The following is a 54,590-nucleotide window of genomic DNA, read 5'->3' as shown; positions in this document are numbered from 1 at the left end:
CTCGCTCGCCGCGGTCCTCGCCCGCACCGACGGCCCCGCCGCCGGCCTGGCCCTGCTCGACACCCTCACCGGCCCCGCCGCCCAGCGCTTCCAGCCCGCCTGGGCCACCCGCGCCCACCTCCTGGCCCGGACCGGCGACCGCGCCGCCGCCCGCGCCGCCTTCACCCAGGCCATCGCCCTGACCACCCATCCGGCCCCTCGCCGCCACCTCCTCGCCCTGCGCGACCGCCTCACCTCCCTCTGACCGGGTGCCGCTCCGGAGGGGGTTCCCGACCCGTGATCGATCGTCGAAGGCCTGCCACCACCCGGCGTTGTTGCGATTAACTTGCAACAGTGGCCCACGGCCACGTACTCGCTGCCGGACTCTTGGCTTGGAGAAGCGCGTGCCCGCTCCGCATCGGCTGGACGCCACCGCCGTCCGCGACCTGACCGACGACATCACCGCCCTCCGCCGGGCCTGCTACAGCGGGCCGCCCTGGTACGAAACACCTGAGCAGATCGCCGGTTACCCCGCCAAACTCCATGCCGCCACCGCCCGCCCCGGGTTCGTCGCCCACGCCGTCCACGGCCCCGCCGGCGACCTGGTCGGCATCTGCTACGGCTGGCCCAGCCCACTCGACCTGTCAGGCGACCGCATCTACGACGCCCTTCAGCGCGCCCTCGGTCCCGATGGGGCCGTCGCCCTCACCCGCGGCGCCTTCGAAGTCGTCCAACTGTTCGTCCACCCCGACGCCCAGCACCGAGGACACGGACGGCGCCTGCTCACCGCCGCCACCTCGGGATGGCCGAGCGCCTGGCTCATCACCCACCCCGAAGCCCCCGCAGCCGCCCTCTACAGACGCCTCGGCTGGCGCGAGCACGCCGCCCTTCCCCACGACCTCCACCCCCGGCTGACCCTGGCCGTCTTCAGCCGCACCATCACCGGAGAGCACGGCCGCGAGCGCAAACGATGTTTCTCCGCTCCGTGACCGGACGTTCCCGTTCCCGCCGAGCGGGGCCGAGCCATCGCGGTGAGCGGCAGCCGGGGCGGCCCGCCGAACCGACCGACCGGGACACCGCCGGAGCCCCCGCCCAACCGGATCGACGACCGCAGGTGCTCGACGAACCGACCGATCTCGTCGTCCGGGACGCCCAAGGCGAGCGCGGCCCGGCGAAACCGCCCTTGGTGATCCGTGGCCCGGCATGATGCCACGAACGCAACGGCGAAAGGGCGAGCCCGGCATTCGGTCCCTGCGCGAGACGGCGGCACAGGTCCTCGTCGACGCATGGACGGGCACGGGGTCATGGCGGGCGGCGGCTCGTCGGCCCGCCGCCCGCCGTGGAGAGCGCGTCAGGTCAGTCCTTGGCCGGCGCGGCCGGACGGGCCTCGGGCCGACCATGGTCGGCGGCCGGCGGCCGCGGGGAGGCCGCCGGTCCTGCCCTTTCACCGGCCGCCAGGAAGATCACGGCGAGCAGCAGCAGGACCGTGCCGATGAGGACGCTCGCGTTGAGCCGCTCGTCGAAGACCAGGACGCCGATGGCCGCTGCGGTGAGCGGCTCGACCAGGGCGACCACGGAAGCCGTGGTCGCCCGTACCGCTCCGAGGCCGGCGAAGAACAGCGTGTACGCCAGCGCGGTCGGCACCGCTCCGAGATAGAGGATCAGGCCCGCGGTCCAGGCCGCCCGCTCCAGGTCGGGCAGCAGGCCCTCCATCAGGGCCATCGGCAGAAGGCACACCGTTCCCACCGCGAAGCCGGTGACCGTGGACTCGAACGCGCCACCGGCCCCGCTTCGACCGGAAGAACGGCCCAACAGCGTCACGCCCGCATAGCCGACGGCGGAGAGCAACGCGTATCCGATGCCCGGAAGAGGGGCCGGGCCGATGCTCCCGTCCGCTCCTCCCACGAGCAGCGCCAGGCCGACGACACCGCTCGCCACCGCGGCGGCTCCGGCCGCCCCGGTCCGCTCGCCCAGCGCGAGTCGCGCTCCGACGGTGACCAGCACCGGACCCGAGCCCAGGGTCACCACCGTGGCCACGGTCAGCCCGGCCTGCTGCACGGAGACGAAGTAGGCCGTCTGGTACACGGCCAGCCCGGCACCTGTGACGAGTACTCGACACGGGTTCGCCGCGCAGGCGGCGCGAAGCGAGACCGCTGTCGCCGTTCGCCGGCGTCGCCGGACCGAATGGGCTGCCAGGAGCAGCCCGAGGCCGGTCAGGAACCGCCAGAAGGAAACGGAGACGGGGCCGATCCCGCCGACGTCGTACAGTTCGGCGGCCACGGCACCGCCGGTGCCCCACGCCGTGGCCGCGATCGCGACGTAGAGAACGCCCTGCCCGACGGGCAAGGCGGAAGAGGACTGCAACTGAGGTCTCCTCGAATGGTCGCCGACACGATGTCTTCCGTGGGCGAACCGCACGGTCATCCCGGCGACTCCGGAATGACCGTGTACGACCGCCCGCCTAGACGGCGGGCGGCGGAGGCGTCAGAAACAGCTGCATGTGCTCAAGCTATCCGAAAGCACTCCGGCTTTCGAGCGAGGCGGGCACGGTTCGCAGAGACCGCCCCTGCGAACCGTGCCGACGGCGGCGCGGCTCAGCCGCACCGCAGGAGGAACTCCCGCCTACCGCCCCGATCCGTGGCCGCGACGCGGTGCGACGAGCCGAAGCCCGTCCGGCTCCGGACGCCTTCCGGTGTGCTCACCGTGAGCGTTCCGGTTCCGGCCCGGAGACCGGCGTGCCGTCCTCCGGGGTGTTCACCGCGGAGGCGGGCAGGCCGAAGATCCGGTCGAAGGCCCAGTTGTAGGCGAAGGTGTAGAACGGCACGTAGACGATGAACACCAGGTCGAGCAGGAACGCCTGGAGCAGGGTGATCTCCAGCCACCAGGCGATGAGCGGGATCAGGATGCAGACCAGGGTCGCCTGGAATCCGACCGCGTGCAGGACGCGCCGGAACACGGTGCGCGTGCGGTCGCGGCGGCGCCGCTCCCATGCCTCGAACAGGGTGGTGAAGACGAAATTCCACACGGTGGCGATGAGCGTGATCGTGAGGGTCAGCGGGCCCGTGGTGGTGGGGGGTGTGCCCGTCAGGAGGGTCATCACCGCGGTTCCCACGACCCATCCGAGCCCTTCGTACCCGCCGACGTAGACCAGTTTGCGTTTGACGCCCTGCACCTCGTTCTCCCCTTCCCTCGGTGACGGGGAGAAGCTATATTCAGCTGCACTGATGGTAAAAGTCGGATTCTTTCAGGAAAATTGATAGATGGCTCTGTCCAGCGACGGCATCGAGCTCTTCCTCGCCGTGGTCGACCACGGCTCCTTCTCCGGAGCGGCCCGCGCGCTGCGCCGGGTCCCGTCGGCGGTGAGCATGGGGATCGCGGGCATCGAGGCCGAACTCGGCTACCGGCTGTTCGACCGGTCACGGCGCGAGGCGGTGCCCACGCCCCGTGCGCTGGCGCTCGTGCCGCACGCCCGCTCGGTCGCCAGCAGGCTGCAGCTGCTCCAGGTCCACGCCCAGGAGCTGGGTGAGGATCTGGAGAGCGCGCTCACGGTCGCCGTCGCCGCCGGGACCGACGACCGCCGCCTGCTGGACGCCGTGGCCGAGACGGGCGGCCGGCACCCTCTGCTGCGGGTGAACCTCGTGCGGGCGCCGCACGACGAGGTGCGGGCCATGCTCCACGACGGGCGCGCCGACCTGGCCCTTCTGACCTGCTCTGAGCGGCTGGACCGCGAGGAGGCGCTGGCCACGGTGGCCCAGGAGGTGTGGGTGGCGGTCGCCTCGGCCACCGCCGACACCTACGGGCTCCCGCCCGGCCTGCGGCGGCTGGAGGATCTGGCCGCGAGCCGCCAGATCGTGGTGGCCGGTCCCGGGGACGAGATCACCGAGCAGCGGCTGCTGGTGTCGGACGCCCGCTGGCACGTGGACACCGTGGAGACGGCGCTCGGGCTGGTCGAGCGCGGCGCGGGCTGGGCGAACCTCCCGCTCGGCGCCGTCCGCACCCGCGTGGCCGCCGGAACCATCCGCATCCTGGAGTTCGACAACCTCGACAACGGCGTCCCCATGTCCGTCCAGCTGGTCTGGCTGCGCAGGAACCCGCTGCGCCGGGCGGCCGCCGAACTCATCGCCTTCATGCGCCCCGCACCTGGTACCCGGACACCGAGATCAGTCCGATCCGGCTGAGGCGTTGACCGATCGCCGGCCGGTCGGCCGCCACAGCGGTACCGGGCCGCCTCCGGTTTCGGTCGCCGCCGCGAGCGGCGGCGACCGTGTCTCCGGCGGGAGGGCTTCGACGCGGCGCCGGTAGGACCCCGGATCGGAACGCCGACGCCTGCCGCGGGCTCCGCCGCTATGAGCGCCATGGCCGTCCTCCACGATCGGAACCTGAGGGGGAAGATACTGTTCTGCGGCGGATTCTCCGCAAGGGTCGGATCTTCCGAGGAGGTGGAGATGGCCTGGTGGCGTGCGCGGGCGCGGTACTGGTTCGACAACACGATGGCGCGGGGCACTCCGGCGCTGATCGGCTGGCTGGGGCTGGCGTCCGCGCTGCTGGTCCTGGCCGTCGCGTCGCTGGCGGTGCTCATCGCCCCCCGTGACGCGGCGGAGCAGGGCAGCTGGAGCGGAGTGGTGTGGCGCAGCCTGCTGCGCACCCTGGACCCGGGCGTCATGGGCGACGACGAGGGGACCGCTTCCTACCTGGCGCTGATGCTGGCCTCGACCGTCGGCGGGATCTTCATCGTCAGCTCGCTGATCAGCGTGCTGACCACCGGCCTGAACAACAGGCTCACGCGGTTGCGCAAAGGCCGCTCCCGGATCGTCGAACACGGCCACACCGTGCTGCTGGGCTGGTCGGACCAGGTCTTCACCGTGCTGGAGGAGCTGATCGAGGCCGACCACAGCGGGCGGCGCTCCTGCATCGCCATCCTGGCCGACCTGGACAAGGGCGACATGGACGAGGCCATCCGCATCAAGATCGGCAGAACCGGCAGGATCCGGATCGTGTGCCGCCGGGGCAACCCGCTGAAGGTGGCCGACCTCGCCCTGGTCAGCCCCGCCACGGCCCGCTCCGTCATCGTGCTGGCACCGCAGACGGACGAGCCCGACATCGACGTCATCAAGGTGCTGCTGTCGCTGAACGCCCAGCCCTGGCGAGAGACGCGGCCGCCGATCGTGGCGCCCGTCCGCACCGCGGCGAACATGCCCGCCGCGCTGCTGGCCGGCGGGGAGCACGCCCGGATCGTCGACGCCGACGACATCGCCGTGCGGCTGATCGTGCAGTCGCACCGCCAGTGCGGCCTCTCCGCGGTCTGCGCCGAGCTCCTGGACTTCCAGGGCCATGAGCTCTATCTGCATCCGGAGCCCTCTCTGGCCGGGAGCACCTTCGCCGACGCCCTGCACGCCTTCGAGCGGGGAGTACCGGTCGGGCTCTGGCACCCCGACGGTTCCCTCACGCTCAACCCCGCCTCCCGCACGGTCGTCGGTCACGACGACGAGCTGATCATGCTGGCCGAGGACGACGAGCTCATCGGCCTGGCCGACCGGCGGCCGCACATCGCCGAAGAGGCGATCAGCGGCCTGCCCGTCACCCTCCCCGAGCCCGGATCCACCCTCATCCTCGGCTGGAACCCGCGCGCACCCAAGATCATCGAGAGGCTGGACGGCTGCGCGCGGCCGGGCTCGCAGCTGCTCGTCGCGGCGCTGCGAGACGACGACCCGCGCGAGCGGCTGCCCCGCCTGGCCAACACGACCGTCTCCTTCACCCGCTGCGACGACACCGCGCGCACCGACCTGGAGGCCCTGGACGTCCGCTCCCACCACAGCGTCATCGTGCTGGCCGACGAGAGCCACGACCCCCAGCGCGCGGACGCGCGCACCCTCGTCACCCTGCTGCACCTGCGCGATCTGGCCCCCTACGGCGACCGGCCGTTCTCCGTCATCGTGGAGCTGCGCGACGACGCCAACCGCGAGATCGCCCAGATCACCCAGGCCGAGGACCTCATCGTCAGCGACAAGCTGATCACCCAGGTCATGACCCAGCTCAGCGAAAGCCCGCGCCTCCATCAGGTCTTCACCGCCCTCCTGCACCCCGAGGGACCCGAGATCTACCTCAAGCCCGCCACCGGCTACCTCCGTCCGGGCGCCCCCGCGACCTTCGCCACGCTCCTGGAAGCCGCCCGCCGCCGCGGCGAGACCGCCCTGGGCTACCGCCGCCGCTCCCGCTTCCACGAACCTCCCGGCTACGGCATCGTCCTCAACCCCGACCGCCGCGCTCCCCTCACCCTGACCGAGGACGACCTGGTCATCGTGCTGGCCGGCCGCTGACCCCGCCGCCGCTCCGGCGGCGCGGTGGCCGGGAGAAGGGACGGACCGCTAGGATGCGCGCTGGTGCGCCGGGAAGTCTGGTCGGCAAGGTCCGATTCAGGCGATCCCGAAAGGTGCCCGATGGCGCTGCTGCTGGCGTTCTCCGCCGTCCTCCTCCTCGCCGTGCTCCTGTCGGGCCTGGCCCATCGCACGGTCCTGTCCACGGCCGTGGTGTTCCTGGCCGCCGGATTCCTGCTCGGGGACGGTGTCCTCGGCTGGGTGCCGGTCGCACCCGGGGACGAGGTCGTCTCGACCCTGGCCGAACTGGCGTTGTTCGCGGTGCTGTTCAGCGACGGGATGCGGGTCGGCTGGAACGACGTGCGCACCGCGTGGCGGCTGCCCGGCCGGGCGCTGGGCTGGGGACTGCCGCTGACGCTGCTCATCACCGCGGCCGCGGCCCACTGGCTGGTGGGTCTGGGATGGGCCGAGTCCCTGCTGATCGGCGCGGTCCTGGCTCCGACCGACCCGGTGTTCGCCGCCGCCCTCGTCGGCAACGACAAGGTCCCGCCCCGGCTGCGGCAGCTGCTGAACGTCGAGTCCGGCGTCAACGACGGGCTCGCGCTGCCGTTCGTCGTGGTGTTCCTGGCGGTCGCGGCCGGCAGCTCCGACCTGCACCTGGGTGAGCTCGGCACGGAACTGCTGCTGGGCATCGTCATCGGCGTCGCCGTCCCATGGGCGGCGATCATGCTGGAGCGCGCCCGCTTCTTCGCCGCCTCCACCGCCTACGAGCCGCTCAACGCCATGGCGATCGGCCTGCTGGTCCTGGCCTTGGGCAAGGCCACCCACGGCAACCTGTTCCTCGCCGCGTTCGCCGCCGGCATCACGGTCGCCACCTTCGGCGAGCGCCAGCGCGAGTCGTTCGAGCACTTCGGCGAACTGGTCGCCGAGCTGTTCAAGCTCGCCGCGCTCCTGCTCTTCGGCGCCCTCATCACCCCGCAGCTGCTCGGCTCGATCGGCTGGACCGGCTGGATGTTCGCGATCGTCGCCCTCGTGGTGGCCAGGCCCGTGGCGATCTGGGTGTCGTTCCTGCGTTCGGGGCTCTCCGGCCGGGAGCAGGCCGCCGTCATGTGGTTCGGCCCCAAGGGCTTCGCCTCCGTCGTCTACGGCCTGCTCGTCCTGGAGTCCGGCATCGTCGAAGCCCAGCCGATCTTCGCGCTCGTCGCCGTCACCATCGCCCTGTCGATCCTGGCGCACTCCTCCACCGACATCGTGGTGGCCCGCTGGTTCGACGACGAACACGAGACCCCCGTCTGGTACGGCAAGGTCCGCGGCCAGCTCACCCGTCCGGACACCACCGGCAAGGACCACCGGTGATGCCGGTGCCCGGCGCCTCCTGAACATCGCCGTGCCCGGTCGGCCGGATCCGCGCGGTGTTCGTCTGCGGCCGGGCTCATCGGCTCCTGTGCGGTGCCGATGAGCCCGGCCGCTCCTCCACGGGCTGCGGTTTCTCAGCCCAGCGCCAGGTCTCGGCGCCGGAAGCCGGCCAGGCCGAGAGCCGCCAGCGCGGCGGCTGTGACCAGCAGGGCGATCAGCGGTGCCGGGGTGAAGTCCGCGGAGCCGATCTGGGGGACGTGGGTGAACGGGGAGAGGTTGCGGACCGGTTGGCTCAGGTCGAGCCCGGCGCCGAACGCCATGACGAGCCCCGCCGCGGCCACCGCCGACCAGGACAAGGTGGTGAGCTGCGGCAGCAGGCCGAACAGTGCCACGCAGATCGCGGCGATGAGCCAGACGGCCGGCAGCTGGGCCATCGCGGCTCCCAGCACCTTCGGCAGGTCCGCGCGGAGCCGGTCGGTGGCGAGTCCGTGTACCAGAGCGGTCGCCAGGCCTCCGGCGGCCAGCAGGGCCGCCGAGCCCGCCGCGGCCACCGTCAGGTGGCTCGCCGCCCAGCGCAGGCGGCCCGCGGGCGTGGCCAGCAGCGGCTCGATGTGCAGGGCGGCCTCTTCCGAGCGCAGCCGCAGGGCGGCTGAGACGGCGTAGGCGGCGGCGATGAGGCCCATGATCCCCATCACCGAGGCGAAGTAGGCGTCCAGGAGCCCGCTCGCGCCGCCCAGGCGGGTGAAGACCTCCCGCAGGCCGGGGTTGTCCCCGATCATGTCCTGCACACCGCCGGCGAGGCCGCCGTAGACGGCGCCCAGCGCGGTGAATCCGGCGAGCCAGCCGTACAGCGTGCGGCGGTGCAGCCGCCAGGCCAGCGAGAACGGCCCGGCCAGCCGGGGTGCGGCGTCGGCGGGGCCGAGCCGCTCGGGCAGCATCCCCGCACCCAGGTCGCGGCGTGCGGCCAGGCGTCCGGCGGCCCAGGTCAGCGCCACGACGGCGGCGACGGCCAGTGCGAGCGGCCACCAGCGCTCCCCCGCGTAGGGACGCAGCCGCTGCGCCCAGGCCAGCGGGGACGCCCAGCCCAGCCACGACAGGCCGTCGACGGCGTCGGCGGCCATCCTGATCAGGAAGGCGGCGCCGAGCACGGTGAGGCTCAGCCCGCGCGCCGCCGCGGAGCCGACGGTGAGCTGGGCGGCCAGGCCCGCGACCGCGGCGAAGGCCCATCCGCCGATGACCAGTTGCAGGCCGAACGCGACCGATCCCGCCGCGGGCATCCCCTGGCCGATCATGCCCGCGGCCACCAGCACGCCGCTGACCAGGCAGGCGGACATCGCCACGAGCAGAGCCGCGGCCAGAGGGGCGGCCCTGCCCGTCCCGGTGGCGCCGAGCAGCTCACGCCGCCCGGCCTCCTCCTCGGTACGGGTGTGCCGGATCACGGTGAGGGCGCTGATCAGCGCGATGACCACGGACAACAATCCGGCGCGCTGCACCACGATGCCTCCCAGCCCCGGGTCGTGCATCGGGCCGTACAGGGCGAGGAAGGTGGGGCTGTTCCCGGTGGTGCGGGCGTACTGCAGCTGCTCGGCGGCGGTCGGGTAGAGCCGTTCGGTGGCCGAGACGAAGCTCGGCGGGATCAGCCCGAGCCACAGCACCCACAGCGGCAGCCGCACGCGGTCGCGGCGCAGGGCCAGCCTGACCAGGCCTCGGGTTCCGGTGAGCGCGCTCATCGCGTCGCCTCCGGCTGGTAGTGGCGCAGGAACAGCTCGTCCAGCGTGGGCGGCCTGCTGGTCAGGGTGCGCACCCCGGCCGCGGACAGGCCTGCCAGCACCTCGCCCAGGCGGGCGGTGTCGACCTCGCAACGCACCCGGTTCCCCTCCACCCGCAGGTCGTGGACGCCCGGCAGCGCGGCCAGCCCGTCCGGCAGGGCGTCCAGCACCGCGTCGACCGAGGTGCGGGTGAGGTGGCGCAGCTCGTCCAGGGTGCCGCTCTCCACCGTGCGGCCGCCGCGGATGATGGTCACCCGGTCGCACAGGGCCTCGACCTCGCTGAGGATGTGGCTGGACAGCAGGACGGTGCGCCCGTCGCGCCGTGCCCGGCGGACGCAGTCCTGGAAGACCTCTTCCATCAGGGGGTCCAGGCCGGAGGTCGGCTCGTCCAGGATGAGCAGCTCGGCGTCGGAGGCCAGCGCGGTGACCAGCCCCACCTTCTGCCGGTTGCCCTTGGAGTAGGTGCGGCTCTTCTTGCGCGGGTCGAGTTCGAAGCGCTCGAGCAGCTCGGCCTTGCGGCGCGGGTCGATGCCGCCCCGCATCCGGCCGATCAGGTCGATGACCTCGCCTCCGGTCAGCTCGGGCCACAGGGTGACGTCGCCGGGGACGTAGGCCAGGCGCCTGTGCAGGTCGGTCGCGTCCCGCCAGGGGTCGCCGCCGAGCAGCTCGGCGGTGCCGCCGTCGGCGCGCAGCATGCCGAGCAGGACGCGGATCGTGGTGGACTTTCCGGCGCCGTTCGGGCCGAGGAAGCCGTGCACCTCGCCCGCTTGGACGGTCAGGTCCAGGCCGTCCAGGGCCCGGGTGCGGCCGAAGGACTTGGTCAGGCCGGACACCGAGATCGGGGTCGTCACCGGTGTGTTCATGTCAGCACCTCTTGAAGGCTGAAGGGGGTGGTGGGCGCACGGCCACCGGCCCCTCCGGTGCCTAGTGCGTGAACCGGCCGGACGGGGTGAGGAACCGTGCGTGAAGAACAGAGGGCGGCGGCGGGTGGCCCGCACGCCCTCGAGGCGGATCGGAGTCGGCCTTGCGGGCGGCGGCGACCGAGGTCGAGAGCCTGCCGGGTGCCCGGACGCTCTTTCGGGCGGAGCCCCGGGGGACCGCGGAGCATCTCACACGTGCGGGGCCGCCCGCGGGTCGGAAGTGGAGGCTAGTCGGCATCGCGGCTCCGTTCGGTGCCGGTGGCCGGCAGTTGCCGCAGTGCCGCACGGGCGTGGTCGATGATCTCCGGGCTCAGCAGCCTGTCGTCGTTGATGTCCAGCATCGCCAGCGCCAGCCGCCGGTACCCCTCCCTGCCGAGGGTGTCGGCACCCAGGGCCCGCGACATGTGCTCGTGCAGCACCATCAGCCCGAAGGTCATCCCCGTCATCACCGCCGCGTAGGCGTGCAGGTCGGAGGTGTTCGGCGCGTTCATCCCCGGGACGTCGCGTCCGAGCATCTCCTCGCTGAAGGCCACCGCGTCGTCGAACAGCTGGGCGGCGGCCGGCGATCCGTCCACCAGCGCCCGCGCCATGTACCGCTGGATGGGCAGCGCGACCTCCACCGCCATCGCCAGGAACCCCGGATCGCCCATCCCCTCGTCGAACGCCCGCTGCTTGGTCGCGCGGATGGTCTCCAGCACGTAGGCGTCACATGCCGCCCGCAGCTCCTCCTTCGTCCCGAAGTGGTGCTGCACCAATCCCACCGACACCCCGGCGGACCCGGCGATCCCCCGGATCGTCGCCCCTCTGACACCGTGCCTGGCGAACTCCAGCAACGCCGCGTCCCTGATCCGGGCCCGCGCGGTCAGATCCTCGGCCGCCCCCCGACCACTCACCACGACTGCCTCCAATACAAGCGTTCAACCAACAATACACATGTATGCCATACGTTTGTCCAGCCCTCGTACCCGGGTATCGAAGGCCGGGTCTCCCGCGGCGCGATCAGGCCGTCGGACGATGTCCGGAATCTTTGAGGCATCCCCTTTCCCGGCCCGACCACGCACTCACCGAGACCACCTCAGTGAGGCGCCTGCGGTGTCACGAGCAGCCGCCCCAGCTCCTGGGTGCATCGGGTGAGCGCGACATAGAGCCCGTTCCAGCCCCGCGGTTCGGCGATGATGCCGGGAGCGTCGATGAGCAGGGTGGCGTCCCATTCCAGGCCCTTGGCCTCGGTCGCGGACAGGACCGGCAGGTCGGGCAGCGCCGTGCGCAGAGCCGGCACACGCTCGAGGGGCGCGACGACGCCGACCGTCCCTCCCGCCCACCGGTCCGACAGCTCCTTGGCGACACGTGCCGCCTCGGCCGCGAGGTCGCCCTCCTCCACGGCGCGCTCCCAGGGCTCGATGCCGGAGGCCCGGACGGCGCGAGGCGGTTCGTTCCGGCTGCCCGCGTTCTGGAGTACCGGCCCGGTGAGGGCCATGACCTCGAGCGGGGTGCGGTAGCAGATGGTCAACCGGGCCTCCGTCCATCTCGTGCCGAAGGCCGCGCTGACCGCTTCCTCCCAGGTGGTGTGCCGGTGCGGTGCCTCGGCCTGGTCGATGTCGCCGACGGCGGTGATCGATCGGGAAGGGCAGCGGCGCATCACCATTTGCCATTGCATCTCCGAGAGCTCCTGCGCTTCGTCTATGACGACGTGTCCGTAGACCCAGTCTCTGCGTGCCGCGGCACGAGCGGTCAGGAACTCGCCCTGCTCGCCGTTCGGCCGCGTATCGCCCAGCAGGTCGTCCAGGGCGTCGAACAGGGGTATGTCGCTGCTCGCCCACGTCTGCGGCTCGCCGACGACCATCCTCCTTTCGGCGTCGGTGAGCTCCGGCGCCCACCGGCGCAGCAGCGCTTCGTCACCGAGCAGCCGGCGCAGTTCCGTCTTCGTGTCGCGGGTCGGCCACCACCTCTGCAGCGTCGCGGCCACGCCGGAGTCGGCGGCGATCCTGTCGCGCAGCAGCTCCAGGTCCTCCTCCGTGAGCTCCCCGTCGACGTCGGTGCCGGTCGTGCCGTTGTCCACGGCGCGGTTGTCTGAGGCGGCGAGACCGGCATCGAGTTTGCCGAGGATGTCCTCGAAGCCCTCCTCCATCTGCGCCAGCAGTTCTTCGTGGCGTTCGGCTATCGCATTGGTCAGCAGATCGTGGATCTGTTCGCTGAAGATGGTGCGCGCCGCATGATAGGTGTGCCCCGAGGTCGCCGAGGCGAGGGCCCTGGAAATCCGCCGTTCACCAATCGTGTACCGTTCGCCTTCCCATACCAGCTCGAGGTCGGCGGGCTGCGGGATAAGCGCTGCACAGTACCGGGAGAGCGTTTGCTGCCAGAGCGCCCGGCCTTTGACCTCCGCGATCTCGCGCGATTCGATGCGCTCCACGCCGATTCCCGGTACGAGGGTGTCGCAGGTCGCCGACACGATGGCGGTCTCCCCGAGCGCCGGCAGCACCTGGGTGATGTAATCCAGGAAGCGCAGCGACGGCCCGAGCACCAATACGCCCTGCGCGGCGAGCTGCGGATAGGTGAAGAGCAGGTACGCCACCCGGTGGAGTGCCACCACGGTCTTGCCGGTGCCCGGTCCGCCCTGCACGACCAGCGGGCCTCGGGAGTCGGCGCGGACCACATCGTCCTGCTCGCGCTGCAGGGTGGCCGCCGCGGTGCTCATCCTGCCGGTGCGCCGCTCTCCGAGGGCGGCGAGCAGGGCGCCTTCGCCGACCAGCTCACTCGCCCTCGACCCGTCGAGCGGCTCGTCGTCGACACCGATCACCTCGCGCCCGTCGACGCGTATGTGGCGACGTCGACGCTGGCCCTGGGGGTCGACCGGCGTCGCGGTGTAGAAGGCCCGTGCGGCCGGTGCGCGCCAGTCGATCACCAGGGGGTCGCTGTCCTCTCCGGGGCCGGGTATGCCGACGCGCCCCAGATGCAGGACCGTCCGGTCGAGCGCGTCGAGCCGGCCGAAGATCAGGCCCTGGTCCGCGCGCCGCAGCTCCTCGCGGCGGCTGATCAGCATCCGCATCCGGGCCTCCCCCGCCGCGTCGTCCACCGGGATCGCGAGCTCGGCGTCGAGGTACCGGAGTATCCCGTCGCGGCGGGTGAAGGCCTCATCGAGGACGAGCTGCTCCTCGGCCAGGGACGCCGCGTGCGCGGCAGGGTCTTCATTCAGTGGCGCGGTGACGTTGCGTGAAGACATTCGCACTCTATTCTATGCATTTTACGGCGACCACGAAGAGTGTAACGTCACGACGCTGCGGAATTTTCGAATCCGCCGTGCGGGACAGTCGGTCACATGGGTCCAGACCGCCTGTTACGCGTTCTCGAACCCGCTCCCCCGGTATCACCGGCAAGTCCGTGCCACCATATCCAGGGACCGCCGAATTCGATCAGACCGCCGGCGGGCTCCAGCAATCAGGTAATCCTTTTCCCTATTTCTCGGGCCATTTCTCGCAACCCACACCCGTCCTGTGCCACGGAGGAGCCCGAGGGGCGAGGCCGCCGCCTGGACCATCTGACGAGATCCCTATTCTCGATAGAGGATAATAAGGATCTCTGGTGGGCCGCCGTAGCGGGCGCCCCGGAGGACGCGAGAAGGACGGCACCATGATCGACTCGGTCACCGGCGGGAACCGCCACAACATCCTGCAGGAGCTGGGATTCTCCGTACGCCTCGCAGCCGGGCGGATCCACGGCGACGGCCGGATCACACCCCACATGCACGTCCCGGGGACCGGCCGGCTGCGCACCTCGATCCTCGCGGCGTGGGCCGACCACCTCGCCGGACGCCTCGCCGTCGAGGTCATGACCCCCCGCGTCCCGGTCACCCTCGACCTCGACGTCCACCTCTACCGGCCGGCGCCCGGCACCGGAACCGTCCACGGCACCGGCCGCACCATCAAGGCCGGCCGGTCGGTCTACATCGCCGGCATCGACTTCACCACCGGCGACGGACGCCCCGTCGCCACCGCCACCGGAGCGTTCATGTCCGCCCCCGACCCCTCCGTCGTGATGCCCGACCTCACCGCTCCCCCGAGCCCGGCACCAGAACGCCTCCTGTCCGTCCCCTTCGCCGAGCGGGCCGGCTGCCGTCGCCGTGAACCCGGCACCGCCGTCCTGCCGCGATCCGACGAGGGACTCAACGCCGCCGGCACCATGAGCGGCGGCCTCACCGCCCTCGTCGCGGAAGAGGCCGTCCTCGCGCACGCGCCCGGCCAGACCCTGTCCTCACTCGCACTGCGCTACCTCCACGCCATCCGCACCGGCCCCGCCCTCGCCACGGCCTCCCTCCACCACGGACTCGCCACCGCCCGGATCCACGACACCGGCAACAACGACAGGCTCGCCATCACCGCCACCGCCCGCACCTTCCCCCACGCCCCTTGACAGGACCCCGCCAAGGGCAGCCGATACACAGCGACCCGCGTCGGCCGGCTCATTCGCCGATCGACCGTCTTGGAACATCAGTGAAGGAGCGCCGTGCCGTGAGCCTGACGGCATGGCTGCTGCGTGAACGTTGTCGGCGTACACCTCCCGTGACGGAGGCGAGTGCGCGTAGACGTGCCCGCGACCGGAGAACCGAGGCGACTTCGCCACCATGCGGGCAAGCGTCGACGGCTGTCCGCAGGTTCCTCGGCCCCGGAGTGGTGCGCTGGGTTCGCCGGGACCGGTGGGCGGTCGGGGGCTGCGGGCACTGGCTCGTGTGAGTTCGCCGACGCGGCCGACGTCCTCCTGTCCGGGTCACAGCTCAGGATCGCCCGGGTGGGACGGGACGCGGATCCCGTCCGGCGGGGACGGGAGGGAGTGGACCATGGACCGGGTCACCACGGGAGGGAACCCGATGCCGTTCGTCACTGTGATGCTCTTCGGGCTGGTCTCGCTGCCCCTGTTCGCCGTCGCCGGGTATCTGGTGCGGATTCTGCTGAATGCCCGGCCATGGAAAGAGTCGGAATGCCGTGACGCGGTCTCCGCGCCGGGACGTCTGCGGATCACCGGGCGGGCGGCGGCGGGGCCGGAGGGCCTGCTCGTGTCGCCGCTGAGCGGGACGGAGTGCGTCTGGTGGGCGGTGGAGACGGTCATCGAACACGAAACCGGCAAGGAGGAGCGGGGCAACGGCACGGTCTCGCGCGGGGAGCTGGAGGCGTCCGGCGTCCCGTTCCTCGTCGAGGACCGCAGCGGCACGGTCGGCCTGCCCGGCTCGGTGTCCTGGGTGGCGGGCGCGGAGCCTGCGGAGGAGCGTCGCGAGCCCCATCCCGCACGGCCCGGCCGCACCCTGCTGCGCCGTGAACACGTGCTGCGGGCCGGAACCTATGTGACGGTCCGGGGCACCGTCGCGCCGGACCGCGAAGGCCGCGCCGCCTTCTCCGCCACCGCCCTTGACGTCGCGGAGCACTCCGCGGCCCCTCCCCTCTTCCGAATCGCCCGTTACGCCGCGCTCCTCGCCTTCCTCGGCGCCGCGCCCATCTTCTTCGGCATCTGGGCGGACCTCAGCTGACTCCGGGAGGAGGCGGGCTGCGGTTCCTTCGGGGCGTTCGGCACCGGCGCGGGTCGCCGCTGAGGTCGTCGTGTCATGGGCGACGCAGGCCGAGCGCTTCCGGCGACGCCGCCCATGGCCTACCTGGCCGAGGAGCGTCGTGGTTCCGTGCGGCCGACTTGACAGGCGGGCTCCCCGTGGTGGTAATTTATCTGCATGCACATGCAGACATCTGGTTCGGGAGCCTCGCTCGGTGACGGCGCCGGCGCCGCGTGGTCGAAGGTCGCGGCCTTCGCCTCCGCGGTGGACTCCGGTCTCGACAAGTGGCTGGCCGATGCCCACCGGGTCGGGTTGACGGAGTTCCGCGCCCTGGTCTTCGTGAGCCAGGCGCCGGACAAGGAACTGCGGGTGAACGACCTCGCGCAGCGGGTCGGACTGAACCAGAGCTCGGCGACGCGCCTGGTGAGCCGCCTGGAGGCGAAGGGCCTCGCGTACCGGGACGTGTGCCCGGACGACGGCCGCGGCGTCTACGCGGTCATCACCGAGGCGGGGGAAGCCCTGCTCGGCGAGGCGCGCGAACCCTACGAGGCGCGGGTGCGGGAACTCCTGGGCAAGGCGTCCGCGCACTTCCCCCAGTTCGACGCCCGTCAGCTCGGTCGCGCACTGAACGAGATCGGCTCCATCGTCGCCCCCTGACGTCCATCGCGCCGCGATGGGCGCCGCGCCTCGCCCAAATACATGCATGTACAGACATCTATAGAGAGGATTCATCATGAGCTGGTTCTACCTGGCCGTCGCCGTCGTCTTCGAGGTCACCGTCGGCATCGCCGCGGGCAAGGCGCAGGGCTTCACCCGTCTCTGGTGGACGATCGGCACCCTGGTCAGCGGGGCGATCGCCACCTTCTTCCTCAGCCTCGCCCTGCTCACCTTCGACGTCGGCGTCGGCTACGCCCTGTGGACCTCGCTCGCCGGCGTCGGGATCGCCGTCGTCGGAGCGCTCTTCCTCGCCCAGCGCCTGACCTGGCAGAAGTTCCTCGGCATCGCCATCGTCATCGCCGGAGTCGTCGGCCTCAACCTCGCCGGCGCCTGACCTCCTCGCTCCTCCCCCTGAAAGGACGCACCACCATGACCGCGACGACCACCACCACGGCGACCACCCGGCCGGCGCAGACGAAGAAGGCGGGGCCGTGGCTGGCGCTGCTGGCCGCAGGAGGATTCGAGGTCGGCTACGCCCTCAGCGTCAACGGCAGCCAGGGGTTCACCGACCCCGCCTGGTCGGCCGTCGCCATCGTCTTCTTCCTGTTCACCCTGTTCTTCCTCAGCGTCGCGCTGAAGCGGATCGACGTCAGCATCGGCTACGCCGTCTGGGCCGGGATCGGAGCCGTCGGCGCCGCCCTGCTCGGCCCGGTCTTCTTCGACGAGACCCTGACCCCCGCCAAGGGCTTCTGGCTGGCGGTGATCATCGGCGGGGTCGTCTGGCTCAAGCTCGCCGACAGCCCCAAGATCTCCCGGACCCGGCCGGCGAACTGACCCGAGTGGCCCCCGATCCGGTCCGCCGGCCTCGTCCTTCGTCTCAGAAGGGCGAGGCCGGCTTGTTCTGGAGGCATCCCTGCACAGGCCCCCATCTGAGGCGTTCCAGCCGGCGTCCAGGAACCAGGAGGCGGACGGTTCGGTGACGGTAGGACACCGCGCGGCTTCCGTCGGCCGGTGAATCCCGCAGGCGTGTCCGTAGCATCCGCGTTCCTGTTCGTCGTTATGCGGTGCCTGCAAAGCGGCCAGGATGAAAGAATTCGGCGGCCAGAGCCGCATCCGCAGGCCCGGCCGTTTCACGCTCCCTCCAGAACGGGCCTCCTGATGTCTGCCGAGCTGTGTGAACTGACCGTCCACATCGACACGGACCGCTGGAACGAAACGGTTCTGGACGCGGTCGATCTCGTCGTACCGGACGGGAAGATCACCGCTCTGCTCGGCGAGTCCGGATGCGGCAAGTCCATGGCCGCCGCAGCGCTCACCGGTTCGCTCCCCGACTCCGCCCACAGCATGGGAGAGGTGCGCATCGACGGCGAGCCCGTGCGTGGGCGACGCGAGTGGCGACGCCTTCGCGGCGGAACCGTCGGGCTGCTGCCCCAGGCCGGTGTCACGGCCTTCCGCGCCGAGGACACCGTGGGCGCGCAGTTGCGCGCCCTGGAAGACCGGTACGGGCGATGGAGCTTCGACCGCGCCTGCACGGCCGCCCGGTACCCGGCCGAGTTGGCCGGTCTCCATCCGGATCAGCATTCGGGCGGCCAGATCCAGCGCGCCGCGCTCGCCGCCTCGCTCCTGCCCGAACCCCGCGTCCTCATCGCGGACGAACCGACGGCCTCCCTTGACACCTGGACCGCCTACGGCGTGTGGACCGCCCTCCGCCGGTACGCCGACGCCGGAGCCGCGGTCCTGGTGATCACCCACGACGTGCCGATGCTCACCTCCGCCGAGATCGCCGACCACGTCGTGCTCATGCGCGGCGGAAAGGTCGTCGCCACGGGCGGCCTCGCCGACCTGGCCGCCCTCGATGACCCGTATGTGCGCGGCTTCTTCCAGCCGACCGGTCACTGACCGCGCGGCAGCGGCGGTCCTTCGCCAACGACCTGCCCCGTCCGCGGCTGCGGGCGACGGCCCACAACGTCGACCAGGCCAAGGACGGCGAGGACCCTGCGGCCTGGAAGCCGTCGCCGACCGGCTACTGCGCACCCGCCACGCCCAAGCCCTCCTCGACAGCCGACCGTCCGGCGACCCTGGACAAGCTCAACGTCCACTGGTCATCGTGCGGGTGCCTTCGAGATCGACGGCGCCTGGCGCTGATGTCCGGACGGATGGCTCCCGTGATCACATCCCTTGACATGCAGCCTTTTGGCTGCCTAAATTAGGCAGCCAAAAGGCTGCGCATCTACAGACGGCAGCCCGGATGTGAAGGCGGACATGGACGAGGTGTTCAAGGCGCTGGCCGATCCGAGCCGGCGCGCGCTGCTCGACTCGCTCAACGCCCGCAACGGGCAGACGCTGCGCGAGCTGTGCGCCGGACTCGACATGGCCAGGCAGTCCGTCAGCAAGCACCTCGCGGTGCTGGAGGAGGCCGGGCTCGTCGCCACCGTGCGGCGGGGCCGGGAGAAGCTGCACTACCTCAACGCCGCACCCGTGCACGAGATCGCCCACCGCTGGATCAGCCGCTACGACCGGGCCAGGGTCCAAGCCCTGGCAGACCTGAAACTCGCCCTGGAGGAGCCCCCCATGGACGCACCGACCTTCGTCTACACCACCTACATCCGCACCACCCCCCAGAAGCTCTGGCAGGCACTGACCGACCCCGCCTTCACCCGCCGCTACTGGGCCACGGAGTTCACCACGGACTGGTCCCCCGGCTCCCCGATGACCTGGGACAACCACGGCGTGCTGATCGACGACCCGCAGCAGGTCGTGCTGGAGGCCGAGCCCTACAGCCGGCTCTCCTACACCTGGCACGCCATCACCCCGGAGCTCGCCAAGCGCTTCGGCTGGGACGAGGAACTGCTCACCCGGCTGTCCGGCGAAGCCCGCTCGAAGGTCACCTTCACGATCGAGGAGACCGCGCAGGTCGTGAAACTCACCGTCGTACACGACGGCTTCGAGCCCGGATCGAGCCTGGCCGAAATGGTCAGCCACGGCTGGCCGAACGTGATAGCGAGCCTCAAGACGCTGCTGGAGACCGGCGAACCCCTGCCGGACGACGCGTGACCTCCCCGATCAGGTCCCGTGCCGGGGCACGCCGGATGCGCGGGAAGAGCAAAGCCCCAGCCTGACGGTATGACGGTCCGATGGCGGCGGTCCGTCTGCCCATGACCGTCGATGAGCAGGCATCGCGCGGTCGGAGGGATTGCTCTGGACGATGTCCGCCGTCAAGAGGGTGCAGCGGGACGCTCACGCCAGGGTGAACGCGTTTTGGAAGGGAGCCTGCCGCCGCCGGGCGGCGAGCCGGGCCAGGGTCTCCTGGTGGGAGGACCTGCCGGAACACGGCGGATTCGGGCCGCCACCCGGACTGAGCTGCGGATCGACCGGTCCGCCGACCGAGTGCGCAAGAACGCGACCTCTCCGCGGAAATTCGCTGGCGTGCCTCTTTCCCCCTGTTTAAGGTGCACGCATGCGGATCCGCTTTGTTCGGCCGGACGTCGACTTGTGCGAAATCGTCGTGACCGGCCGCAAAGGTCCCGATGTGCGCCTGCCAGCGGCTCCCGTCCGCGGTGGTCTGCCCCACGACCTCGTACACGCCGCCGTCGAGAAGTCGCTGCGCATCACCGACGGATTCTGGGGCGCCGTCGCCGCGGGCGCCACCTTCGACGGCTTCGAACCCCTCGAACCACGCCGCCATCGCAACTCGGGCGCCAAGGTGCTGCGCCGCCGCGGCGATCGCGTCATGGCAGGCGAACTCAAGGTCAACTACGTCTACCGCCTCTGGCGGGGGCTCCCCCTCACCGGCACCGGCCCAAGCCCGCTTTCTCCCGAGGACATCCTCACCGCGAGCGCCGCCATCGACGCTGCCGAGGCCCGCTGGCGGAACACCCCGAAAGGTTCCGCCCTGGAGTGGACCTGGCATCTGTGACGGGCGGTATCGCACCCCACGATCAGCCTGACGAAGAGATCCGCCCGTTCCGGCGATGATCGGTGCTCTGGCCGCCTTGGCCAGGGCTTCGGGCAGAACGTCCAGTCGTGGGGTGGTCCGGGGGATGTCTCCGTGCCGTCCGCTGAACTCCGCCCGGGAACAGGACTCGGCGCTCCCCCGACCATGCCGCCCGGCCGTCACCCGTGGAGAAAGCGCACCGCACCGCGATGGACAAAGCCGACTACACCACCGCGAAAACCTTGTTCACCACCGGGAACGACGGATACAACTGACCCGTCCCCGAAAACCTCCACCCCGCTCCCACCCCCGGCCGGTGGCCGACCGATACGAAGCCGACGGCCGCGACCGACGACGACCACGTGGTGCGCAGCCGAAAGCGCGACACCGATGACGACGCCCCCCGTCGAAAGACCTTCCGTCGCCGGAAGCACTCACCGTGAAGGAATACCGTGAACGACTCGGCACTGATCGCCGTCGGACTCCCGGTGGCACTGGCCATCATCATGTTCGGGCTCGGACTCTCCCTGACCCCCGGCGACTTCCGCCGCGTCGCCCGCAGCCCCAAAGCGGTCATCGTCGCCCTCACCCTGCAGGTGCTCGTGCTGCCGCTGGTGGCCTTCGGCCTCGTCCAGGCCTTCGACGTCGACCCGTTGATCGCCGTCGGCGTGATGCTCCTGGCCGCTTCACCGGGCGGCACGACGGCCAACCTCTACAGCCACCTGTTCCGCGGCGACGTCGCACTGAACGTCACACTCACCGCGATCAACTCCGTGCTCGCCGCGGTCAGCATCCCGCTGATCACCAACCTGGCGATCGACTACTTCGACGCCGATGGCACACTCGGCCTCCAGTTCGGCAAAGTCATCCAGGTCATCGCCATCGTCCTCGTGCCGGTCGCCATCGGCATGCTGGTACGCAGCCGGTCGGACGCCTTCGCCGCGCGCGCCGACCGGCCGGTCCGGATCTTCTCGATCGTGGTGCTGGTCGCGGTCTCCCTGGGCGCCATCCTCGGCGAACGAGAGAACTTCGTGGACTACGCCCGCGAGGTCGGACTCCTGGTCACCCTGTTCTGCCTGGCCAGCCTCACCCTCGGCTACACCGGAGCACGCCTGTTCCGGCTCCAGCGAGAGCAGGCGATCGCGACCTCCATGGAAGTCGGCATCCACAACACGACCGTGGCGCTGACCATCGCCCTGAGCGTCCTGGACAGCACGACGGTCGCCATCCCCGCCGCGGTGTACAGCATCGTCATGTACCTGCTCGCCACCGCCTTCGGGTTCTCCATCACCCGCATCGACAAGACCAACCGAACGGAGACGGAACCTCAGGCCGCCTCCTGAGCCGTTCCCACGCCAGACGCATCAACGTCAGCAACCTGTTCGTTGCTCGCGCAAGACCTCGGGTGGACCACCCTGCGCCCCCAGCATGCTGTGAACTTCCCCTTGATCAGGGGACATTCGACCTGGATCGATCGCCCGTCGGCCGAGAAGAAAGAGGTCCATGCCTGCTGATCGCCCGCCTGAATTCCGCGAGCGTGCCGTCGTGCTGGCCCGACCGGACGATGAACCGACCGGCAACCTGGCCAAAGAACTCGACATCCGTTCCTGCCTGCAGAACTGGATCAGGCAGACAGATCCCTCGTGCGGGCGATGAGGAAGCGGGACGGCGGCAGTGTCGGCGCCGTCCCGGTCTCCCGGTGTGAACTCCTCGGCACCCTCGAATATCGGCGTTTAGAGTGACGGAATGCGTACTGGGCGGCAGCGTGCGCCGCAGCGAAGGGCCGTACGGAATCCGCCGCCCATGCCCGGCCTTCGGGAGACCATCGAAGGTCGTGAGGTCCTGATCGCGGGTCTGTTCTCCGCCAGGCAGAAGGATCATCTCGAGTGCATGGGCGTCCTGGCAGCACAGGTCGCAGCCCTGGGCGGACGGGTCGCCGGGTGTTTCGTTCAGCGCCGGGGGATCTCCGGCGGCAAGAAAGGAAGCGCGCCCGGAGGCAAAGGCAACATGAGCCGGCCCTACTCGTCCAGGACGCTCATGAGCACAGGGAAGATCCGCGAGATCGCGCAGGAACGCGCCTCGGCCGACGCCGTGGCCGTGGTGTTCTTCAACCCGCTGACCGGCAGGCAGCGCAAGGCCCTCACCGAACTCCTCGAATGCCCGGTGTTCAGCCGCACAGACCTCCAGCCGACAGCGGCGTACGATCCGGTTTCTGGGCCGTGGACACGATGTGCCGGATGAGGGACCTTGATCACATACGTGAGGGTCCGGTCGGTGATGAGGGATCGGGGGCGTTCGGGTGACCTATCAGCTCGGCTTCTTCTGCAGGGCGGGAGAGCAGACCGGTCAGGCGGCGCTGGAACGCCTCCTCGACGAGGTGCTCAGCACCGGCGGTCCCTTGCCGGGCGAACGGCTCGGGCCGCTCGCCCAGGAGGTGGCGGCGTACCGGCTCGCGACGAAAGCGCACAGCGGACAAGAGGTGCCCGGACGGCTGGGCCTTGAGATCCGCGTCGGTGTCGCCACCATCGCCGAGTCGGTCTTGCAGGCCGACCCGGACGGTGAACGCGGGATCTGGGGTAGTGATCTCCTGGCGACGATCACGCTCAGTGGCGGCGACCCCGACTGGGCGCTGGTCCACCGGTTCTGGGCGGCGCTGGCCGAGCTGTGGTCGGCGGTCGCATGGGACGAGATGTCGGGCTTCGCGATCGCGGAAGGCGGGCCGCAGGCGTGAGCACGCTGGAGTTCGCGATCGACGTCGTCGTCCGGGGCTCGGTCCTCGGCGCCGACCACACCGGCAGCCCCGAAGACGTCACCCGGATCCTCGGCGCCACCCCCGCGGAGAACCGGGGCAGGAACCAGATGTGGCGAGATCACGGTCTGGTCGACTTCTTCTGGGAGCGCGGCCCTGGCAGGCCGGAATGGCGGGGCACCCATTTCACCGTGCAGCTGCACCGGCTGAGCTCAGCCGGAGCCGGCATCGCGGCCGGTCCGATCAGGGAGAGTTACGGCTCCCTGCAGGCCTCGCTCCGCTTCGCCGATCTGCAGGCCGCGTTGGCGGACCTGGGCGTCGACCTGGTCGAGCTTCCGAGCAGGAACGAGGGATACCGGGAGTACTGGCAGCCGGACTCCACCGTCCACATCCTCGCCGCCGACGGCGAGGTCGACCGCATCGTCGCTCCCTTGCGCGCCGAAGCCGTCGCACGCATGTTCACGGACGCCCCCGTCGGCCGGCAGCGCGTCAGGCATCTGCTGCAGGCCTCCGATCAGCAGCGCCTGGCCTGGATCGACCGCCACCGGCCGAACGCCCGCGACGCGGCCAACTGGTGGTTGTGCCTGTTCCTCGATATCGAGCACATGGTCCACCGCAACGCCGATCAACGTGTCCCCGCCGCCCGCCTCTACCTGTGGGCCGTTCGTCGGTCTCACGAGGACGGCGTCTTCGAGGCCGGCGAGACGGCCATCCGGGTCGCCACCTTCGGCTTCCCTGGCTCCGCCGCAGATCTCACCGACGTGCTGCCGACCGCGGACCAGATCGTGCGCGACTGCCTCGACGCCCTCCCGATCACCCTGGACCAGGCACAGGTTCCCTGCCCCCCGCATGCCCGCGACCTCCCGGCGATGCGTGCCTCACGCCAGGCCAAGAACCTGATCAACGCGGCCGCCCGCCATCTGCCCGACCTCCACGACCCCGCCCTCGCCGAACAGCTGCGCGCCTGGATCGAAGCGAGACCCGGTCTCGTCTGAAGGCCGGAGCACGCGGCCGCGGTCCAGGCCGTCGAGAGGCGCAGTGCGGCAGTGGCGTCCAAGACGGCTTGGGCCAGGTGGGCCGGACCTGGAAAGGTGACGCCGGGTTCGTCACCCCGCAGGGGCGCGGTCGCGGGCATCGGTCGGCCGGTGGTTCAGCCCTGCGTGGAGATGCAGAACGGGTGACCTGCGGGGTCCAGCAGGACCCTCCGCTGATCGGGGTGCGGTTGGACCGGGGGCTCCACGGCGCCCAGCGCCAGCATCCGTGCCTGGGCGGCTTCCAGGTCCTCGACGCCCAGTTCGATGTGTGCCTGCTTGCCCTGGGAGGGGTCCGGCCAGGTCGGAGGCCGGTAGTCGGCCACCCGGATGAAGCCCAGCCCAGGCTCGCCCTCCCGGCCCAGCAGGACGAAGTCCTCACTGGAGTAGACGACGGGAAGCTCGAGAGCGTCGCCGTAGAAGCGGGCCAGTTCGGCGGGGTCCGGGCAGTCGAAGTCGACGGACAGCAGGCGGATGGCGGGTGCGGATGGGGATTCGGTCTTCATGGGCGAGACGCTATGACGGGACCAGGACAGTTCCGGTCCTGGTCATAGGGGACACTTCGGGATGTGATCAGCACCTCCGCCCGCCTGCTGCGACTGGTCTCGTTGTTGTCCGCACGGCCGACGTGGACCTGTCGCGAGCTGGCCGAACGGATGGCGGTCACCGACCGCACGGTCCGGCGGGACATCGCCCGGCTGCGGGAGCTCGGCTACGGCGTCGAGTCCGACCCCGGCCCGTGGGGCGGCTACCGCCTTGGCGGCGGCACCCGGGTGCCGCCGCTGATCCTCGACGACGAAGAGGTGTTCGCCGTGGCCGTCGCGCTGCGTGAGGCCGCGCTCAGCGGCGTCCTGGGCGGCGACCAGGCCGCGTTGTCGGCGCTGTTGAAACTACGGGCGGTCCTACCGCCTCGGATCGCCGACCGGCTGGGCGAGATGGACGCCGTCTTCGTGCACACCCCCAGGCCCGAGGGCCGTCAGATCATGCCCGGCATGCTGCTGGAACTGGCCTCCGTCTGCCGCCGTGCCGAGCGCATCCGCCTGGCCTACCGGGACCATGCGGGCAAGGCCACCGTCCGGGACGTCGACCCCTACCGCCTGGTGTTCACAGGTCTCCGCTGGTACTTCGTCGCCCGGGACGTGGCCCGGGACCAGTGGCGGACGTTCCGGGCCGACCGGGTGGCCCGCGTGGAGCCGACCGGGCACACGGTCGAACTCCGCGACCCGCCCGACCCGGCACTCCTGGTTTCCCGGAGCATCGCGGGCGTCGTGTACCCGCTCTACGTGACGGTCCGGCTCCCGCACCCCATGGACCAGGCGCTGCGGCTGGTCCCGCCGACGATCGGCACCCACCGCCCGGACGGCCCCGATGCCACCATCGTCGACATCGGCGGCAACGACGCCGACCAACTCGCCGACTACCTCCTCGGGCTCGGAACCACGCTGCGGGTCCTGTCACCGGACCCGGTACGGGAGGCGCTGCTGCACCGCATCCGAGATCTGTTCGAGGACAACAGGGGCGGCCGGCTCCGGTAGGAGACGTCGCGCCGGGCAATGGAGGTGGCCAGCGAACGGCACCGGCACGGCGGCGCCCCTTCAAAGAACCTCGCCGCCTGCGACGGCGGCCTCGGCGCTCCTCGATTCCTCAACGGCTCTGCGGCGTGCCCGGTAGGCGTACACCGCGGCTCCCAGCAACGGACCCCACACCGGGCACGGGAACATCAGGACGAACAGGGCGCCGTCCACCCACGAGCCCATCTGGACGGCTCCGGCCAGGACACCGGGAGCCGAGACGCACAATGCCACCGCGCCGAACGCGCCCGGCCCGACGGCCAGCATCACCGGGACGGGCCGCCCGCCCAGCCAGGGCACCCATCGCGGCGCGACCTCGCCCCAGCGGCTGATCAGGCCGAGCGTCAGCACGACGGCCAGGACCGCGCTCAGGCCGATCAGGAATCCCTGGATCCGGGTGGCCGCGTCGCCGCCGTCCGCGGCGAACAGCGTGATGTGGCCGGTCCGCGGGTCGAAGCCGCCGAGCGGCCACGGCGTCACCCACGTCAGCCGCACCAGCGCGTACGGCACGGGACAGAGGGCGGCCGCGATCGTGACGGCCCTCCCCCACCGCGGGACCGTCCTCCTGCGTTCACGCGCGAACGATCCGTACGCGAGCCACGCCCACCCGACCGCGGCGATCGCCATCGCCCACGACCAGGCGATCCGCCCGCCGTACACGCCGAACCCGGAGGCCACATTGACCAGGTAGCGGGAGACCGCGTCGGTCATGGTCAGCGACGCGATCAATCCGGCCGGAAGCAGGACCGCCAGCACGTACGCGACGGGCCGCCGCCGTACGCACCCCACCGCGACCGACCCGGCGACCCCCAGCAGGACGGCGGGGATCAGCGCGTACCCGAGGGACGACAGCACGGACGCGTCGGACATCACCAGCAGGAAGAAGGCGCTCTCGGCCAAGGCGATCACGCCGGCGACCCACGACCGGACGCCGAGCGCCGCCAGCACCCCCAGCACGCCGGAGGCCACCATCAACCCCGCGCCCGGCCCGCGCTCGATCCAGTGGTTGACACCCACCGTGACCTCGGCGGCCGCGCCGTACGGGTAGCTGTCGGGGACGAACCACCACAGGGCGGCCACCGCCAGCGTCGCCACGGAGATCGTCGATGCCGTCAGACGGCACATGCTCGCTTCCCCCCGATCCCGGATCCACCGGCCGAACCTCGGGGGATCCGTCCGGTCGCCGGTACGGCGCCGGTGGTGGTGCACGGTCGTGGTGGCGGTTGCTCTGTTCATGGTCGTGAGACTCACAGCCCGGACGCGGGCGAACCTCCCCCAGGTGGGGGAAGGGACGGCCCGGCGTTCCGGGCTAGCATCGCCGACGTGAGCCGACATGTCGGACGTGCCGTACGGGCGGTCCTCTACCAGGTGCTGGGCGCGGCACTGCTGACCCCGGCCGCCGTGGTGCTCGGCCTGGCCGTCCTGAGCGAGCCGACGCCGACGCGCGTCCTGGTGCTGTGGGCGGCGTGCCTGCCCGCCTCGGTGCTGCTCGCCCTGGCGCCGCTGGTTCGGCGCATCGAGACCGCCGCGCTGGCCGAACTGCTCGACGTTCAGGTCTCCGACCGGGCCGACCGGGTCTACCTGGTGGCGCTGACGAGCCTGCACCTGTACGGCGGCGCCACGCTGGCTGCGGGCGTGCTCCTGCTGTCACCGGGGCTGGTCCGGCTGGGCGACCCGGCGCTGTGGCGCGACAGCCCCGCCGTCCAGGCCGAACCGCTGGCCGCCGCGCTCGTGCTGGCGGCCGCCATGGTCGCGGCCGGGTTCGGGCAGCGGTGGGCGGCGCGCCGCCTGCTCCGCGCCGAACCGTCCCGCATGCTGGAGGAGCTCGGCCGCCGCCAGACCCTCGCACTGGAACTGCACGACGCGGTCGGGCACGCGCTCAGCGTCGTCCTGGTGCAGGGCATGGCCGCGCAGGCCGCGCTCCAGCACCCCGCCCTCCGTCCCGAGCACGCCACGCGCTCGCTGGACCACCTGCTCGACACCGCCCGCGCCGCCCAGGAGGACCTCGACGTGCTGCTCGGCGTCCTCGACGACGGCGAGGCGGCACGCACGCCCACGCTCGACTCGCTCCACACCCTCACCCGCGGGCTCGACGTCCGCGTGAACGCCGGCCCTCTCGACCGCGTCCCCTCGGCCACCTCCCGCACCGCCTACGCCATCGCCCGCGAGGCGCTCACCAACGCCCTGCGCCACGGGTCCGGCCCCGTCACGCTCGACGTCGGCACGGACGCCTCCGGCGAGCTGGTGCTGACCGTCGAGAACGCCACCACCGGCTCCCCCGCCCCGCCGGCAGGACACCGGCGAGGCCTGACGGGCATGCGCATGCGAGCCCGCCTCGCCGGCGGAACGTGCACCGCCCGGCAGGCCGGGACGACCTGGCGCGTCGAAGCGAGGCTGCCGCTGTGATCCGCGTCGTCCTGGCCGACGACGAGCCGCTGATCCGCGAGGGATGGGGCGCCATGCTCTCCCTCCACGACGACCTCGCGGTCGTCGGCCAGGCCGCCGACGGCAGGGAGGCCGTCGAGGCCGGAGCGGGCGCCGACGTCGTGCTGATGGACGTCCGCATGCCCCGCATGGACGGCCTCGCCGCGACCGTCGAACTGACCCGCCGCTCCCCGTCCACCCGCGTCGTCGTCGTCACCACCTTCGAGAACGACCAGCTGGTGTGGGCCGCTCTGCGCGCCGGAGCCGCCGGGTACGTGCTCAAACGCGCCCCGGCCGGCGAGCTGGTGGAAGCCGTCCGGCTGGTGCACTCCCGCCGCGCGGTGCTCTTCCCCGACGCGCTGCGCCGCATCGCCTCCCCGCACCACGGCAGCGCCCGCCCGCGCCGCCCGGTCGCGCTCACGCCCCGCGAACTCGAGGTGCTGCGGCACATCACGCTCGGACAGGCCAACCCGGAGATCGCCGCGGCCCTGCACGTGTCCCGGGAGACGATCAAGACACACGTGACCAACGTCCTGGACAAACTCGGCGCCCGCGACCGCACCCACGCCGCCGTCCTGGCCTACGAACTCGGCCTGATCCTCCACGGCGTCGAACCCGACCGGCCCCGTCCCCACCAGACCGACCGCTGACCTCCGGGTCGCGCCCCCGACCGAGGAGATCCTCCACATGCCCCTGCGGATCGACAGGATCATCGGCGACCGGCCCTTCGCCGAGATCGAGCAGCCGGCGCTCGCCGTCGCCGACGAGCACCGCGGCCTGCTGGGCGTCGCCGGGACCCCCACCTGGCGCCGGCCGTTCCCGGTCGGCGTCTACAGCACCGGGGACCTGGTCTGCCGGGCCCTGCTGCGCGCGCGCCACCCGGTCCGCGCGATGGCCTTCCACCCGGTCCTTCCGCTGCTCGCGGTCGGCACCGGCCGCTACGACGGCGGCTACTTCTTCGAGGGCGAGCTGCTGCTCCTCTCCTGGGAGAGCGGTCGCGTGGTCTCCCTCATCGATGAGGGTCTGGGCCGCATGGTCCTGGGGCTGGAGTGGCTCGACGAGCACGCGTTGCGGGTGCTGACGGCGCCGCTGGACGACTGGGAGGACGAGGCGGCGCACGAGGAGGGGCACGTCGCCGTCGTCCGTCGGCCGGACTGGTCCACTGTGGACGCGTCGTCCCTCTGGGCGGAGTTGGAGGGCCCGCGGGTACCCGCGCCGCGCTCCGACGGCACCGCGGCCGCCCGTGCCGTGCTCACGCAAGCGAGCTCCCTGTGGGAGCCGCGACGCACCGTGCGCGCGGTCGAGCGGTTGCACGATGGCCGGATCCTCGCGGCGCTGGACGGGGTGGCGTTGGAGTCGTGGCGCGCCTCCGGCGAGCGGGAGTGGTCGGCGCCCGGTACCGAGGGCGGGGGGCGCGAGATCGTCGTCGAGGAGGACCGGGAGACGGCCTGGGTCTCACTGGTCTCCAGCGACTGGGAAGGGTCCAAGGCGGTGGCCGGGTTCTCCCTCACCGACGGCTCCCTCCTCGACCAGGTCGTGCCGTCCGTCCCCGTCTCGCTCGTACGCTGCGCGAACGGCCGTCCCGCCCTGGCGCCCAGCGGCGGGCACCGCCCCAGGTCCGCCTTGCCGATCCGCAACGGCAGCCGCGTGTACTTCCGCACCTTCGACCATCCGGCGCGGATGAGCGCCGTCCCGCCCGCCGGCGGCGAGGAACCGTGGATCGAGGCCGCGCCCATGCCCGAGCCCGGCGCACGGCGGCCCGCCGAGCCTGCGGCCACCGCCGTGCGCCGGCTCTTCCCCCACTCCTGGACGCCAGGCGAAATACACTTCGGCGGTCCCGGCGTGGAGACGCGCGAAGGCGACCTGGTGCACACCGGCACCGTCCACCACGGGCACGGTCTCCAGCCGGGCGGCTCGTTCGTGGTCCGCCGGTCGGCGCAGACCGGGACACCCCTGTGGGCCTTTCGCACCGACCGCCCCGCCACCGCGATGGACGCGGACGCCGACCGCGTCTACATCGGCTACGACGACGGGGAGATCGTCGTCCTCGACCTGCGCGACGGCTCGGTCCGCCACCGCGCGCCCCTGACCGTCGGCGCGGTGATCGCCGTTCCCACGGCCCTCACCGTCACCGCCCCCGCGCAGCTGCTCGTAGGCACGAGCGACGGACGCATCCTGGACTGCTCACTGCACTGACCCTCGGCCAGGCGGCTCCCCGAGAACCTGACGACCTCCCGGCGACGAGCGCCGTACCGGGAGCAGGAGATGCATTCGTCAGCCGGGGAAGCCTTCTTCGGAAATCAGTGCAGCGGACTTGCGGGCCGCCATGGCGGCGCCGGCTCGTCGCGATGGATCACGGTCCGTGCGGGAACCGCGCAACGGCGTCATCGAGCAGGGCATCGAGTCGCCCGGCCGGGACGACGCCGCAGTTGACGAGACCGGCGAGGCCCTGGAGCGTGGCGAGGAAGATCAGCCCGATCCGCTCGGGGTCGTCGTGCGCGAGCATTCCCTCGGCCTGGCCTCGGCGGAACATCTGCAGCATCGGCGTGAACGCCGCCACGGCGCTCTCGCCCACGGCACGCCCGCCCGCACCGCGTTTGTGGGCGAACATCAGCTCGACCAGGTTCGCCTCGGAGATCGTGAACTCGAGGTAGGCACGGGCGACCGAGCGGATCTGCTTCCGGTAGTCGGGCGACGCCTCGACGGCTTCCCGCAACCGGGCGCCGAGCCGGGCGAAGCCCTCGACGGCCACGGCGTCGAGAAGGTCCTGACGGCCCGGGAAGTACCGGCGCGGCGCGGCGTGAGTGACACCGATGGTGGCGGCCAGCTCGCGCAATGACAGCTCGGAGGCGCCCCTGTCGCGAACCACCGTCGCGGCTTCGTCCAGCACGGCCTGACGCAGGTTGCCGTGATGGTAGGGGCGGTCAGGCGACATGCGCGCAGTCTACCAACGCCGGCAGCAATGTATCCATTGACTAGTTTGTTTCCACTGGATACATTGGCGCCATGCTCACACTCGCCTCGCCTTCGCAGATACCGGATCAGACCGGCCGCACCATCGTCATCACCGGCGCCAACAGCGGGATCGGCCGCGCCGCGGCAGCCGCGCTGGCCGCCAAGGGGGCGCGGGTCGTCCTCGCCGCCAGGGATCAGGAGAAGGGCCGCGCGGCGGCAGCGGCGATGAACGGCGAGGTCGAGGTCCGGCCGCTGGACCTCGCTTCACTGGCTTCGATCCGGGACTTCGCCGCCGCCATGAACGGAGCGGTGGACGTCCTCATCAACAACGCCGGCACGATGACCGACTCGCTGCAGCACACCGCAGACGGCTTCGAGATCCAGTTCGGGGTCAACCACCTCGGGCACTTCGCGCTGACGAACCTGCTGCTGGACCGGGTCACGAGCCGGGTCGTGACCGTCTCATCGACCACGCACCGCTCTGCGCGAATCGACTTCGACGACCTGCAGTGGGAAAAGCGGGCGTACAAGGCGTTCGGCGCCTATGGGCAGTCCAAGCTGGCGAACCTGCTGTTCACCGCTGAGCTGCAGCGCCGCCTGACCGCTGCCGGCTCGCCGGTGATCGCCACCTCCGCCCATCCCGGCTGGGCGTCCACCGGCTTCCGGATCACGAGCGGCAACCGGATCATCGACGCCCTGGCAGCGATCAGCACGCCCCTGCTCGCCCACGGCCCCGACGGCGGCGCGCTTCCCACCCTGCTGGCGGCGGTCGGCGACGTCCCCGGCGGCGCCTTCGCCGGCCCAAGCCGCTTCGGCGGAGTCCGCGGGCCTGCCGCGGTGGGTCAGCCGTCCGCCGAAGCGATGAACCCCGACACGGCCACGCGGCTCTGGGAGATCTCCGAGCGCCTCACCGAAACCCGCTTCCCGCTCGCTCCCGGGTCGGTGAGCCCTGATCCGGCAACCGGCGTCTCAGGGGTGTGACGACGATGCAGCGCATCCAATACCACCGGTACGGGGGGCCCGAAGTGTTGCGGCTGGAAGACTTCGAGCCGCGTCGGCCGGAGATGCGCGAGGTGCTCGTCCGTGTCCATGCCGCCTCGGCCAACCCGATGGACTGGAAGGTCCGCGACGGAATGCTGCAGGCGGTGACCGGCCGAACGTTTCCTCGCGGATTCGGCACGGACTTCGCGGGCGTGGTCGAAGCGGTCGGAGCGGAGGTCACCCGGCTGCGAGTCGGGGACGAGGTGCTGGGCGGCACGAGTCCCCAAGGGGCCGGGTCCTTCGCCGAGGCGGTCGTCACCGAGGAGAAAGGGGTGGTGAAGAAGCCCTCGTCCCTCTCGTTCGAGGAGGCCGCCGCGATCCCCACCGTCGGCATCACCGCCTTCCAGGCGATAGTCGGCGAAAGCAACGTGCAACCGGGCCAGACCGTCTTCATCCACGGCTGTCTCGGCGGTGTCGGGCGTGCCGCGACCCAATTCGCACTGTCACGGGGAGCGTCGGTCGGCGGTAGTTGCCGTCCCACCGACATCGAGGAGGCCCGCACATGGGGAATCGACCCGATCGTGGATTTCCCTTTCGACCCCGAGCGCCTGGCAGGACGATTCGACCTCGTCCTCGACACCGCGGGCACGCTCTCGGCGGAAGCGGCGGGAACCCTCGTGAAACGCAAGGGCCACATCATCGATATCAACCCCGACCCGGCGAAGTTCGCCCGGAGCGCGATGCCGGGCCCGTACCGGGTGATGATCGCCCAGGCCGTCACCGCCGACCTCGAAGCGGTCGCAAAGGCAGCCGGACAAAGGACGCTCCAGGTGCCGATAGCCCGCACGATTCCCCTGTCAGAAGCGATCCCGGCACTCACAGAGCTCGAAGTCGACCACTTCCCCAGAGGCGGCAAGCTCATCGCCGTCTCCCACTGAGCAAGCCGGTCGCGAGCAGGGCCGGACACCGGACATGGGTGGCCGGATACAACGACCGGCGAAAGTGGGGCCGGTGGCCGGAGAAGGGCGGCGGCTATCGCATCCGTGATCCCGTCAAGATAAGAGAAGCAACCACCGCTCTAGCACTGCAACGACAGGTTGCGATCATTGCCTGTCGTTGCAGTGCTAGGCATCTCTCGCCTCGGCCGCCTCATGGAAGGAGACGATCGCCTCGCCGTTGGCTCTCGCCCATTCGGTCAGCCTTGCGATGAACTCCTCAAGGGTGCGTCCGAGCTCGGTCAAGCCGTATTCCACGCGGGGTGGCGCTTCGGCGTACGCGCGCCGCTCGACGAGCCCGTTGTGAGGTTTCCCCGTAGCACGGCCACCTACGGTGAGATGGGTCAACCGACGTCACATGGTGCGTACGCGCCGTCGCCGTCTCTCATCGAGGCCATCTCCTCGCAGGCTCCCCGACCGGTGGTAGCGGTCCTCGGGATCGCAGCGAGGCAGCGGTCGCGGAGCTCTGCAGCACCTGCCATGAGCGGCACCGCGTCCACGACAGGGATCAGACGTCGGCCTCGAGGGCGAAGGTGTTACCGTCCGGGTCCTGGAACCACGCGATACGTCCACCGCCGGCGCGAGCAGTGATCCCCTTGGCATCGTGTTCGAACTGGTCGTAGCGGGTGAACTCGACGCCGGACGAGGTGAGCTCGTCAACGATCCGGTCGATGTCGTCGACGTACCACGTCGCCAATGTCGCCTGGGTCTTCCCGGCGGTGGCCGACTGGTACACGTTCAGTGCCGGTCCGCCGCCGGAACCATAGACGCGGCTACCGTCGGCGATGTGGGCGCTGGGACCGGACTCCAGCACCGGTAGGCCCAGTTTGCCTTCGTAGAAGGCGATCGCCTTCTGTATGTCGGACACGGCGATCGAAGTCCTGAGTTGATACGCGCTCAAGGGCATGAAGCCACTCTCTCACAGAGAGTGATGGAGAGGCCCTCGGTGACCTCTTCGAAGACGCCAGGAAGTCCGTGGGACCATCCGGACTCGAACATGAGCGGATGCGCGAGGCCCTGTAGCGGCCGCGCTTCGGGGCCGCGAGTTGTCCATGGATTTCGCCAACGACCTGGCCCGCCCGCAGCTGTGGTCGGTGACCAACTTTTCCTACCACCCCTGAGCGTATGCCACGTCTTTGAAACGGGCTGCGAACGACCTTTCACCATATGAGGTTCCCCCGCGCTGCGGGGGAACCTCGAAGCCGAGAGCCTTGCGCTAAGGCTCTGCCCCTGACGGACACAAATGGGAATCAGGGGTCAGGGATCTCCACACAACCCGGCCAATAGGTCGACGTGCGCAACAGCGCCTCGGTGATCCGAACCCCGGTGAGCCGCTCGGCCAGAGCAAACGCTGCAGCCGTATGACCCTCATGGCCAGGCTGATCGCTGAGGTTGAATCCCGCTCCGCGCATCTCTTCGACCAACGCATCGGGATCGCTTCCCACGCGGTCGGTGGGGAACAGCGGTTCAAAATGAGTTCGCAGCTCTCCGTCTTCATACCAGCGGAAGAGGTCCACGGCGTTGACGTTGCGGCCATGGGTGATCACCCTGCAGCCGGCCGACAGCGGCACCATCAGCTCGTCGAAAACACCGATGCAGCTATCGGTCGCCAAGCCCATCGCCCAGGCCCCGCCCATGCCCTCAACAGCAGCGACGCCGACCAGTAGCTCATCGTAGTATCTGCCGGAATCGAAAAATGCCTCTTCCCAGTCCCGGAGGCCTTGAATACCGTCAGCCCGGTCCTGCAGCTCGGACCCGATCCGAGCCAGGAACTCCTGCGGCGAGATCCCCTCAGCCAAGGTCAGGTAATACCCCTCGGCAAGACCGAGTGAGCTATGCCGGATCCACGCATAGTCGTCACGCGTTGCAACACTCATCCACCGCATACTTCCAGAGAGCACCGACATTCCAGGCCACGTCACACACGCGTCCTCGACGTCATAGCCCAGCCCACAAACCTCTTCGATCAATAGCGTTCGGTAAACCGGCAACGTCAACCAGGCCAAGGGCGACAAGGGCTTCGCTGCCTGGAAGCCATAGTGGAGCCGTTGCCGGCGAAGGCCGATGGGCGTGGGGGCCGTGACGGGATCGTCGGCAGGTGGTGAACGGGTGCTCCGTGGCAGGGCGTCCCGGAGCGGTTGGGCCCTGGCGGAACAGGGGACTCTGCGGGGGACGGGGAGGCAGCCGTCATCGCACCGACGCCGAGATCGGTCCGCTGATTCCTCTGCCGGTCCCGGACGGGCCGTCATACCGTCAATGCGTTGATCACGGCGTCGCTGAGGTGCTGTTCGGCTTCGGCGGGTGGTCTGCCGCAGTCGACGGTGAGCTGCTCCCAGACCGGTACGGAGGTCATCGCCCAGGCGATCTCGGATGCTGCGGAGACGTTCAGGCCGGGGCGCAGACGGCCTGCGGAGGCGACGGCGGACACCGCGGCCAGGAAACCGGCGCGCAGTTCGGCCATGCGGTCGTTCCATGCGGCCGAGGCATCCGGGTCCTCGTGCCGTGATGACGACAGGGCCATGGCCACGGGTCGGATCCCGGCCGCGTACCGGAGCCAGGTGAGGGTGAAGGCGCGCAGGGCCTCGACCGGATCCGCCGCGCGCAGGGCCTCCTGGCAGCGCGCCTGGATGCCGTCCTCTTCGTCCATGTACCGGACGACCGCCATGAACAGGCTCGCCCGGGAGCTGAAGTGGAGGTAGACGGCCTGGCGTGAGACGCCCGCCGCCTTGGCCACCTCGGCCATGGTGATCGCGGCGCCCCGCTCGGCGATCAGTCGGCGCGCGCTCTGCAGGATCCCGATCCGTGAACTTGACACGTGACAAGCCTAGTCCTAGCTTGACACGTGTCAAGCTCGTATGCCCGGTAGGAGGACCCCATGGACACCGTCCCAGACGCGCCCGGCACGATGCCGTCACCCGCCCTCACCGCGGCGGCCGCGGCGATGAACGCGGTCGGGGCGGGCGACCGCGCGCAGTGGCTGGCCTGTTTCGCGCCCGACGCGGTGGTCCACGACCCGGTCGGCGGCTCCCCGCTGGACCCGGAGGGCAAGGGGCTGCACGGCCGTCCGGCGCTGGCGCTGTTCTGGGACGTGGCAGTCGCCCCCCACAAGGTGGCATTCGAGATCGGCGCCATGCATCCGGCGGGCGACGAGGCGGCCGTCGTCGCCTCGGTCACCACACGCCTGAACACCGGGATCGAGGTGCGCTACGACGGTGTTTTCACCTACCGGGTGAACGAAGCCGGCCTGATCAGCTCGCTGAAGGCCTACTGGGACCTCCAGCCGATGCTCGCAGCGCTCAACGGCCTGGGTTCCGTCTGATCATTTTCGGTTCCGGAGGATGAGGCCGACCAGCAGCACGCCGGCTTGGTGGCGGTCGGCCCGTTTGTCGCAACGGTTGACGACGGCGAGGGCGGCCTCCTCCCCTGCCTTCGCGCGAGTGGTGAGCTCGTTGATCACGAAGCTGCGGGATGCAGGCCGACCCCGCTCACCGTAGGCCGTGCCAGGGAAACTCGTCGGCGGGTGTTCAGACTGTGTGCGGGTGGTCGCTGCGGCGTTCCAGGAGGATGACGTCGCGCCAGCGGCCGTGGTGCCTGGCGATGCGTTCGCGGGTGCCGACGGTGCGGAAGCCGGCCTTGTGGTGGAGGGCGAGGCTGGCGGTGTTGTCGGGGAAGACGCCGGATTGGATGGTCCAGATCCCGGCGGCCTCGGTGGAGGCGATGAGGGCCTGCAGCAGGGCGGTGCCGATGCCGTGGCCGCGGGCGTCGGGGTGGATGTAGAGGGAGTGCTCGACGACGCCGGCGTAGACCGGCCGGGTGGAGACGGCGCTGACGGCGATCCAGCCGAGGACCTTCCCGTCGGGTGCGGCGGCGACGTGGCGGTGGGCGGGAAGCCGACCGGCGTCGAAGTCCTCCCAGGCGGGGGCCTCGGTTTCGAAACTGGCCTGCCCGGTGTCCAGTCCGGCCTGGTAGACGGCCAGGACCTGGTCGGCGTCCCGTGGATCCATGGGGCGGAGAGTGAAGGCGAAGCTGCTCATCGCTTCTCAAGGATAGAGGAGGGTTGCGGGCGGTGGTGGCGGCCTGCGGCCAGGGCGGCCGCGGCGCTGACCGTGAGGAGGACGGCCGCGGTGATCATGACCTGGGTGTAGGAGCCGGTGGCGGCCAGCAGGGCGGCCGCGGCGAGGGGGCCGAGGGCCTTGGCGAGGGTCATGGGGACGATCATGGCGCCGGACAGGGTGGCGAAGGCGGCGGTGCCGTACTGGGCGGCCAGGAGGGCGGGTTTGACGATGTTGACGATGCCGAAGCCCAGTCCGATGCCCAGCACGCAGCCGACCGCGCCCCAGGCGGTGCCGCCCAGGAGGGGCAGGGCGAGGGTGGCCGCGGCTTGGAGGGTGAAGATGGCGGCGGTGATGGCGGTGAGGGTGAAACGCCTGGCGGCGGCGGTGGTCAGGAGCCGTCCGGTGACCGACAGGACGCCGAGCAGGCCCGTGGCGGTGGCGGCGAACGCGCCGGTGTGGCCGAGGTCGACGAGGTAGGCCACGAGGTGGACGCCGAGCATGGTCAGGGTGAGGGAGTGGGCGACCAGGGACAGGCCGAGTGTCCAGGAGAAGGGATCGCGCGCAGCCGCGCGCAGGACGCTCGCCCGGTCGGCCAGGGGGCCGTCTGCCGCGGGCGGGGGCCGGTCGGCGCCGTCGGGGTGCTGGCCGAGGTCGGAGGGCCGGCGGATGAGCAGGTGCAGGGGGATGGTGATGGCCCCGTGGATGACGGCGAGGGCGAGCAGGGCGGTGCGCCAGTCGTATCGCTGGGTGAGCAGGCCGGTGAGCGGCATGAAGATGGTGCTGGCGAACCCGGCCACGATGGTGATGGCCAGCAGCGCGGTGGTGCGTCCGGCGTGGAACCAGGGGATGACGACGGCGAACGCGGCCTCGTACAGCACCATCGCCGAGACCAGGCCGATCCCGGCGAGCACGAGGTAGAGCTGGAGGGCGTTGTCGACCTGGGACCAGGCGGCGACCAGGACGGTCCCGGCGACGGATCCGCTGATCAGGAGCGCGCGTCCGCCATGGCGGTCCAGCCACCGCCCGACGGGTACCGAGACCGCGGCGCACACCAGGAGCGCGACGGTCAGCGATCCGGACGCCGTCGTGGCCGGCAGGCCGAGGTCCTGGCTCATGGGGCCCAGGACGACGGCGAAGGAGTAGAACAGCACGCCGTAGCCGACGGTCTGGGTGACGGCCAGCGCGCCCACGATCCGCCAGCCCCGGAAAGGCCGGTCCCGGCCGGTGACGGCCGGGACGTGGGCCTCAGCCACAGCAGCTGCCGGAGGCGCCGGAGGTGACCAGGGGCAGGGACAGCAGCCCGCCGCTGATGCCGGTGCCCAGGCCGACGGCGTTGGCCGAGGAGCACACGCCGGTCTCGGGCAGCTCCAGCCGCATGTCGCGGGCGGCCTCCCAGTCGCCGGCCAGGGCGGCGGTGACGGAGCGGGCCTGCTCGTAGCCGGTGGCCAGCAGGAAGGTCGGGGCGCGGCCGTAGGACTTCACCCCGATGGCGTGGTAGCCGCTCTCGGGGTGGGTGAGCTCGTCGACGCCGTGGGGCGGGACGGTGCCGCAGGAATGGAGGTTGGGGTCGATGAGCGGGGCGAGCTCGGGGGTGGTGCCCATGAGGGCGTCCAGCTTCAGGCGCAGCTCGCCGGTCAGGGAGTGGTCGGGCCGGTAGCCGGTCGCGGCGACGATCCGGTCCGCCGTCACGCTCTGCTCGACGCCGTCGGGCGCACGGCTGATCACCCGGATGCCGCCGTGCTCCGGCCCGTCGGCCAGGGGGCGCAGTTCGTCGGTGAAGAAACCGGTGAGCAGGGTGATCTTCCCGGTGGTGACCAGGTGGTGCAGCAGGGTGCCGAGGCGGCCGCGGGCAGGGAGCTGGTCGGCGTCGCCTCCGCCGTAGGTGCGGGAGGCGTCGGCTCCGCGGATCGCCCAGGTGATGGCCGTGCCCGGTGCGGTCTGGGCGAGTTCGGCCAGGGCGATGAGGGTGGTCGCGGCCGAGTGCCCGGCTCCGGCGACCAGGGTGTGCCTGCCGGCGAAGACGTGGCGGTCGGCGCCCAGCACGTCGGGCAGGGCGTGGCCGATCCAGGCGGCGGCCTCGGCCTCACCGAGAGCGGGCAGGCCGTTCGCGCCCAGGACGTTGGGGGTCCGCCAGGTACCGGAGGCGTCGATGACCGCGCGGGCCCGTATCTGCTCGACGGATCCGTCGGCGGTGCGCACGCGCAGGACGAACGGGGCGTCTTCGCGTCCCACGCTGCGCAGCCGGTCGTAGCCCGCACGGCTGATCGCCTCGACGCGCGCTCCGGTGCGCAGGCGCGGCGCGATCTGCGGGAGGGCCGCCAGCGGGGTGAGGTAGTCGTCGACGAGTTGGGAGCCGGTCGGCAGCGTCTCGGGGTCGGGGGCCTGCCATCCGGCGGCCTCCAGCAGGCGGCGGGCGGCGGCGTCGGTGTTGTAGCGCCACGGGCTGAACAACCCGACGTGCCCCCACTGCCGGACCGAAGCCCCTACCTGGTCTCCGGCTTCCAGGACCGTGAAGTCCAGGCCGCGTTCGGCCAGCTGGGCGGCGGCGGCCAGCCCGACGGGACCGGCGCCGATCACCGCGATGGGCGGCTCGGTGCTCCCGGCGGGAACGGTGGTCCGCGGGGCGGCCGCGGTGTGCGGGCGGGTGGCGGCGGGGCCGCAGCATCCGGTCTGCGTGGTGTCGCTCATCATGATCTCCTTGGAGGCGCGAAGGGTGAACGGGTCTCAGAAGCGGGGGCCGAACGTGAGGGGCACGCTGCGGGCGCGTTCGCGCACGGCGGCGGCGCGGCAGGCGCTGTCGCACACGTTCGCACAGGACTCGCAGTACTCGGCGGCGACCCGGCGCCGGAACAGGCGGTTGATCAGCGTTCTCATCCCACGCTCCTGATTAGAAACTTGTCGAATCAGATCCAGCTTGAACCTTTGAATCGATGTATGTCAAATTAGAGGTGTGTCTAAACAAGAAGCGGTTCTCGTCTGCTGCGCACCGCCGGTCCAGCAGCTCGCGGGGGTGTGAGCACCACGCGCCCACACCCCCGGATGCTGCTACCGGCAGCCGCAGGACGACGGAGCGGCCTGCACGGCCTCGGAGGCCGAAGCGGCGCCGCAGCAGTCGGACTTGGCCGAGTCCTGGCAGCAGGTCGCGAGCTCGCCGGGCTCACAGCAGGTGGTTGCGGCCTGAGCGGCGGCCGGCCGGGGTTCGGAAACGGGAGTGGTCATGAGTTCCTCCTTGGAGGTCGCGGGTGAACTGGCATTCCCACAGACGCACCACCACGGAAAAGGACGCACCATGACTCCTGCCGAACTGCTCTGGCGCGCTCACGCCGCCGACCTGCGCCGCTTCCTGGCCCGCCGCACCGCCTGCCCGCAGGACGCCGAGGACCTGCTGCAGGAGGTGTTCCTGCGCGCGGTGCGCACCCCGCCCGCCGAAGCGGGGGCCGCCTGGCTGTTCACCGTCGCCCGCAGCGTGCTGGCCGACCACTACCGCCGTACCTCGCGCCGCCGCGAGACCACCGTCGCCGACCTTCCCGAGGCCCAGTCGCCGCAGGCGCCGTCCTCCGGCGGGACGAGCCCGGAGGTGGAGCGGGCGGCCCGCTGCACCGCGGGAATGCTGGAACGCCTTCCCGAAGGCCAGCGTGAAGCCCTGCGCACCGTCGACATGGGCGGCCTCGCCCAGAACACCGCCGCCCAGCACAGCGGGATGTCGGTCTCGGGCATGAAGTCGCGCGTGCAGCGCGGCCGCGCCGCCTTGCGCGCCCTGGTCGAGGCATGCTGCCCGACCCTGCGCGATGCCGGCGGAAGGGTGGTGGGCATGGGGCCGTGCAACGGCCCGTGCGGCTGCTGACCTCACCGGCGCAGGCCGGGCAGCGAGCCGTAGCGGGCCGGCTGTCGTAGTAGCGCGGCCGCTGTCATGATGTGCGGTCGCGTACCGGCAAGGAGCCCTTATCGCGTGCATCGGCAGCCGCTACGGCGTGAGCGTCACCGCGGCCGTTGGGGATCCGGAGGCGGAGGGGCGAGGATGGACAGTGCCGTCGCGGTGACGATGCCGGCGGCATCCTCGGTTCCCAGGCGTTGGGCGCGGTTCTCCTCCGCGGCGCCTTTCAGGACGTAGTGCACGACGCTGACCAGCCATGCCATCGGCAGGTCGGTGCGGAAGACGCCCTGGTCCTGGCCGCGGCGGATGAGGTCCTCGACCCGCTGGGCGGGGGCGGCGTGCAGTTCGAGGATGCGCTCGGCGGGAAGCGCCTCCCGGGCCGCGGCCAGCAGCACCGCCGACTCCGCCACCAGCGACCAGCTGGAGTGCAGCAGACGCATCAGGGCCTGTCGCGCGTCTCCGGTGAGGTCGACGGCCGCCAGCGCCTCCTCCCCGGCGCGCAGTGCGTCGGCCAGGGCGGCCTCGACCAGGGCGGCGCGGTTGCCGAAATGGCCGTAGAGCGTCATCCGGCCCACCCCGGCGGCCTTGGCGATGTCGTCGAGACCGGCGTTCGGGTCACTGCTCAGGCATGCGCGTGCCGCGGTGACGATGCGGGCGATGCTGCGTTCGGCGTCTGCGCGGCGGCGGGGACGGTCGGCGGTCGGCATGCCCACACCCTAACTCGTATGAGGAAGTACGTGTTACTCTCCCCGCAACCGCAAAGTCGTATGCATGAGTACGAGTTAAGGGAGGCGTTCGCCATGACCCGACAGTCCGATCCGCCCGCACGTGGAGATCAGGCCTCCGCCGCGCCGCAGGACGCGGCGCATCCGCTGCGGTGGCGTCTCCTGGGCTTCCTCGGGGTGGCCCAGCTGATGCTGATCCTCGACGTCACCGTCGTGGCCATCGCGCTGCCGCACATCGAGGTCGACCTGGGGCTGGGCCGCCAGGCCGTGGCCTGGACGGTCACCGCCTACACCCTGGCCTTCGGCGGCCTGATGCTGCTGGGCGGGAGGATCGCCGACCTGGTCGGGGCCAAGCCGGTGGTGGTCGCGGGACTGGCGGTCTTCGTCGCGGGCTCACTGGCGACCGGAGCGGCCGGCTCCGCCGAGATGCTGCTGGGCGGGCGCGTCGCCCAGGGCGTGGGCGCGGCGCTGCTGTCCCCGGCGGCCCTGTCGCTGGTGGTGGGCCTGTTCGACGGCGAGGAGCGCAACCGGGCACTGGGAGTGTGGTCGGCGCTCGGCGGCGGCGGCGCGGCTCTGGGCGTCCTGCTGGGCGGGCTGATCACCGCGGGTCCGGGCTGGCCGTGGGTCTTCTACGTCAACGTGCCCATCGGGCTGGTGATCGCGGTGGCGCTGGCGAGGATGCTGCCGCGCACCGGCGCGGCCGGTCCGCGTCCCCGGCTGGACGTGCTCGGCGCGCTGCTGGTCACCGCCTCCTCCGGCACACTGATCTTCGCGCTGATCCGCGCCGGAGACCACGGCTGGCTCGCCGCCGCCACCGGCCTGCTCCTGCTGGCGGCCGCCGCCGGCTACGCGGTGTTCGCGCTCTGGCAGAAGAAGGCGCGCTCGCCGCTGATGGACGTGGCGATGCTGGTCCGCCGCCCCGTGGCCGCGGGTGCGTTCCTCATCCTGATGGCCACCGCCTTGAGCATCGCGGCGTTCTTCCTCGGCACCTTCTACTTCCAGCACGCCCGCGGCTACGGCGCCCTGCACACCGGCCTGCTGTTCCTGCCCGTCGCCCTGGCGACGATGGCCGGAGCCGACCTCACCGGCCGGGCCCTGGGCGCCGCCGGAGCACGCCGCATGGCCGTGGCCGGCCTGCTCGTCGCAGCGGTCGGGATGGCCGTGCCGGTGCTGTCGCTCGGCCCGGTGACGGTCGTGGCCGGGATGGCGGTCGCGGGAGCGGGGGCCGGAGCGCTGTTCGTGGTCGCCTCGGCCACGGCGCTGGGCCGGGTCGCCCCGCACGAATCCGGCATCGCCTCCGGGATCGTCAGCACCTTCCACGAACTCGGCGCCTCCCTCGGCGCCGCCGTCATCTCGAGCGTCGCCGCCGCCGCCATCGCCGGCCGCACCCTGACCGGATTCACCGACGGCTTCCTCCTGGCCGCTGCCGCAGCGGCCGTCGCCGCGGCGGCCGCGGCCGCGCTGACCCCCGGCCGCTCCTGATCCCGAAACAGCCCGAGCCTCCCCCGACCCGCGAACCGCCTGACGGGCACCGCACAGCACGCGCGGTGCCCGCACACCCTCCCGCTTCCGTCCGGGTCATCACGCGGGTGGAGTCCGCGACCCGGCGCCGGTTCACGGGGCGTTGGTGAGCCAGTCGTGGAATCCGGAGGGCCGGTGGACGCCGATGACGCCGTGTTCGTACAGGCCCCAGCCTTCGAGCGGCGGCTTGTCCCCTTCGCGCCAGACCGCTCGGCCGACGCTGTCGGTCAGGCCGAAGGGGACGCGTCCGATGATCTGCGGGTCGGTCATGTCGTAGGTGACGCGTTCGCTCCATCCTTCGCCCCTCCACTGGCCGTGCGCCCAGTCGGAGTCGCCGCCGTATCCGCCGCCGACGTGGATGGCCAGGGGAAGGAGCGATGCGAGTTCGACGAGGACGTCGGTTCCGTCGGGGGTGCGAAAGCTCATGGTGCCCGTCAGGGGCGTGCGGGTGCCGGGCCGGTAGTTCGTGGTGATGAGCGGCCAGCCGAGCTGCTCGGTTCGCCCGTCCGGCCAGACGCGGTGGCAGTCGTTGAGGATGCGGTGCCCGTCGGGCTCCTCCTGGATGATGACGATCATCGCGAAGTCGTCGAAGGCGATGGGGACGTAGAGCCACCACATTCCCTCGAACGGCGGCTGCCCGGGAGCGCCCGCGGGCTCGCTCTCGCCGACCGGCCGGATGCCCCAGGAGCGGTCGCGGGTGCCGCGCCAGATGTCCGGGGTGATGTCGTACTCCTGGCCGTCGATGGTCAGGCTGCCCTCCCAGGAGCCGACCTGGGCGAAGCGCTGGGCGTCGAGCGTCGCGCGATGGCCGCCGGTGCGCATGATGTGGCGCTGCTCGGGGATCGCGGGGAAGAGGCCGCGCCAGGTGATGTCGAGCGAGATGCCCTCGGTCTCCTCGACGATCAGCCGTGACGTCTTGAGCGGCTCGATGACCTCGATCCGGTAGTTGCCGCAGTGCTGGTTGAGCCGGTCGCCGTCGAGCCTGTCGCCGAAGTGCAGCGCCGTCTGCTCGTCACCGCGCCGGACGAGCAGGAACGCGTCCTTGGTGCCGAGGTTCGGGTAGTAGCCGATCCCGGTGATCAGCATGATGTCGCCGGTGCGGTCGTGGGCGTTCCAGTAGGACCGGTCGTAGAAGTTCCGGTCGCTGCTGCCGACCCATTCGATGGGAGCGGGGATCTGGTGGATCGGGTACTCGTCGAGCGGGAAGACGCCAGGTACCTCGGGCACGGTGAGACCTCCGGGTCGCTTTACGCGGGGGTGGGGGAATGGTCCAGCAGGGTCACGGTGCCGCGGTCGCCGTCGACCCGGACCCGGTCTCCGGTGCGGAGCACGCGGGTGGCGCCCTGGGTGTTGACCACGCAGGGCAGGCCGTACTCGCGGGCGACGACGGCGCCGTGGGAGACCGAGCTGCCGATGTCGGTGACGAGCGCGGCGATCAGGGTGAAGTACGGCGTCCAGCCGACGTCCGTCACGGGCGCGACCAGGACCTCTCCGGGTCGCAGTTCCCGGGCCTGCGCGATCGTGGTCGCGACGCGGACGGTTCCCTCGACGACGCCGCCGCACGCGGGACGTCCGACGATCACGCCGTCCTCGGTCTCCTGGGCAGGACGCGGCCGGATCGGGACGGGCTTGCCGACGGAGACGTCGGGGAACTCGAGCCGGGCCTGGAACGCGAGCGCCGCTCGGCGCGCCCGGGCGCGGTCGACCAGGTCCCCGACGTCGTCGGCGCCCACGAGCTCCGGCAGTTCCGACCGGTCGAAGAAGAACACCAGGTCGGCGTCGGGCAGCCGTCCCGTCGCGGCCAGCCGCTCCCCCAGCAGGCGGTAGCCGTGGCTGAGCCGGTGGGCGACCAGGACCATCCGGGACTTCGTCGCCTCACGTCCGCGTGCCCCCGCCCGCGCCAGGCGGGCCATCACCCGCGCCACCGGGGAGACGTCCTCCTGCGGCGCCGCGTGGGCAGGTCGGGTGGCGCCTCCGGCGAGAAGGCGGGCACGGAGCATGGCCTGCATGATCGTGCCGAGGCCTTCGGGATCGTCCGCCCAGGACGGGTCGCGCACGCACAGCTCCCGGTAGCCCCGGTGGCCGTGGCGCCGCAGGAACTCGTTGAACGTACGGCTGGTCGGACCGCCGCCCGCGACCAGCCGGGTCACGGCCTCGGCGGGGTCCGGATCGAGGAACGCCTCGGCTTCCGCCTTGTCAGCGGCCAGCCGTCCTACGACGTCGTCCAGGTGCTCCAGCATGACGGCGCTCTCGACGTTGGTGGCACCGGCCATCAGCGCGGCGGCCTGAGAGCGGCCTTCGTCCTCGCTGCGGCCCGCGCGGACCGCTTCGCGCGTGACCGTCTGCTCGAGCATGTTCGCGGCGACGGCGGAGCGCGAAGAGGACCGGACGTGGGTGAGCGTGGCCTCGTTGTAGAGCGTGATCGCCGCGTCGAGCTCGGCGAGCAGGGCCGACGGCTCCGTCGCGGACGGCGCGGTGAAGCGGGCCAGGTCGCGGTCCAGGCGCCGGATCGCCCGGCCCGCCGAGAGCGCGAACGTGGTCAGCCGGACGGTGTTGACCAGGCGGCGGGCGAACGGCTTCGGCGGCTTGGGCACCAGCTCGGGGACGATCCTGCCCGCGATCGACAACGAGTACTGCTCGAGCGAGTTGCCCAGGATCCCCGCGCTCAGGGCCGTGCCCTCGGTCATGTTGAGGAACAGGTGGCCGGAGAAGTAGCCGAGCTGCAGCCAGCGGTCCGCGCGGTAGGAGTCCTGGAACCCGCCGGCGACCTGGACCATCTGCATCGCGTACTCGATCGCCTGCCCACTGACGGACGCCGTGAGCGGGCAGAAGGCGCCGGGCATCATCTCGCCGATGTTGCACCGGGTGTAGACGTGGTCCTCGCCCGCGACAGCGCTGTCCATCTCGTTCAGGTCCCCGGGCAGGGTGGTGATCGGCCGCGCCTGGAGCCAGCGGATCCCACCGGCCTGGTCGATCGCCCATTCGAGGTCCAGGGGCGTTCCCCACAGCGCCTCCGCGCGCCGGGCTCCGGCCGCGACGGCCGTGACCTCGTCGTCGGTGAGCGCCGGACTCTCCGTGGTCTGGCGGTTCGTGATCCGTCCGGTGGGGTCGACCTCGTAGTGGTCCGAGCTCGCGGAGCCGTCGACCAGCGACTCGCCGAGGCCGGGAACCGCGTCGACCACGCAGAGGTCGCGCCGGCCGCTCGCCGGGTCCGCGGTGAACACGACGCCTGCGGCGCGCGCGTCGACCATCTCCTGGACCACGAGATGCATGGCGCCGGAGATCCCGGCGTCCGACCGGTAGGCGGTCGCGCGGTCGGAGGACGCGGAGGCCGCACAATGCCGGATCGCGGCGAGGAGGTGGTCGTATTCGGTCACCCCCAAGACCGACTCGTACTGGCCGGCGAAGGAACTCACGGCGCCGTCCTCGCCCGCGGCCGAGGAACGCACCGCGACCGCCTTCTGCGAGACGGACATCCGGGTGTAGCGGTCTTCGAGTTCGGCGGGGAGTTCCATGGCGTCGGCGTTCGCGATGACGAACGCGGCGGGCACCGGGAAACCGGCGGCGGCGAGCTTCGCGAGGCCCAGGGCCTTGCCGCCATACCTCGCATCGATGACGTCCGACAACTCGACGAGCTCGCTCCGAGGCTGCTTCACGGCAGCTACGTTACACTGTGCTCGGAAATGAACAACCCCCTTGGAAGACCTCGTAACGCCCGCATCGACGACGCCGTCCTGACCGCAGCCGCCGAGCTGCTGAAAGAGGTCGGCTACGCCGAGGTGACCGTGGCCGCCATCGCCGACCGCGCCGGCACGTCCCGGCCCGCGGTCTACCGGCGCTGGCCCAGCAAGGCCCACCTCGTCCACGAGGCGACCTTCCGCGACAGCGTCACCGTCGGCGCGCCCCAGACGGGCTCCTTCGCCGAAGACCTGCGCGAGCTGGTGCGACGGACCGCGGAGCTCCTGACCACGCCCCTGGCCCGCATCTCCGTACCCGGCCTGATCGCCGAGGCCGCGACCGATCCGGTCATCCACCGGCGCCTCCTCGAACGGTTCTCCGCCCAGGGGTGGCGCGGGCTCGACGACAACCTCGCCGCGGCCGTCGAAAGCGGGGAGCTCGACGCCGAGGTCGACGCGCTCGTGATGCTGGAGATGGTCATCGGCTCCGCCCTGGCCGCCATCCTGACCAGAGGACCCGACGGCCTCACCCCGGACTGGATCGACAGGACGGTCCGCATCCTCCTCTACGGCGTGCGGCCCGCGAACCGCGAGACGCCCCGCCCCTTACGGCCGGGGAGCAGGACCAGACCGTCCACCGCCGTGCGGAGCCCGCGCTCGAAGACCGAGTGCGGGCTCGCGCTCATCCGGATCCCGTCGTCCTGAGTTCCGCCGCGAGAGCGGCGATCGTCTCCGGCGGGTGTGTCGACCCGGGGAAGTAGGCGCAGATCCGCTCGGCGACGTCGCCGAACCGGCTCCTGATCTCGGCCGCGCACTCGGCCGGTGTCCCGACGACCGCCAGGGTCCGCATCATCCGGTCGTCGATCAGCCCGATCATCGTCATGATGTCGCCGGTCTTCGACAGCGCGTTCAGCTCCGGTTGCAGGTCACCCCATCCCTCGATGTCCAGGACCGGCCGGTACGCCGGAGTCGAGCCGTAGAACGCCAGCAGCGCCTTCACCCCGAAGGACGCGGCCTCGATCTCCTCGGGGGTGTCGCCCATGGCGACGATCGCCTGCGGGTACAGGTCGATCCGCTCGCGGCCCGCCAGCTTCAGGCCCTCGGCCACGGCCGGAAGGGTGCGCTCGCGGAAATGCCGGTGGCTGTGGAACGGCATCACCAGCAGCCCGTCGGCGACCTCGGCCGCGGTCCGGGTCATCACCGGGCCCAGCGCGCCGAGCAGGACCGGCGGCACGCCGTGGGGGTTGGGTCCGGGGACGAACGTCGCGGGCATCAGGGTGTGCTTGGTGAACTCGCCGCGGAAGTCGAGCCGGGTACCGTCCTGCCAGGAGTTCAGGATCGCCTTCACCGCGAGCACCGTCTCGCGCATCCGGGCGGCCGGCCTGCTCCAGGTCGAGCCGTACCGGTTCTCGATGTGCGGCCTGATCTGCGAGCCCAGCCCGAGCCGGAACCTGCCCTTGCTCAGCAGCTGCAGGTCGTAGGCCATGTGGGCCAGGTGCATCGGGCTGCGCGGGATCGCGATCGCGACGTTGGTCATCAGGTCGGTCGGCGGGACGTCCGACGATCCGGCCGCGACGATCAGCGGCAGGAACACATCGTGCGGGCCCTCGAAGGTGAACAGGCCGTCCACCCCGGCGGCGATCAGCGTGCGCGCGCGCTGCACCGCCTCGTCCGGCCGGCCGTCCAGCTGCACGTCGAGCTTCATCGACCGCTCTCCGTTCCGCTCGATGCCACGCGCTCGCCGGCCACGGGCCGGGGCTCCTCGAACGAACCCTGCATCTTCTCGATCCAGACCGCGGAGACCGGCTCGGAGGGCAGCCCGAGCCCCGCGAGTTCGGCGGCGACCGGATGGTCGCCCAGGAGCAGGCTGACGCCCTCGCCTCCGACCTGGAGCCGGGCGCCGGTGCCGCCCTGGGTGAAGACCGTGGCGTGGGGGCGGCCGCGGAGCATCGTGTAGGAGGTCATCTCCATGACGGGGATCTCGTCGGTCCCGCCGCGGGGGACGGTGATGTCCAGGACGAGCGCGCCGTCCATCGTGAGGGTCCAGCGGGAGGTGGTCGGCGTCTGGGTGAGTTCGATGTGCTCGACCGTCTTGGGATATCCCCAGATCTGGTTGCCGGCCACGCAGGTGAACTCCTGGTCGACGGGCAGGCGGGTGATGAAGGTGCCCTCGGGACCGCTGCCGTCCGGCCGGACGAACAGGATCGTCCCGATCTCGAGGTAGGAGCCCAGGTCGTTGTCCCGGTAGTCGATCAGTGCGAGGACGAACTGCGCACGGCCGGGCTGGGACTCGACCACCTCGAACCCCTCGGGCGCCAGGCGCCGGGCTGCCGCCAGGTCGACGTCGTAGATGACCGTCGCGGCGGAGGCGTCGCGGACCGCGACGGGCATGGTGATGGTCTGGTCGAGGACACGATGGGCGGTCATGCTGCCTCCGGATCGGGGTGGTGAGACGGACGGGCGTGTGCTGGCTCCCCGCCGCGCAGGACGAGGGGTCGCGGTTCGGCGCCGGACGCGCCCCCCGCGGTTCCCTCCGCTCGGGGAGCAGGGTGAAGGCACGCGGAACATCAGCGGTTCCCGGCCGGCACCGGCGGCGGGTCGTCGACGGGGGACATCGATGGGCTCCATCCAGAACAGGAGGCGCATCACACACCACCAGCGTCATACAACATACAGAAACTGGATGATGGATAACAGAAGTGAAGGCCCGCCTGCCGAAACGAGCCCCTGACGGGCCGAACCGCGCTCCCTCGTCTGGCGCAGGGTCAGCCGCCGCCCGTCAGTGTCGTGGCACTCCCCGCCGATGCCCGCTCCGGCGCGGAACCCTGGTGGCCGGGGACCCCAGGGCGATCCCGCCCACCTCGACTGTCGCGAGGTCGAGGCGGGTCCGGGACAACAAGTCCAGGCTTGCCATCCATCCCTGGGCGCGATGCCGGCATTGCTCTTGCTGAGGTGTGCATGACAGGGCGAGTCTTATCGGTGTGGGGCGATGGATCTGCCACGGTGCTCGGATGACGGGACTTCTGGGCGACAAGCGGCGATTTGCCGTAGACGTCGGCGACCGGGACGGTCTTGCGCTGCGCCGTGTGGACCTGTGGGCCGCCGGTCAGTGGTTGACGTGCGACGACAACATGGCCTACGTCGATCAGTTCCGCCACGCTGTGGCGCGCACCGCAACCTGGGTGCGCTCCGGACCTGTTCCCGTCCGGCCCTTCGACATGTCTCCGGCTGCCGTCCATCGGCGACTCCTGGCCGAGATCATGGACGGCGAACAAGAATACGAGCGATTCGGATTCTTCGGCCGCTGGGGCTGGGGACCCACGACCGACAACGTGACGTCGTTCCTCTGGCGCGAGGAGGACGGCCTGGTGATCACGTTGGAGTTCTGGCGGGAGGCGCACCTGCTCAAGCATCCCGAGCAGGCGGGAACGGTCTTCGTGGCCGAACTCCAGGCTGTGGAGCTCACCGGAATCCTGGAGGAGACCGCCACCGCTCTCGGCCATGGCCAAGGCCTGCCCGTGGCCGGTGAACTGAGTGCCGGGCCGGATGCGGATGCCTGACGAGCAATGGTCAAGACCTGTGGATCAAGTCAGGCCGGTTCTTCCAGTTGCCAGTGCTCGACGGGATAATCATAGAAGGCGAGCAGCTCGTCCAGATCATCGACGACCTTCGCGACGGCTTTGGGATGCTCGGAAGGCGTGGCCGCCAGTGGTGGCTTGACGTATCGAGAGTCGTTGGTATCGGATATCGGTCCCCCCATCGAATCTCGATATGTCAGGACCTCGCATGAGTCGCGCTTCGCGCAACCCCCTGCAGCCTTTCTCTTTCGCTGTCCGGTTCATACTCGCCCTGCTGGTGATCTCCACGGTCTCCGGGGTCCTGTACACGGCCTTCAACGACCGCACCAGCTTCCTGGGCGTGGGCGACACCGCGGTATGCACAACGCCCGAGCTGCGCTTCGCCGGCAACGAATACGACAAGGGCCTGACCGGTTACCGCAAGCTGGTCCAGCCGGACACCATGCTCTTGGTGAAGAACCTGCAGATGTGCGATGACACACCGAGCATGACGCAGCGCGTCCTGTACTCGATGACGCAGGCGCCGGGATTCCTGCTGTACTTCACGGTGTTCTTCCTGTTCTTCAGGTTGTTGCGCACGGCCGAGACCGACAGTCCGTTCAGCCCGCTGGTCGCCGTCCGGCTCCGTGTCATCGGCTGGACGCTGATCGCCGGCGGCTACCTCGCCCACGCGATCCAGGACGGCATGGACGCCGCACTGGTCGACACCTTCGCCGTGTCCGACGACATCCTGCACAACGGCATCGGGATCATCCTGCTCGAAGGCGTGCTCACCCTCCCGCTGACCGACCTGCTGACCGGGCTGGGCCTGCTCACCATCGCCCGCGTCATGCAGGTCGGCACCCGGATGCGCGAAGACCTGGCCGGGGTCGTCTGATGCCCGCCGAAGACGACCACCGGGTCCGGCTCCACCTCGACCGCCTGCTCGCCGAACGCGGCATGACGCTGGCCGAACTCGCCCACCGGGTCGGCATCACCACCGTCAACCTGTCGATCCTCAAGAACGAACGCGCCAAAGCGATCCGCTTCAGCACCCTCACCCGCATCTGCCACGCCCTGAATTGCCAGCCCGGAGACCTCCTCACCGTCGACCCGCCGGATGAGGCGCGCTCCTGATGCGGCCCGAACCCCTACGGCCACGGCGAGCCGCCCTTCAGGGATCGGCCTGCCAGGCGGACCGGTCGGGCAGTAGGCCGACGAGCGCGGTTCGCACGGCGTCGCGGCTCACTCCGTGGGTGCAGGCGACCACGGTAGCGGCCTTCAGCAGTGAAGTCGTTTCGAAGGCCGCGCTGGAACTGCCCGACGGCGATGATGGCGTTGGTGATCAGCGCCGTGGTCGCACCGTTTGATCCCTTTTTGGGGATGTCAGCGGCAGATCCTGATCGTTTTTGCGGTTCGGGTGTTGGCTACTCAACATGATGATCATCGAGTGGCGGCCACCGCTGAGCACAACCGTCCGAAGCGCAAAGTCTCGGGTATTCAGGTTCTGATCGCCACCGCCCCGCTGGAAACTCTCCCTCGGTGACCGCTATTCGGCCAAGCCGGGCTCGGTCCCCGGCCCCGGCACCCGCAACAACGAGATCCCCGTCTCGATCGGCACGAGCCTCACCCCGTCCGGCGCCAGGATCGCCCTGGCGAGCGCCACCCCCGGTGTCGAGGTCGGACCGCCCGGGGTGTCCGGCGGCGTCGTCCCGGTCACCGTGAGCGGCTCCGTGCCGATCGACACCGAGGTCCAGATCACCGCGACCTGGCTCGGCCGACCCGTCACCGGCAAGTTCTTCATCCATGGCTGGCCCCTCCCCCACCCGGCCGCCCGTGCCGGATGGGGGACCTCAAGCGGGCAGTTTCATGTCGATGATGAAGCTGATCTCGATGACCTGGCCGGGCAAGGTCAGCTCGGTGACGCCCAGGACCGTGCTGGCCGGGCGGTGGTCGCCGAAGTACCCCAGGTTGCCCTCCGCCACCGCCGCGGCGTTCTGCCGCAGGTCCACCAGGTACAGGGTCTGCGAGACGATCTGGTTCCGGGTGGCGCCGTAGTGGTCCAGGACCCTGTCCATGTTGGCGTGGGTCTGCTCGAGCTGGGCGGCGAAGTCGTCCGCGTGGAGGAACTCGCCCGCCTCATCGAACGCGAGCTGTCCGGAGACGTGGACCAGCTCGCCGGACTTGATCGCCTGTGAGTAGCCGAAATCGCTCTCGGCCGGCACGTTGTAGGTGAAGACATCGATGGTGGCCATGGTGCTCGTCCTTCCGGTTCACTCTCTTGTGGTTACTTGGGAACTGTAGGAGAGTGAAGGTTGATCTGGAAGAACGCACTTTTCGGTAACCGAGGAACCTGATGGTGACCAAGCAACTGCTCAAGGGCCTGCCCGAAGACGCCGACCTGCGGCGCGCCGACTCCCTGGCGCGGGAGATCTTCTCGGACGTCGCCAACAAGTGGGCGTTCCTGATCATCGAGGCGCTCGGCGAGCGCACCCTGCGCTTCAACGAGCTGCGGAACGAGGTCGAGGGCGTCAGCCACAAGATGCTCACCCAGAACCTGCGCATGCTGGAGCGCAACGGCCTGGTCGACCGGAAGGTGTACCCCACCGTGCCGCCGCGGGTCGAGTACACCCTCACCGAACCGGGCCGGGGCCTGCGCACCGCGGTCGACGCCATATGCGGCTGGACCCACCAGCACCTCGGCCACATCGAGAGCGCGCGCGACCGTTTCGACGCCTGACGGAGTCAGGGTGACCGGCCCTACGGGCTCGCGAAGACGTTCTGCGCCGCAAGCGACCCGCACCGGCTTGCGGTCACGGCGACGTTCGGATGCGTTCCTCGATCAAAGCCACGCGTTCTTCGACAGGGCCTGGCGGCACGTCGATCAGGCCGTAGCCGTGCTCCCGGTACACCTGCTCATGAACGCGTGCGAACACCAGTGACTCCTCGAAGGAGATCCGACGCGCCGCGGTGGCGACGATGAAACCGATCGGATGGACGAAGAAGACCTGCGGATCGTAGACGTTCTCGCGCGTCATGCGGTCGATTTCCGCGCTCAGTGCCGCGGGCACCGGACGGTCCAGGTACCGGGCCAGGGCCAGCGTGCACAGCGGGGAGCGGTCATAGATCTGCACGACCGTCCCGGCGTCGGCAGATGCCCGCTGGCGCCGCCGCTGCACCCGGACGATCTCTTCGATGAAACCGGGGCCGTTCCAGGGTTCCTCCTCACCGCGGGACTGCCGGCAGGCGATGACATCGGTGGCCGCCTCGTCGATCACCGCATGCCCGCGCTTCCTCATCCGGTGAGCGATCGCGGTCTTGCCCGCGCCAGGAGCCCCGGTCAGCACATACCGGCGAAGACCCGCATGCGGCCCGCCGCCGCCCGGGTTCGTCGGTTCTTCCTCTCCGCCGCTCACAGGCCTACGTCCACCTCACGCTCAGAACCGTAACCGCCATGTCGATCACCCGCCAAGCCCGCGTCGCTCACTTGCAAAACCGCGTTCCAGAGGCGTAGTCAGCCAAATTTCTTCATTGCCACCGGGACTCCTGGACCTTCGGCTCCGGTCCGTAGGGCCGCACGGACATCGGCCCGGCCCGTGTGCAGGTAACGCGCACGGCCCTCGCCGTCGTCTCCCAGAAACGCGACGGGCCCGCGGCCGGGCTCGGCGGGCAGCAGGGAGTCGCCCCGCCAGCCGAGCAGCTCCGTCCGGTACGGCTCGTCGCCGGCCTGCGCCGCGAGGCCGAGCGGGACCTGCTCGAGCCACAGCCGTCCCCGATCGTCCCCGCTCACCGTGGTCCGACTCGTGCTCGACAGGTAGACGCCCGCGCAGCGCCCTGCGTCCGGGCGCGCCGCGGGATCCGGGACGGGCTCGGCGGGCGACTCGACGACCCTGCCGAGGATCTCCTTCATCAACGGCTTGCGATCGCCGCCGTTGGTGAGGATCGCCACGGACACGTCGCGGCCGGGGTCGACCCGCAGGACGGCCGACTGCCCGATCGTGTTGCCGTCGTGG

General features: G+C 70.9%; 61 protein-coding genes (2 of these 61 cut by a window edge). 32 read left to right on the top strand and 29 right to left on the bottom strand.

From position 1 onward, the window contains the following. Positions 1–244, top strand: partial view of an RNA polymerase sigma factor gene (locus C2865_RS36210; RefSeq protein WP_106403179.1) — the end only. Its footprint begins 992 nt before the window's first position; the window shows 244 of its 1,236 coding nt (coding positions 993–1,236); the start codon falls outside the window, past its left edge; the stop codon is at positions 242–244. A 139-nt stretch (positions 245–383) separates the two neighbouring features. Then, positions 384–968, top strand: a complete 585-nt coding sequence (locus C2865_RS36205; protein ID WP_157964057.1) for a GNAT family N-acetyltransferase — start codon at positions 384–386, stop codon at positions 966–968. A 367-nt stretch (positions 969–1,335) separates the two neighbouring features. Here C2865_RS36205 and C2865_RS36195 read toward each other — a convergent pair whose 3' ends face one another. Together C2865_RS36195 and C2865_RS36190 are read right to left on the bottom strand one after the other, a co-directional pair. After that, complete coding sequence (locus C2865_RS36195; RefSeq protein ID WP_232836004.1) at positions 1,336–2,343, bottom strand: DMT family transporter; 1,008 nt, start codon at positions 2,341–2,343, stop codon at positions 1,336–1,338. A gap of 334 nt (positions 2,344–2,677) precedes the next feature. Beyond that, positions 2,678–3,151, bottom strand: coding sequence for a PACE efflux transporter (locus tag C2865_RS36190; RefSeq protein ID WP_106403173.1), 474 nt, complete (start codon positions 3,149–3,151; stop codon positions 2,678–2,680). Between the two features lie 88 nt (positions 3,152–3,239). Here C2865_RS36190 and C2865_RS36185 point away from each other — a divergent pair, with 88 nt between their 5' ends. From C2865_RS36185 to C2865_RS36175, 3 genes are all read left to right on the top strand, one after another. Then, positions 3,240–4,157, top strand: a complete 918-nt coding sequence (locus tag C2865_RS36185; protein WP_106403171.1) for a LysR family transcriptional regulator — start codon at positions 3,240–3,242, stop codon at positions 4,155–4,157. Positions 4,158–4,424: 267 nt separating this feature from the next. Beyond that, positions 4,425–6,296, top strand: coding sequence for a CASTOR/POLLUX-related putative ion channel (locus tag C2865_RS36180; protein ID WP_106403392.1), 1,872 nt, complete (start codon positions 4,425–4,427; stop codon positions 6,294–6,296). Between the two features lie 120 nt (positions 6,297–6,416). Beyond that, positions 6,417–7,649 (top strand): cation:proton antiporter, encoded by a 1,233-nt coding sequence (locus tag C2865_RS36175; protein WP_106403169.1) that lies wholly within the window; start codon positions 6,417–6,419, stop codon positions 7,647–7,649. Positions 7,650–7,783: 134 nt separating this feature from the next. Here C2865_RS36175 and C2865_RS36170 read toward each other — a convergent pair whose 3' ends face one another. From C2865_RS36170 to C2865_RS36155, 4 genes are all read right to left on the bottom strand, one after another. After that, complete coding sequence (locus tag C2865_RS36170) at positions 7,784–9,379, bottom strand: ABC transporter permease (RefSeq protein ID WP_106403167.1); 1,596 nt, start codon at positions 9,377–9,379, stop codon at positions 7,784–7,786. After that, a complete protein-coding gene (locus tag C2865_RS36165) occupies positions 9,376–10,281 on the bottom strand; it encodes an ABC transporter ATP-binding protein (RefSeq protein WP_198653848.1) in 906 nt (301 codons plus the stop codon). The genes C2865_RS36170 and C2865_RS36165 overlap by 4 nt, the downstream gene beginning before the upstream one ends. 284 nt (positions 10,282–10,565) lie before the next feature. Then, positions 10,566–11,234 carry a TetR/AcrR family transcriptional regulator gene (locus tag C2865_RS36160; protein ID WP_232836003.1) on the bottom strand — a complete coding sequence of 223 codons (669 nt, stop codon included), beginning with the start codon at positions 11,232–11,234 and terminating at the stop codon, positions 10,566–10,568. 179 nt (positions 11,235–11,413) lie between these two features. Next, positions 11,414–13,558, bottom strand: coding sequence for a HelD family protein (locus tag C2865_RS36155; protein WP_106403164.1), 2,145 nt, complete (start codon positions 13,556–13,558; stop codon positions 11,414–11,416). A 359-nt stretch (positions 13,559–13,917) separates the two neighbouring features. Between C2865_RS36155 and C2865_RS36150 the strand changes: the two genes are divergently transcribed. From C2865_RS36150 to C2865_RS36095, 13 genes are all read left to right on the top strand, one after another. Continuing rightward, positions 13,918–14,745, top strand: a complete 828-nt coding sequence (locus C2865_RS36150) for a PaaI family thioesterase (RefSeq protein WP_198653847.1) — start codon at positions 13,918–13,920, stop codon at positions 14,743–14,745. 424 nt (positions 14,746–15,169) lie between these two features. After that, entirely contained in the window at positions 15,170–15,853 is a 684-nt protein-coding gene (locus C2865_RS36145; RefSeq protein ID WP_106403162.1) for a hypothetical protein, read from the top strand. Between the two features lie 195 nt (positions 15,854–16,048). After that, on the top strand, positions 16,049–16,528 hold the full coding sequence (locus C2865_RS36140; RefSeq protein ID WP_232836002.1) for a MarR family winged helix-turn-helix transcriptional regulator: 480 nt from the start codon (positions 16,049–16,051) through the stop codon (positions 16,526–16,528). 76 nt (positions 16,529–16,604) lie between these two features. Further along, positions 16,605–16,922 carry a DMT family transporter gene (locus tag C2865_RS36135; RefSeq protein WP_106403161.1) on the top strand — a complete coding sequence of 106 codons (318 nt, stop codon included), beginning with the start codon at positions 16,605–16,607 and terminating at the stop codon, positions 16,920–16,922. 35 nt (positions 16,923–16,957) lie between these two features. Then, positions 16,958–17,362: a DMT family transporter gene (locus C2865_RS36130; RefSeq protein ID WP_106403160.1), complete on the top strand. Its 405-nt coding sequence runs from the start codon at positions 16,958–16,960 to the stop codon at positions 17,360–17,362. 324 nt (positions 17,363–17,686) lie between these two features. Then, positions 17,687–18,427, top strand: a complete 741-nt coding sequence (locus C2865_RS36125; protein ID WP_106403159.1) for an ATP-binding cassette domain-containing protein — start codon at positions 17,687–17,689, stop codon at positions 18,425–18,427. A 363-nt stretch (positions 18,428–18,790) separates the two neighbouring features. Then, complete coding sequence (locus C2865_RS36120; RefSeq protein WP_106403389.1) at positions 18,791–19,582, top strand: ArsR/SmtB family transcription factor; 792 nt, start codon at positions 18,791–18,793, stop codon at positions 19,580–19,582. A gap of 403 nt (positions 19,583–19,985) precedes the next feature. After that, positions 19,986–20,444, top strand: coding sequence for a hypothetical protein (locus C2865_RS36115; protein ID WP_157964056.1), 459 nt, complete (start codon positions 19,986–19,988; stop codon positions 20,442–20,444). Positions 20,445–20,914: 470 nt separating this feature from the next. Continuing rightward, positions 20,915–21,805, top strand: coding sequence for a bile acid:sodium symporter family protein (locus tag C2865_RS36110; protein WP_106403157.1), 891 nt, complete (start codon positions 20,915–20,917; stop codon positions 21,803–21,805). A 160-nt stretch (positions 21,806–21,965) separates the two neighbouring features. Next, positions 21,966–22,118, top strand: a complete 153-nt coding sequence (locus tag C2865_RS39790; protein WP_157964055.1) for a hypothetical protein — start codon at positions 21,966–21,968, stop codon at positions 22,116–22,118. A 90-nt stretch (positions 22,119–22,208) separates the two neighbouring features. Continuing rightward, entirely contained in the window at positions 22,209–22,703 is a 495-nt protein-coding gene (locus C2865_RS41765; RefSeq protein ID WP_332873411.1) for an HflX-like GTP-binding protein, read from the top strand. 58 nt (positions 22,704–22,761) lie between these two features. Further along, positions 22,762–23,193 (top strand): hypothetical protein, encoded by a 432-nt coding sequence (locus C2865_RS36100; protein ID WP_106403155.1) that lies wholly within the window; start codon positions 22,762–22,764, stop codon positions 23,191–23,193. Continuing rightward, complete coding sequence (locus C2865_RS36095) at positions 23,190–24,206, top strand: hypothetical protein (RefSeq protein WP_106403154.1); 1,017 nt, start codon at positions 23,190–23,192, stop codon at positions 24,204–24,206. Before C2865_RS36100 ends, C2865_RS36095 begins: the two co-directional genes overlap by 4 nt. A gap of 155 nt (positions 24,207–24,361) precedes the next feature. On the opposite strand, the gene C2865_RS36090 is transcribed toward C2865_RS36095, so the two are convergent. Continuing rightward, positions 24,362–24,748, bottom strand: coding sequence for a VOC family protein (locus C2865_RS36090; protein WP_106403153.1), 387 nt, complete (start codon positions 24,746–24,748; stop codon positions 24,362–24,364). Positions 24,749–24,811: 63 nt separating this feature from the next. Here C2865_RS36090 and C2865_RS36085 point away from each other — a divergent pair, with 63 nt between their 5' ends. After that, a complete protein-coding gene (locus C2865_RS36085) occupies positions 24,812–25,777 on the top strand; it encodes a helix-turn-helix transcriptional regulator (RefSeq protein ID WP_106403152.1) in 966 nt (321 codons plus the stop codon). A gap of 60 nt (positions 25,778–25,837) precedes the next feature. Here the strand turns inward: C2865_RS36085 and C2865_RS36080 are convergent, their stop codons facing one another. Beyond that, complete coding sequence (locus C2865_RS36080; RefSeq protein WP_157964054.1) at positions 25,838–27,049, bottom strand: hypothetical protein; 1,212 nt, start codon at positions 27,047–27,049, stop codon at positions 25,838–25,840. 87 nt (positions 27,050–27,136) lie between these two features. Here C2865_RS36080 and C2865_RS36075 point away from each other — a divergent pair, with 87 nt between their 5' ends. Genes C2865_RS36075 through C2865_RS36065 form a run of 3 tightly spaced genes read left to right on the top strand, consistent with a single transcriptional unit; the run spans position 27,137 to position 30,433 of the window. Continuing rightward, on the top strand, positions 27,137–28,219 hold the full coding sequence (locus C2865_RS36075; RefSeq protein WP_157964053.1) for a sensor histidine kinase: 1,083 nt from the start codon (positions 27,137–27,139) through the stop codon (positions 28,217–28,219). Further along, complete coding sequence (locus C2865_RS36070) at positions 28,216–28,887, top strand: response regulator transcription factor (RefSeq protein ID WP_198653846.1); 672 nt, start codon at positions 28,216–28,218, stop codon at positions 28,885–28,887. Before C2865_RS36075 ends, C2865_RS36070 begins: the two co-directional genes overlap by 4 nt. Before the next feature lie 37 nt (positions 28,888–28,924). Then, positions 28,925–30,433, top strand: a complete 1,509-nt coding sequence (locus C2865_RS36065) for an outer membrane protein assembly factor BamB family protein (protein ID WP_106403149.1) — start codon at positions 28,925–28,927, stop codon at positions 30,431–30,433. 157 nt (positions 30,434–30,590) lie between these two features. Here C2865_RS36065 and C2865_RS36060 read toward each other — a convergent pair whose 3' ends face one another. After that, the gene (locus C2865_RS36060) at positions 30,591–31,172 is read right to left on the bottom strand and encodes a TetR/AcrR family transcriptional regulator (protein WP_106403148.1); all 582 of its coding nucleotides are present in this window, start codon (positions 31,170–31,172) and stop codon (positions 30,591–30,593) included. A gap of 71 nt (positions 31,173–31,243) precedes the next feature. On the opposite strand from C2865_RS36060, the gene C2865_RS36055 reads away from it, so the two are divergent. Together C2865_RS36055 and C2865_RS36050 are read left to right on the top strand one after the other, a co-directional pair. After that, positions 31,244–32,173, top strand: a complete 930-nt coding sequence (locus C2865_RS36055; protein ID WP_106403147.1) for an oxidoreductase — start codon at positions 31,244–31,246, stop codon at positions 32,171–32,173. 5 nt (positions 32,174–32,178) lie between these two features. Continuing rightward, complete coding sequence (locus tag C2865_RS36050; protein WP_232836014.1) at positions 32,179–33,111, top strand: NADP-dependent oxidoreductase; 933 nt, start codon at positions 32,179–32,181, stop codon at positions 33,109–33,111. A gap of 186 nt (positions 33,112–33,297) precedes the next feature. Here the strand turns inward: C2865_RS36050 and C2865_RS42015 are convergent, their stop codons facing one another. The 4 genes from C2865_RS42015 to C2865_RS36030 form a co-directional block, all read right to left on the bottom strand. Then, the gene (locus tag C2865_RS42015; protein WP_106403145.1) at positions 33,298–33,516 is read right to left on the bottom strand and encodes a winged helix-turn-helix transcriptional regulator; all 219 of its coding nucleotides are present in this window, start codon (positions 33,514–33,516) and stop codon (positions 33,298–33,300) included. 160 nt (positions 33,517–33,676) lie between these two features. Beyond that, on the bottom strand, positions 33,677–34,075 hold the full coding sequence (locus C2865_RS36040; RefSeq protein WP_106403144.1) for a VOC family protein: 399 nt from the start codon (positions 34,073–34,075) through the stop codon (positions 33,677–33,679). Positions 34,076–34,418: 343 nt separating this feature from the next. Beyond that, positions 34,419–35,045, bottom strand: a complete 627-nt coding sequence (locus C2865_RS36035) for a DUF6461 domain-containing protein (RefSeq protein ID WP_157964052.1) — start codon at positions 35,043–35,045, stop codon at positions 34,419–34,421. A 368-nt stretch (positions 35,046–35,413) separates the two neighbouring features. Beyond that, a complete protein-coding gene (locus C2865_RS36030; protein WP_106403142.1) occupies positions 35,414–35,983 on the bottom strand; it encodes a TetR/AcrR family transcriptional regulator in 570 nt (189 codons plus the stop codon). 60 nt (positions 35,984–36,043) lie between these two features. Between C2865_RS36030 and C2865_RS36025 the strand changes: the two genes are divergently transcribed. Next, complete coding sequence (locus C2865_RS36025; protein WP_198653845.1) at positions 36,044–36,487, top strand: nuclear transport factor 2 family protein; 444 nt, start codon at positions 36,044–36,046, stop codon at positions 36,485–36,487. Here C2865_RS36025 and C2865_RS39785 read toward each other — a convergent pair whose 3' ends face one another. The 6 genes from C2865_RS39785 to C2865_RS39775 form a co-directional block, all read right to left on the bottom strand. Continuing rightward, positions 36,488–36,625, bottom strand: a complete 138-nt coding sequence (locus C2865_RS39785; RefSeq protein ID WP_157964051.1) for a hypothetical protein — start codon at positions 36,623–36,625, stop codon at positions 36,488–36,490. A gap of 67 nt (positions 36,626–36,692) precedes the next feature. After that, positions 36,693–37,172 (bottom strand): GNAT family N-acetyltransferase, encoded by a 480-nt coding sequence (locus tag C2865_RS36020; protein WP_198653844.1) that lies wholly within the window; start codon positions 37,170–37,172, stop codon positions 36,693–36,695. A gap of 26 nt (positions 37,173–37,198) precedes the next feature. Beyond that, positions 37,199–38,476: an MFS transporter gene (locus C2865_RS36015; RefSeq protein ID WP_106403140.1), complete on the bottom strand. Its 1,278-nt coding sequence runs from the start codon at positions 38,474–38,476 to the stop codon at positions 37,199–37,201. Beyond that, on the bottom strand, positions 38,469–39,911 hold the full coding sequence (locus C2865_RS36010) for an FAD-dependent oxidoreductase (protein ID WP_106403139.1): 1,443 nt from the start codon (positions 39,909–39,911) through the stop codon (positions 38,469–38,471). The genes C2865_RS36015 and C2865_RS36010 overlap by 8 nt, the downstream gene beginning before the upstream one ends. 36 nt (positions 39,912–39,947) lie before the next feature. Beyond that, positions 39,948–40,097: a hypothetical protein gene (locus tag C2865_RS39780; RefSeq protein WP_157964050.1), complete on the bottom strand. Its 150-nt coding sequence runs from the start codon at positions 40,095–40,097 to the stop codon at positions 39,948–39,950. Positions 40,098–40,268: 171 nt separating this feature from the next. Then, positions 40,269–40,442 (bottom strand): hypothetical protein, encoded by a 174-nt coding sequence (locus C2865_RS39775; RefSeq protein WP_157964049.1) that lies wholly within the window; start codon positions 40,440–40,442, stop codon positions 40,269–40,271. Between the two features lie 70 nt (positions 40,443–40,512). Between C2865_RS39775 and C2865_RS36005 the strand changes: the two genes are divergently transcribed. After that, positions 40,513–41,067, top strand: coding sequence for a sigma-70 family RNA polymerase sigma factor (locus C2865_RS36005; RefSeq protein ID WP_157964048.1), 555 nt, complete (start codon positions 40,513–40,515; stop codon positions 41,065–41,067). A gap of 134 nt (positions 41,068–41,201) precedes the next feature. Here the strand turns inward: C2865_RS36005 and C2865_RS36000 are convergent, their stop codons facing one another. Next, the gene (locus tag C2865_RS36000) at positions 41,202–41,804 is read right to left on the bottom strand and encodes a TetR/AcrR family transcriptional regulator (RefSeq protein WP_106403387.1); all 603 of its coding nucleotides are present in this window, start codon (positions 41,802–41,804) and stop codon (positions 41,202–41,204) included. A gap of 93 nt (positions 41,805–41,897) precedes the next feature. On the opposite strand from C2865_RS36000, the gene C2865_RS35995 reads away from it, so the two are divergent. After that, positions 41,898–43,304 carry an MFS transporter gene (locus C2865_RS35995; protein WP_106403137.1) on the top strand — a complete coding sequence of 469 codons (1,407 nt, stop codon included), beginning with the start codon at positions 41,898–41,900 and terminating at the stop codon, positions 43,302–43,304. Positions 43,305–43,436: 132 nt separating this feature from the next. Here C2865_RS35995 and C2865_RS35990 read toward each other — a convergent pair whose 3' ends face one another. Both C2865_RS35990 and C2865_RS35985 read right to left on the bottom strand, forming a co-directional pair. After that, entirely contained in the window at positions 43,437–44,570 is a 1,134-nt protein-coding gene (locus C2865_RS35990; protein ID WP_106403136.1) for an Rv3169 family protein, read from the bottom strand. Between the two features lie 20 nt (positions 44,571–44,590). After that, entirely contained in the window at positions 44,591–46,999 is a 2,409-nt protein-coding gene (locus tag C2865_RS35985) for a PEP/pyruvate-binding domain-containing protein (protein ID WP_106403135.1), read from the bottom strand. A 27-nt stretch (positions 47,000–47,026) separates the two neighbouring features. Here C2865_RS35985 and C2865_RS35980 point away from each other — a divergent pair, with 27 nt between their 5' ends. After that, the gene (locus C2865_RS35980; protein ID WP_106403134.1) at positions 47,027–47,725 is read left to right on the top strand and encodes a TetR/AcrR family transcriptional regulator; all 699 of its coding nucleotides are present in this window, start codon (positions 47,027–47,029) and stop codon (positions 47,723–47,725) included. Here C2865_RS35980 and C2865_RS35975 read toward each other — a convergent pair. Together C2865_RS35975 and C2865_RS35970 are read right to left on the bottom strand one after the other, a co-directional pair. Then, positions 47,703–48,725, bottom strand: coding sequence for a TIGR03617 family F420-dependent LLM class oxidoreductase (locus C2865_RS35975; protein ID WP_106403133.1), 1,023 nt, complete (start codon positions 48,723–48,725; stop codon positions 47,703–47,705). The two genes, C2865_RS35980 and C2865_RS35975, sit on opposite strands and share 23 nt — an antisense overlap. Beyond that, positions 48,722–49,447: an acetoacetate decarboxylase family protein gene (locus C2865_RS35970; RefSeq protein ID WP_157964047.1), complete on the bottom strand. Its 726-nt coding sequence runs from the start codon at positions 49,445–49,447 to the stop codon at positions 48,722–48,724. Before C2865_RS35970 ends, C2865_RS35975 begins: the two co-directional genes overlap by 4 nt. 584 nt (positions 49,448–50,031) lie before the next feature. On the opposite strand from C2865_RS35970, the gene C2865_RS35965 reads away from it, so the two are divergent. Continuing rightward, positions 50,032–50,580, top strand: coding sequence for a hypothetical protein (locus tag C2865_RS35965; RefSeq protein ID WP_198653843.1), 549 nt, complete (start codon positions 50,032–50,034; stop codon positions 50,578–50,580). Between the two features lie 29 nt (positions 50,581–50,609). Here the strand turns inward: C2865_RS35965 and C2865_RS39770 are convergent, their stop codons facing one another. Continuing rightward, the gene (locus C2865_RS39770) at positions 50,610–50,780 is read right to left on the bottom strand and encodes a hypothetical protein (protein ID WP_157964046.1); all 171 of its coding nucleotides are present in this window, start codon (positions 50,778–50,780) and stop codon (positions 50,610–50,612) included. Positions 50,781–50,806: 26 nt separating this feature from the next. Here C2865_RS39770 and C2865_RS35960 point away from each other — a divergent pair, with 26 nt between their 5' ends. Together C2865_RS35960 and C2865_RS35955 are read left to right on the top strand one after the other, a co-directional pair. Then, positions 50,807–51,475: a DUF2975 domain-containing protein gene (locus C2865_RS35960; RefSeq protein WP_157964045.1), complete on the top strand. Its 669-nt coding sequence runs from the start codon at positions 50,807–50,809 to the stop codon at positions 51,473–51,475. Next, positions 51,475–51,714: a helix-turn-helix domain-containing protein gene (locus C2865_RS35955; protein ID WP_106403130.1), complete on the top strand. Its 240-nt coding sequence runs from the start codon at positions 51,475–51,477 to the stop codon at positions 51,712–51,714. The genes C2865_RS35960 and C2865_RS35955 overlap by 1 nt, the downstream gene beginning before the upstream one ends. 412 nt (positions 51,715–52,126) lie before the next feature. Here C2865_RS35955 and C2865_RS35950 read toward each other — a convergent pair whose 3' ends face one another. Then, positions 52,127–52,381 carry a hypothetical protein gene (locus C2865_RS35950; RefSeq protein WP_157964044.1) on the bottom strand — a complete coding sequence of 85 codons (255 nt, stop codon included), beginning with the start codon at positions 52,379–52,381 and terminating at the stop codon, positions 52,127–52,129. Positions 52,382–52,430: 49 nt separating this feature from the next. After that, positions 52,431–52,832 carry a RidA family protein gene (locus tag C2865_RS35945; RefSeq protein WP_106403128.1) on the bottom strand — a complete coding sequence of 134 codons (402 nt, stop codon included), beginning with the start codon at positions 52,830–52,832 and terminating at the stop codon, positions 52,431–52,433. A 101-nt stretch (positions 52,833–52,933) separates the two neighbouring features. Between C2865_RS35945 and C2865_RS35940 the strand changes: the two genes are divergently transcribed. Continuing rightward, positions 52,934–53,317, top strand: coding sequence for a winged helix-turn-helix transcriptional regulator (locus tag C2865_RS35940; protein WP_106403127.1), 384 nt, complete (start codon positions 52,934–52,936; stop codon positions 53,315–53,317). 73 nt (positions 53,318–53,390) lie between these two features. On the opposite strand, the gene C2865_RS35935 is transcribed toward C2865_RS35940, so the two are convergent. After that, positions 53,391–53,993, bottom strand: a complete 603-nt coding sequence (locus C2865_RS35935; RefSeq protein ID WP_106403126.1) for an AAA family ATPase — start codon at positions 53,991–53,993, stop codon at positions 53,391–53,393. 98 nt (positions 53,994–54,091) lie between these two features. Beyond that, positions 54,092–54,590: the final stretch of a serine hydrolase domain-containing protein gene (locus C2865_RS35930; protein ID WP_232835999.1), read on the bottom strand. The gene runs 833 nt beyond the window's last position; the window shows 499 of its 1,332 coding nt (coding positions 834–1,332); the start codon falls outside the window, past its right edge; its stop codon occupies positions 54,092–54,094.

The sequence above is a fragment of the Actinocorallia populi genome, assembly GCF_002995495.1.
Lineage (GTDB): Bacteria > Actinomycetota > Actinomycetes > Streptosporangiales > Streptosporangiaceae > Actinocorallia > Actinocorallia populi.
Note: the sequence above shows the minus strand (reverse complement) of the source record. Positions and strands in the feature narration are given on the sequence as shown.

Bases quoted from the DNA above. Each gene is read 5' to 3' on its own strand.
- C2865_RS36185 (WP_106403171.1), top strand. From the start codon at position 3,240: ATGGCTCTGTCCAGCGACGGCATCGAGCTCTTCCTCGCCGTGGTCGAC.
- C2865_RS36180 (WP_106403392.1), top strand. From the start codon at position 4,425: ATGGCCTGGTGGCGTGCGCGGGCGCGGTACTGGTTCGACAACACGATG.
- C2865_RS36175 (WP_106403169.1), top strand. From the start codon at position 6,417: ATGGCGCTGCTGCTGGCGTTCTCCGCCGTCCTCCTCCTCGCCGTGCTC.
- C2865_RS36170 (WP_106403167.1), bottom strand. From the start codon at position 9,379: ATGAGCGCGCTCACCGGAACCCGAGGCCTGGTCAGGCTGGCCCTGCGC.
- C2865_RS36165 (WP_198653848.1), bottom strand. From the start codon at position 10,281: ATGAACACACCGGTGACGACCCCGATCTCGGTGTCCGGCCTGACCAAG.
- C2865_RS36155 (WP_106403164.1), bottom strand. From the start codon at position 13,558: ATGTCTTCACGCAACGTCACCGCGCCACTGAATGAAGACCCTGCCGCG.
- C2865_RS36145 (WP_106403162.1), top strand. From the start codon at position 15,170: ATGGACCGGGTCACCACGGGAGGGAACCCGATGCCGTTCGTCACTGTG.
- C2865_RS36140 (WP_232836002.1), top strand. From the start codon at position 16,049: ATGCACATGCAGACATCTGGTTCGGGAGCCTCGCTCGGTGACGGCGCC.
- C2865_RS36135 (WP_106403161.1), top strand. From the start codon at position 16,605: ATGAGCTGGTTCTACCTGGCCGTCGCCGTCGTCTTCGAGGTCACCGTC.
- C2865_RS36130 (WP_106403160.1), top strand. From the start codon at position 16,958: ATGACCGCGACGACCACCACCACGGCGACCACCCGGCCGGCGCAGACG.
- C2865_RS36125 (WP_106403159.1), top strand. From the start codon at position 17,687: ATGTCTGCCGAGCTGTGTGAACTGACCGTCCACATCGACACGGACCGC.
- C2865_RS36120 (WP_106403389.1), top strand. From the start codon at position 18,791: ATGGACGAGGTGTTCAAGGCGCTGGCCGATCCGAGCCGGCGCGCGCTG.
- C2865_RS36115 (WP_157964056.1), top strand. From the start codon at position 19,986: ATGCGGATCCGCTTTGTTCGGCCGGACGTCGACTTGTGCGAAATCGTC.
- C2865_RS39790 (WP_157964055.1), top strand. From the start codon at position 21,966: ATGCCTGCTGATCGCCCGCCTGAATTCCGCGAGCGTGCCGTCGTGCTG.
- C2865_RS41765 (WP_332873411.1), top strand. From the start codon at position 22,209: ATGCGTACTGGGCGGCAGCGTGCGCCGCAGCGAAGGGCCGTACGGAAT.
- C2865_RS36090 (WP_106403153.1), bottom strand. From the start codon at position 24,748: ATGAAGACCGAATCCCCATCCGCACCCGCCATCCGCCTGCTGTCCGTC.
- C2865_RS36080 (WP_157964054.1), bottom strand. From the start codon at position 27,049: ATGAACAGAGCAACCGCCACCACGACCGTGCACCACCACCGGCGCCGT.
- C2865_RS36065 (WP_106403149.1), top strand. From the start codon at position 28,925: ATGCCCCTGCGGATCGACAGGATCATCGGCGACCGGCCCTTCGCCGAG.
- C2865_RS36060 (WP_106403148.1), bottom strand. From the start codon at position 31,172: ATGTCGCCTGACCGCCCCTACCATCACGGCAACCTGCGTCAGGCCGTG.
- C2865_RS36055 (WP_106403147.1), top strand. From the start codon at position 31,244: ATGCTCACACTCGCCTCGCCTTCGCAGATACCGGATCAGACCGGCCGC.
- C2865_RS36050 (WP_232836014.1), top strand. From the start codon at position 32,179: ATGCAGCGCATCCAATACCACCGGTACGGGGGGCCCGAAGTGTTGCGG.
- C2865_RS36040 (WP_106403144.1), bottom strand. From the start codon at position 34,075: ATGCCCTTGAGCGCGTATCAACTCAGGACTTCGATCGCCGTGTCCGAC.
- C2865_RS36035 (WP_157964052.1), bottom strand. From the start codon at position 35,045: ATGAGTGTTGCAACGCGTGACGACTATGCGTGGATCCGGCATAGCTCA.
- C2865_RS36025 (WP_198653845.1), top strand. From the start codon at position 36,044: ATGGACACCGTCCCAGACGCGCCCGGCACGATGCCGTCACCCGCCCTC.
- C2865_RS36020 (WP_198653844.1), bottom strand. From the start codon at position 37,172: ATGGATCCACGGGACGCCGACCAGGTCCTGGCCGTCTACCAGGCCGGA.
- C2865_RS36010 (WP_106403139.1), bottom strand. From the start codon at position 39,911: ATGAGCGACACCACGCAGACCGGATGCTGCGGCCCCGCCGCCACCCGC.
- C2865_RS39780 (WP_157964050.1), bottom strand. From the start codon at position 40,097: ATGAGAACGCTGATCAACCGCCTGTTCCGGCGCCGGGTCGCCGCCGAG.
- C2865_RS39775 (WP_157964049.1), bottom strand. From the start codon at position 40,442: ATGACCACTCCCGTTTCCGAACCCCGGCCGGCCGCCGCTCAGGCCGCA.
- C2865_RS36005 (WP_157964048.1), top strand. From the start codon at position 40,513: ATGACTCCTGCCGAACTGCTCTGGCGCGCTCACGCCGCCGACCTGCGC.
- C2865_RS36000 (WP_106403387.1), bottom strand. From the start codon at position 41,804: ATGCCGACCGCCGACCGTCCCCGCCGCCGCGCAGACGCCGAACGCAGC.
- C2865_RS35995 (WP_106403137.1), top strand. From the start codon at position 41,898: ATGACCCGACAGTCCGATCCGCCCGCACGTGGAGATCAGGCCTCCGCC.
- C2865_RS35980 (WP_106403134.1), top strand. From the start codon at position 47,027: ATGAACAACCCCCTTGGAAGACCTCGTAACGCCCGCATCGACGACGCC.
- C2865_RS35975 (WP_106403133.1), bottom strand. From the start codon at position 48,725: ATGAAGCTCGACGTGCAGCTGGACGGCCGGCCGGACGAGGCGGTGCAG.
- C2865_RS35970 (WP_157964047.1), bottom strand. From the start codon at position 49,447: ATGACCGCCCATCGTGTCCTCGACCAGACCATCACCATGCCCGTCGCG.
- C2865_RS35965 (WP_198653843.1), top strand. From the start codon at position 50,032: ATGACGGGACTTCTGGGCGACAAGCGGCGATTTGCCGTAGACGTCGGC.
- C2865_RS39770 (WP_157964046.1), bottom strand. From the start codon at position 50,780: ATGGGGGGACCGATATCCGATACCAACGACTCTCGATACGTCAAGCCA.
- C2865_RS35960 (WP_157964045.1), top strand. From the start codon at position 50,807: ATGAGTCGCGCTTCGCGCAACCCCCTGCAGCCTTTCTCTTTCGCTGTC.
- C2865_RS35955 (WP_106403130.1), top strand. From the start codon at position 51,475: ATGCCCGCCGAAGACGACCACCGGGTCCGGCTCCACCTCGACCGCCTG.
- C2865_RS35950 (WP_157964044.1), bottom strand. From the start codon at position 52,381: ATGAAGAACTTGCCGGTGACGGGTCGGCCGAGCCAGGTCGCGGTGATC.
- C2865_RS35945 (WP_106403128.1), bottom strand. From the start codon at position 52,832: ATGGCCACCATCGATGTCTTCACCTACAACGTGCCGGCCGAGAGCGAT.
- C2865_RS35940 (WP_106403127.1), top strand. From the start codon at position 52,934: ATGGTGACCAAGCAACTGCTCAAGGGCCTGCCCGAAGACGCCGACCTG.